This window comes from Streptomyces sp. JK94 (genome assembly GCF_053613315.1).
In genome coordinates, this window is the sequence record NZ_JBSICH010000014.1 from 225,201 (window position 1) to 280,960 (window position 55,760).

The window sequence follows — 55,760 nt, forward strand, 5'->3', positions numbered from 1 at the left end:
GGGGCGGCGGACGCGTCCGCCGGGGCCGGCTGCCTCGCCGTACGCGGCCCGTGGGTGCCGTCGCCGCCGGGGGCCGGGGACGCGTCGGAGCCCCCGGGGGAGTCGGAGCGCCGGGCGTGCGGGGCGCGTGCCTCCGTGTGCCGTGGGGTGGTGGGGGGCACCGCGTCCGGGGGGCGCCGGTCCGTTCCGCCCGCTGCACCGCCGCGCGCCACCGGCGCCTGTGCCGGGCGCGGCGGCGTGCCGGGGCGCGGGCGGGCTGCCGGGTACGGCGGGGTGCCGGGTCGCGGTGGGACGTCCGGGCGGGGCGCAGGGCCGGGAGGGTGCGAGGGACCGGGAGCCGGTGGGACGTCCGGCCGCGGCACAGTACCGGGACGCGGCGCAGTACCGGAACAGGGCGCAGTACCGGGACGCGGCGGAACGTCCGGGCGGAGCGGGGCGCCGGGAGAGTGCGGGGCGTCCGGACGCGGCGGGGCGCCGGGAGGACGCGAGGAACCGGGAGCCGGCGGTACGTCCGGCCGCGGCGCAGCACCGGGACGCGGCGCAGCACCGGAACGCGGCGGAACGTCCGGGCCGGGCGGGGCACCGGGGTCGCGCGAGGTACCGGCACGCGGTGGGGTCTCGGGGCGCGGCGGGGTCCCGGGGCGTGAGGAGAGGGAGGCGCGGCGCGCTTCCGTGCTCATGCACCCCCCGTTTCCTCGGGCCCGGCCGCTTCTCCGACGCGGGCCGGTGATGTGGTCCCCTGCCCCGGCCCGGCTCGGAGCGATCCGTCCCGGGCACGCATACCCGCTCGGGAGGACCGCCATCCCGGGCGCGGGCCGCGCGGGCCCTGCGACTCGGGGGCCGTGCCGCCGTGCGTGCGCGTCACTCTACGGCGTGGCACCGCCCGGCGGGGAACCAGTGCGCGCGCACGCGGCATTGGCCCGGAACGTCCCCCTACCCTGCGGTAATCCCGTCTGGCAGGCTGCCTCCATGACTGCGCGCGCCGGTGACCGGGCCCGTTACGACCGGGCCGCCGCCCATCTGGACGCCCCCGTGGCGATCGTCGACCTGGAGGCCTTCGACGCGAACGCGGACGACCTGGTCCGCCGGGCCGGCGGGAAGCCGATCCGGGTCGCCAGCAAGTCCGTACGCTGCCGGGCCCTGCTCGAACGGGTCCTGGCGTCGGACGGTTTCGCGGGCGTCATGTCGTTCACGCTGGCCGAGTCCCTGTGGCTGGCGCGGTCCGGTTTCGAGGACGTGCTGCTCGCCTATCCGTCGGCGGACCGCGCCCGCTACGCCGAGCTGACCGCCGATCCCAAGCTCGCCGCCGCCGTCACCGTGATGGTCGACGACCCGGCGCAGCTGGACCTCATCGACGCGGCGCGCGACGGCGGCCGGGAGGCCGTCCGGGTCTGCCTGGAGCTGGACACCTCGTTGTGGCTGCTCGGCGGACGGGTGCGGGTGGGCGCGAGGCGCTCCCCGCTGCACTCCCCCGCCCAGGTCGCCGACCTGGCCCGTGCGGTGGCCCGTCGGCCGGGGTTCGAGGTCGTCGGCATCATGGCGTACGAGGGCCATGTCGCCGGGGTCGGGGACGCGGTGGCGGGACGGCCGCTGCGGTCCCGGGCGGTGCGGCTGATGCAGGCCGCCGCCCGCCGGGAACTCGCCGAACGGCGGGCCGCGGTGGTGCGGGCGGTACGGGCCGTGGTGCCCGGCCTGGAGTTCGTCAACGGCGGCGGCACGGGCAGCGTGCAGCACACCGCCGCGGAGGAGGCGGTCACGGAGATCGCCGCCGGCTCCGGACTGTACGTGCCGCGGCTGTTCGACAACTACACGTCGTTCCGGGGCCGCCCGGCGGCGCTGTTCGCCCAGCCCGTCGTCCGGCGTCCGGGAGTGGGGGTGGTGACCGTGCTCGGCGGCGGCTACCCGGCCTCCGGCGCGGCCGGCGCCGACCGGCTGCCGGAGCCGTACCTCCCCGAAGGGCTGCGCTACGACCCGCAGGAGGGCGCCGGCGAGGTGCAGACGCCGCTGCTCGGCCCGCCCGCCGACGACCTGCTCATCGGCGACAAGGTGTGGTTCCGGCACGCCAAGGCCGGTGAGCTGTGCGAGCGGTTCGACGCGCTGCACCTGGTGGAGGGGGACGCGGTGACGGCGACGGTGCCGACGTACCGGGGCGAGGGGCAGACCCACCTGTAGGCCGGCCCGGTCAGCCCGTCGGACCGATGCCGCTGCCCACGCCGCCGCCCGTGTCCGCGTCGCCGACGGGCCGGATGCCCTTGGTGATCCGCTCCATGTCGGCCAGGGGCGGCCCGTCCTCGCCGGCGTCGAAGACGTAGCGGACGAGGATCGGGGACTCGGTGCCGACGGTGGAGGGGAACACCAGCGACTGCACGTAGCCGCCGGGCCCCTCGGCCGTCCTCACCCGCCAGCGCACGTGGTACCCGGCGCGGCCGGCGACGGCGACCGGTCCGGCTGCCACCTCCTCGTGGGACTCGATGCCGCCGAAGGGCTCGTTGCCGATCAGGTCGCGGTCGTAGGCGTCGTCGGCCGCGTCCTCGATGCCCTGCTCGGCGAGGGCCTTCGGGGAGGACTCGGCGTTCGCCGTGACGGTGCGGGAGACGACGAGGCCGTGCCGGCACACGCCGCCGTCGGCGGGGCAGTCGTAGGTGCCGTCCGTGGTCATCACGACGTCGTCCTCGGCGACGCGCTGCGGCCGGACCCAGCCGTCCGGCAGGGGGAAGGTGATGCCGTTGAGCTGGTCCTCGACCAGCGTCGGGGCGTCGGAGGAGGGCGGCGGAGAGGCCGGCGTCGCGCTGCCCGGCGACGGGCCGGTGGGGGCCGCGGTGGCCGGCGGGGTGCGCGCCTGCGGATCGCCGCCGTCCTCGGTGAGGACGAACACGCCGGCGACGATCGCCGCGACCAGCACGGCGGCGGTGACGGCGACGGCCTTCGCGCGCCCGGTGCCGCCGGCGGGCCGCCGCCCCGGGTGGTCGCCGGTGCACAGCGGCACGGTCGGCGCCGGGCCGGGCCGCACCGGGTGCGGCGGCACCGGCGCCGGGTGCGCCCCGTGGCCGGTCGGCCCGGGTGTCCGCCGGTGCTCCGTCCAGGCCGCTCCGTCCCACCAGCGTTCCTGGTGGGGGGCCGACGGGTCGGGGTACCAGCCGGGCGGCGGTGTCATGCTCATCCCGGCACTGTAGGGCGCCGTTCGCGGCCGTCTACAGCGGTGTGACGTACGCCCCGGAGATTCCGCCGTCCACGAGGAAGTCGGTGGCGTTCACGAAGGAGGAGTCGTCGCTGGCCAGGAAGGCGACGGCGGCGGCGATCTCCTCGGCCTCGGCGAAGCGGCCGACCGGGATGTGGACGAGGCGGCGCGCGGCCCGCTCCGGGTCCTTGGCGAACAGCTCCCGCAGGAGCGGGGTGTTCACCGGGCCGGGGCAGAGGGCGTTGACGCGGATGCCCTCCCGCGCGAACTGCACGCCCAGCTCCCGGGACATGGCGAGGACGCCGCCCTTGGACGCGGTGTACGAGATCTGGCTGGTGGCGGCGCCCATCCGCGCCACGAACGACGCGGTGTTGATGATGGACCCCCTGCCCTGGCGCCGCATGTACGGGAGGGCGGCCTTGCAGCACAGGTAGACGGAGGTCAGGTTGACCTCCTGGACGCGCCTCCACGCCTCCAGGCCGGTCTCCAGGATGGAGTCGTCGTCCGGCGGCGAGATACCGGCGTTGTTGAACGCGACGTCGACACTGCCACAGGTGTCGTACGCGGTCCGGAACAGCGTCTCGACCTGCGCGGGATCGGTGACGTCGGCCTTGACGAAGGTGCCGCCGGTCTCCCCGGCCGCCGCCCTGCCCCGGGCCTCGTCCACATCGCCGCAGACGACGTGCGCGCCCTCGGAGGCGAGCCGGCGGGCGGCGGCGAGGCCGATGCCGCTGCCCGCTCCGGTGACGACGGCGGTACGGCCGACGAGCCTGCGGCAGACGATGTCTTCGCTCACTGGGCGGGGTCCTCCGTGCTCGACGGGACGTTGGCGATGAAGACGTTCTTGGTCTCGGTGAAGGCGGTCAGCGCGTCCGGGCCGAGTTCGCGGCCGAGGCCGGACTGCTTGAACCCGCCGAACGGCGTCCAGTAGCGGACGCTGGAGTGGGAGTTGACGGACAGGTTCCCGGCCCGCACCGCCTGGGAGACGCGCAGGGCGCGGCCGACGTCCCGGGTCCAGACCGAACCGGACAGTCCGTAGTCGGTGGCGTTGGCCAGGCGGATCGCGTCGGCCTCGTCCTCGAAGGGCAGGACGACGGCGACGGGCCCGAAGACCTCCTCGACGGCCACGCGCGCGTGCGGGTCGACGCCGGTGAGGACGGTGGGCGGGAACCAGAAGCCGGGGCCGCCCCCGGGGGCCTTGCCGCGGATGCCGTCGGCGTCCTCGGGGACGTAGGACCGGACGCGGTCCAGCTGGGCCCGGGAGATCAGCGGGCCCATGTCGGTGCGCTCGTCGGCCGGGTCGCCGACGCGGACGGACTCGATCGCGGGGGCGAGGAGGCCGAGGAAGCGGTCGTACACCGTGCGCTGGACGAGGACGCGGGTGCGGGCGCAGCAGTCCTGGCCGCAGTTGTCGAGGAAGGACATGGGCGTGGCCGCCGCGGCCGCCTCGATGTCGGCGTCGGCGAAGACGATGTTGGGGCTCTTGCCGCCGAGTTCGAGGGTGACGGGTTTGAGGAGGGCGGCGCCCTTGGCCGCCACCTGCCGGCCCACGGCCGTGGATCCGGTGAAGACGATCTTGGCGACGCCCGGGTGGGCGACGAGCGCGTCACCGGTGACGGCCCCGTGTCCGGGCAGCACCTGGAAGAGGCCGTCGGGGAGTCCGGCCACGAGGCCCAGTTCGGCCAGGCGCAGTGCGGTCAGCGGGGTGGTCTCGGCGGGCTTGAGCAGGACCGCGTTGCCCGCCGCGAGCGCCGGCGCGGTGCCCCAGGCCGCGATCGGCATCGGGAAGTTCCAGGGTGCGACGACGCCGACGACGCCGAGCGGTTCCAGGAGCGTCACGTCCAGCCCGCCGGCGACCGGGATCTGCCGTCCGGTGAGCCGCTCCACTCCCCCGGCGGCGTAGTCGAGCAGGTCCCGGACGTTGCCGGCCTCCCAGCGCGCGTTGCCGAGGGTGTGCCCGGCCTCGCGGACCTCCAGCCGGGCCAGCTCCTCCAGGTGTCCGTCGACGGTGGCGGCGAACCGCCGCAGGAGCCGCGCGCGGTCGCCGGGGGCGAGGGCGGCCCAGGTGGCCTGCGCCCGCGCGGCCCGTACGACGGCGGCGTCCACATCGGCCGCGGAGGCGGCGGGGACGGTGGCGAGGACCTCTTCGGTGGCGGGGTTGAGCACCCGCAGCTCGTCGGTCAACGGGGACCTCACATGCGTTCGAAGGAGCGGCGCAGCTCCCAGTCCGTGACGGCGGCGTCGTGGGCGTCCAGTTCGACGCGTGCCATGTTGCGGTAGTGGGCGACGACCTCGTCCCCGAAGGCGGCCTCGGCGAGGGCGCTCCTCCCCCAGAGTGCGGCGGCCTCGCGCAGGGTGGTCGGGACGTGCGCGAACCCGGCGGTGTAGGCGTTGCCCGGGCACGGCTCGGGCAGTTCCAGCCGCTGCTCGATCCCGTGCAGCCCGGCCGCCACCATGCCCGCCACCGCGAGGTACGGGTTCACGTCGCCGCCGGGCAGCCGGTTCTCGAACCGCAGGGAGCTGCCGTGGCCGACGACCCGCAGGGCGCAGGTGCGGTTGTCGTGCCCCCAGGCGACGGCGGTCGGGGCGAAGGACCCGGGCTGGAACCGCTTGTAGGAGTTGATGTGGGGGGCGTACAGGAGCGAGAACTCGCGCAGCGCCGCGAGCTGTCCGGCGAGGAAGTGCCGCATGACCTCGGACATGCCGCCCTCCCGGTCACCCGGCATGACGCTGGTGCCGTCCGCGTCGGTGAGGGAGAGGTGGATGTGGCAGGAGTTGCCCTCGCGCTCGTTGTACTTGGCCATGAAGGTGAGGGACATGCCCTCCTGGGCGGCGATCTCCTTGGCGCCCGTCTTGTAGACGGCGTGCTGGTCGCAGGTGACCAGGGCCTCGTCGTAGCGGAAGACGATCTCGTGCTGGCCGGGGTTGCACTCGCCCTTGGCGGACTCGACGGTGAGGCCGGCGCCGGCCATCTCGTTGCGGATGCGGCGCAGCAGGGGCTCGATGCGGCCGGTGCCGAGGACCGAGTAGTCGATGTTGTACTGGTTGGCCGGGGTGAGGCCGCGGTAGTTCGCGTCCCAGGCCTGCTCGTAGGTGTCCCGGAAGACGATGAACTCCAGCTCCGTGCCGACCTGCGCGGTGAGGCCGTGCCCGGCGAGGCGCTCCAGCTGGCGGCGCAGTATCTGGCGGGGCGCGGCGGGCACCGGGGAGCCGTCCTGCCAGGCCAGGTCGGCGACGGCCATCGCCGTGCCCTCGTTCCACGGCAGCCGGCGCAGGGTGTTCGCGTCGGCGTGCAGGGCGAAGTCGCCGTAACCGCGGTCCCAGGAGGACATCGCGTAGCCGTCGACGGTGTTCATGTCGGCGTCGACGGCGAGGAGGTAGTTGCAGCCCTCGGTGCCGTGTTCCAGGACCTCGTCGAGGAAGAAGCGCGCGGCGAACCGCTTGCCCTGGAGGCGCCCCTGCATGTCGGGGAAGGCCAGGACGACGGTGTCGATCTCACCGCCCGCGACGAGGGCGTGCAGTTCCTCGACCCCGAGTGGGGCTGTGCGGTCTGGCACCGGGAGAGCCTCCTTGTGACCGGGAGCCATAAGGTATGACCGGGAACCATTGCTTGGGAAGGGGGCGCGGCCGCATGTCCGGGGAAGCCGGTTCGAGCGTGACGGACCGGCTGGCACCGGTGCTGCGGACGGTGCGGGCCGGCAACGGCTTCGAGGAGGCGCTGGAGCAGATCCTCCAGGTCGTGCGGCTGGGGCTGGTGGCCGCGGGCGAGCGGCTGCCGGCCGAGCGGGAGCTGGCGGAGCGGCTGGGGATCAGCCGGGTCACGCTGCGCGAGGTGCTGCGGGTGCTCCGGGACCAGGGGCTGGTGGAGGCCCGGCGCGGCCGGTACGGCGGAACGTTCGTGCTGCCGCGGGCGGACGCGGGCGGTGAGGACGAGCTGCGGCGCCGGGTCGCCGGGGTCGACCTCGAGGACGTCCTGCGCTTCCGCGAGGTGCTGGAGGCGGGGGCGGCCGGGCTGTGCGCGGCGCACGGGCTGACGCACGCCGGGGCGGCGCGGCTGCGCGCGGCGCTGGCCTGCACGCAGGACGCGCCGCCGGCCTCGTACCGGCGGCGGGACACGATGCTGCACCTCGCCCTCGCCGAGCTGTGCGGCTCACCGGCCCTGGCCGCGCAGTACGCCGCCGTCCGGGCCACGCTCAACGGCCTGCTGGACTGCATCCCGCTGCTGGTGCGCAACCTGGAGCACTCCCAGCGCCAGCACACCGCACTCGTGGCGGCGGTGCTCGACGGCGACGCGGGCGGGGCACACGAGATCGCGCGGGAGCACTGCGCGGGGACGGCGGCGCTGCTGCGCGGGTTCCTGTCGTGAACGTCGTCCGGGAGGGGCCTACCGCGCCGGTGACGCGGGGCAAGGGTATGAGGACAGTCCACTGGGTGGAGGCCGGATGGCGGACAGGCCACTGATCGGGGTCAGTACGTACCTGGAGACCGGGGCGCGCTGGGGTGTGTGGGAGCTGGAGGCGGCGCTGCTGCCGGCCGGGTATCCGCGGCTCGTGCAGCGGGCGGGCGGACTGGCCGTGATGCTCCCGCCGGACGCGCCGGAACACGCCGCCGCCACCGTCGCCCGCCTCGACGCACTGGTGATCGCGGGCGGCCCGGACGTGGAGCCGGCCCGCTACGGTGCCGAGCCGGACCCGCGCACCGGCCCGCCCGCCCGGGCCCGGGACACGTGGGAACTGGCGCTCGTCGAGGCGGCCCTGGCGGCCCGCGTCCCGCTGCTCGGCGTCTGCCGGGGCATGCAGCTGCTGAACGTCGCCCTGGGCGGCACCCTCGTCCAGCACATCGAGGGGCACGCCGAGGCGGTGGGCGTGTTCGGCGGCCACCCGGTCGCGCCGGTGCCGGGGACGCTGTACGCCGGTGTCGTCGGCGAGGAGGTGTTCGTGCCGACGTACCACCATCAGGCAGTGGACCGCCTCGGCTCGGGCCTCGTCCCGTCGGCCCACGCGGCCGACGGGACCGTGGAGGCCCTGGAACTGCCGTCCGCCCCGTCCTGGGTCCTGGGCGTGCAGTGGCATCCGGAGATGGGCGAGGACGTACGGGTGATGCGGGCCTTGGTGGAGGCGGCGCGGCCGGGCCGGGGACCGGCCCACGGACCGGGTCGCGGGTGAGGCGGCCCGGTACCGGCCCCGCTCCTCGCCGCCCCGCTCAGGCCCGCGTCAGCGACAGCAGATGACGGGCCGGACCGGTCGGGCGGTGGCCCGTGGGCCAGACCGCTCGCAGGTCGCGGGCCAGGGCGACGTCCGCCACGGGCACGCTCACCAGGCGCCGGGTCGCGAGTTCCTCGCCGACGGCGAGTTCGCTGAGGACGGAGGGGCCCGCTCCGCTCACCGCCGCCGCCTTCACGGCGGTGGTCGACGACAGCTCGATCAGGGGGCGGGCCAGGCCGCCCAGCGCCGCGTCCAGGACCTGCCGGGTGCCCGAGCCCTTCTCCCGCAGGATCAACGGGGTCGCCGCCAGTTCCGCCGCCTCCAGCGGGCGCCGGCGGCGGGCCCAGGGATGGCCCGGTGCCGTCACGACGATCAGGCGGTCGCGGGCGATGACGGCCGAGTCGAGGCCCGCCGGGACGCTCACCCCCTCCACGAAGCCCAGGTCGGCCTCGTCGGACAGCAGGCGCTCCGCCACCGCGGCGGAGTTCCCGGCGAGCAGGGACACCGCGGTGTCCGGCAGCTGGGTCCGCAGCGCGACCAGCCACCCCGGCAGCAGGTACTCGGCGATCGTCATGCTCGCCGCCACCCGCAGCCGCGAGTCCCGCCGGTCCCGCAGCGCCTGTGCTCCCGCGTCGAACGCCTCGGCGGCCTCCACGATCCGGCGTGCCCAGTCCGTGACCAGCGCACCGGCGTCGGTGAGCCGGGAGCCGCGCGGCGAACGGTCCACCAGGGCGACCCCCAGCTGACGCTCCATCGAGCGGATGCGGCTGCTGGCGGCCGGCTGGGTGACCCCCAGCTCGCGCGCCGCCCCGCCGAGGCTGCCCAGCCGCGCCACCGCCAGCAGCAGCTCCATGGCCCCGAGGTCCGGCACCCGGTGCGCCAGGGACCCCGCCACGTGCCGCTCCCGTGCGTCCTGCCCGCCCTCTGCACCGCCGGTACCGCGCGTCCTGCTGCTCATAACCTCAGCTTATGTCCTCATAGGGACGGGGTCCCTGGCCGGCGGCTTCGGCCGCCGGGAGCCTGGACGCATGGTCACCGCAGCCCAGCCCCTCCTGCCCGCCGTCGCCCCGGCCCGGCGTGTTCCCGCCGTCCGTCACCTCGGGCCCAACTGGTACGCCTGCGTCATGGGGACCGCCGTCGTCGGCACCGCGGGAGCCTCGCTCCCCCTGCACGTACCCGGGTGGCGCGCCGTCTGCACCTCGTTCTGGACGCTGTCCCTCGTCCTGCTGGGGGCCCTGCTGGTGGCCCGGTCCCTGCACTGGCTCCACCACCGCGACCAGGCCCGCGCCCATCTGCTCGACCCGGCCGCGGCCCCCTTCTACGGCTGTCTGTCGATGGCGTTCCTGTCCGTCGGCGGCGGTGCCGTCGTTGTGGGCCGGGACTGGATCGGCACCCCCGCGGCGGTCGCCCTGGACGCGGTGCTGTTCACCGTGGGTACGGCCGTCGGGCTCGCGGCCGCGGTCGCGGTGCCGTACCTGATGGCCGTACGCCACCGGATCGGGCCCGGGCAGGCCAGCCCGGTGTGGCTGCTGCCGCTCGTCGCGCCCATGGTCTCGGCGGCCGTCGGGCCGCTGCTGGTCGTGCACCTCCCGCCGGGACAGCCGCGTGAGACGCTGCTGCTGGCCTGCCTCGCGATGTTCGGGATGAGCCTGCTCGCGACGCTGGTGACGCTGCCGGTGATCTTCGGCCGGCTGCTCACCGGCGGCCCGCTGCCGCTCGCGCTGACCCCGACGCTGTTCCTGGTCCTGGGCCCGCTCGGCCAGTCGACGACCGCCGTGGGCGCCTTCGCGGAGGTGGCACCGGGGGTCGTGCCGGGCCCGTACGGCGAGGGATTCGCGGTCTTCGCGGTCCTGTACGGCGTGCCCGTGACGGGCTTCGCGCTGCTGTGGCTGTGCCTCGCCACCGCGCACGTCGTGCGGGCCCGGCGCGCGGGCATGGGCTTCGCGATGACGTGGTGGTCGTTCACCTTCCCGGTGGGCACCTGCGTCACCGGCTCGCAGGCGCTGGCCCGGCTCACGGGGCTGGCCGCCTACGACGCGCTCACCGTGGTCCTCTACGTGGCCCTCGTCGTCGCCTGGGCCGTCGCCGCGGTGCGCACCGCGCGGGGCGTGGTCAGCGGCGCGCTGCTCGCAGAGCCGCGTCCAGGACCCGGGGCGCCCGGACCAGCGACGGCCCGTACCACGTGAGGCACCGCCCGTCGACGAGGGCGCAGGGCAGGCCGGGGAAGGCCTCGGGGCCGTCGTCGGCGGTGAAGCGGTACGGCTCGTCCGGCAGGACCACGACGTCCGGGCGGGCCGCCCGCAGTTCCTCGACCGGGACCCTCGGGTAGCGCTCGGCGTGTCCGGCGTACAGGTGGTCGACACCGAGGCGGGCCAGGACGTCGCCCGCGAAGGTGTCGCGGCCCAGCACCATCCAGGGCCTGCGCCACACCGGTACGACGGCCGTGCGGCGCCGCCCCGCGGGCGGGGAGGGCGGGGCCGACCAGGCCGCCTCCGCCTCGTCCAGCCACCGGGGCCGGGACGGCGCGCCGCAGGCGGTCAGCACCCGGTCCAGTTCGGTGAAGGCCTGCGGCACCGTGCGCACCTCGGTCACCAGCACCTCGACGCCCGCCGCGCGCAGGACGTCCAGGTCGGGCGGCCGGTTCTCCTCCTCGTTGGCGATCACCAGGTCGGGTGCGAGGGAGAGGATCCGGTCGGTGTCCGGGTTCTTGGTGCCGCCGATCCGGACGACGTCCAGACCGGCCGGGTGGGTGCACCAGTCGGTGGCACCGGCCGGCGCACCCGGGAGTGTCACGGCCACCGCCTCGGTCAGCGACGGAACCAGGGAGACCACCCTCACCGGCGTCCCCTCACCGGCGGGGCCCTTCCCGGACCGCCTCGATGTGCTCGGCGACGGCGACCACGACCAGCCGGGTGTCGGGCACCGTGGCCCGCCACCGGTGCCGCACCCCACCGGTGAGGTACAGCGTGTCGCCCCGCCCCAGCCGGTAGGCGCGGCCCTCCGCCTCGATCTCGACGGCACCCTCGGTGACGAACATCAACTGGTCGTTGCGGTACTGCAGTTCGCGCCCGGCCTCGTGGTCGCCGGTGAACTCGCTGGCGTGCATCTGGTGGTGTCCGCGCACCAGGGAGCGCACCCTGGGGGCCGGCTCCGGGTCGGGGTCCTCGGCCCGCACCACGTCCACGCTGCACGCGGGGTCGGCGGCGGCGAGCAGCTCCACGGCGGTGGTGCGCAGCGCGTCGGCCACCTTCTCCAGGGACGTCCGGCTGGGCCGCGCCCGGTCGTTCTCGACCTGGCTCAGGAAGGGCACGGACAGGCCGCTGCGCTCGGACACGACGGCGAGGGTGAGCTCCAGAGCCCGGCGCCGGCGCCGTACGGCCGCGCCCACCCGGAGGTGCTGATCTTTGTGGTCGCCCATCGCTCCGGCTCCCTCCTTCACCCGTCGTCGTACCGCCGCGGTGCCCCGGACCGGGCGCCGTCCTCCTGTGGAGTTCTCTGCACCCTACGCATGTTCGGCAAACCGTTACATGCGGCCGTCACATCGGCGTCACGCTGTGGTGGCCGGGACCTCACAGTTCTCGCCACCACCGGGCGCGCCCGCCAGCGGTTCCGGACGCCCTACCGGTTCCAAGGCGCGGGCGGTCCCCCGTGTTCCCGTCGGCCACTCCCGTCCCGGTGAGCGGAGGCCAGGGGCAGGGGGTGGCGCTCCGTGGTTGGCCGAATCCCGCCGTGTCCCGGCCCGGCACGGACCGAGGGGTGGACCCGCCGCGCTCCGTCAGGAGGCGCTTGCGGGCCCACCCCTCGGGGTGGCCGGTGCCGGACCGGTGCCGTGCCGTCGTGCTACTGCGGGGTCATCCGGCCGACCACGTCCGGGTGCTCCTCGAGCCAGGCCGCCACGGCTTCCTCCTCCTGGCCCTGACCGCGGTTCTTGATCTCGGCCTCCAGGCTGCCGAGCTCGTCCTCGCTCATGTGGAAGTCCTTGATCCACTCGGTGAGCTGCGGATACTGCTCGGGGAACTTCTTGCTGGAGATGGTGCGGATCGTGTTGCCCTCGCCGAAGGCCTTCTTGGGGTCCTTCAGCTTGGTCAGCTCGTACTCGCTGTACGCCCAGTGCGGCGACCAGAGGGTGACCGCGACCGGCTCCTTCTTGGCCAGGGCGCGCTTGAGCTCGGCCAGCATCGCCGGTGTGGAGCCGTCGACGACCGTGTACTCGTCCTCCAGGCCGTAGCCCGGCATGACCTCGTCCTTGAGCAGCTGCATCTCACCCGTGCCGGGCTCGATGCCGATGATCCTCCCGTCGAAGAGGTCGGCCTTGCCCTTGAGGTCCGCGAGGGACTCGACGTCCTTCACGTACGAGGGGACGGCGATCTCCAGCGAGGTCGGCTCGTACCAGGTGCCCAGGTCGGTCAGGTTGTCCTTGTTCTTCTCCCAGTAGTTCTTCTGGGCGTACGGCAGCCAGGCGTCGAAGTTGAGGTCGAGGTCGCCGGAGGCCAGGCCGGTGTAGACCGGGCCGACGTCCATCTGCTTCAGGTTCAGCTCGTAGCCGCGCCGCTCCAGGACGTTCTTCCACAGGTACGTGACGGCGATGTCCTCGTCCCAGGGGAACCAGGCGATGTCCAGCGGGCGCTTCGCCTCGGCGGGGGTGCCGCCGGAGCCGCCCTCGACCGGGGCGAGCTTGTCGACGAGGCCCGGGTTGGACTTCAGCCAGGTGCGCACGGCGTCCTGCTGCCTGCCCTTGCCCGCCTTGTTGATCTCGGCCTCGAGGCTGGTGAGCTGCTTCTCGGTCAGCTCGAAGTCCTTCAGCCACTGCGCGGCGGTCGGGTCGTCACCGGCGAAGCCCTTGCGGGACAGCGTGTGCACGCCGTCGCCCGCGCCCCAGGCGCCCTCGGGGTCCTTCAGCTTCTTCAGGTCGAGGTCGTTGTACGCCCAGTGCGGGGACCAGAGCGTGACGACGATCGGTTCCTTCTTGCTCATGGCCCGCTTCAGCTCGGCCAGCATCGCCGGGGTGGAGCTGTCGACGACCTCGTACTCCTGGTCCAGGCCGTACTCCTTGAGGACCTTGCTCTTCAGCAGGGCCATCTCACCGGCGCTGGACTCGATGCCGGTGATCTTCCCGCCGAACTCGTCGGCCCTCCCCTTGAGGTCCGCCAGCGAGTCGACGTCCTCCAGGTACGCGGGGACGGTCAGCTCCAGCGACGTCTCGTCGTACCAGGAGCCGAGGTCGTCGAGCCGGTCGCCGTACTTCTTCCAGTACTGCTCGTGGGTGGTCGGCAGCCAGGAGTTGGTGACGACGTCGATGTCGCCCTGCGCCAGGGAGGTGTAGAGCGGCCCGGCGTCGAACTGCTTGGCCTCCACCTCGTAGCCGCGCTGTTCGAGCATCTCCTTCCACAGGAAGGTGGAGGCGACGCCCTCGTCCCAGGGGACGTAGCCGAGGGTGACCTTCTTGCCCTGGCCGACGTTCTTGCCGCCGGCGACGTTCTCGGAGTCGCCGGAGCCGCCGAACACGCCCATTCCGCCGGCCACCAGGGCCAGGATCACGACGCCGACGACGGCGATCTGCGGGCGGGGACGGTAGGACCAGATCCTCAGGCCGCCCGCGGCCCGTGCCTTGGCCGCGGCACGCCGGCCGAGGGGCGAGACCTGGGTGCCCAGCGCACTGGTCATGCGGTCCAGGTAGATCGCCAGGATCACGATGGCGACACCGGCCTCGGAACCGAGGCCCACGTTGAGCTGGCCGATGGCCTCGTTGACGTCGCCGCCCAGGCCGCCGGTGCCGACCATGCCGGCGATCGCGGCCATGGACAGGCCGAGCATGATGACCTGGTTGACGCCCGCCATCACCGTCGGCAGCGCCAGCGGGAGCTGGACGCGCAGCAGGGTGTTGCCGGGAGTGGTGCCGAAGGCCTCGGCGGCCTCGACCAGCTCCTTGTCGACCTGGCGGATGCCCAGCTCGGTCATGCGCACGCCCGGGGCGAGCGCGAAGATCAGGGTGGCGACGATGCCCGCGGAGGCACCGGTGCCGAAGAACAGGATCGCCGGGATGAGGTAGATCATCGCGGGCAGCGTCTGCATGAAGTCCAGCACGGGCCGGACGAGGCCGCTGACCCGGTCGGAGCGGGCGGCCCAGATGCCCACGGGCACCGCGACGACGAGCGCGATGATGGTGGCCACCAGCACCAGCGCCAGGGTGATCATCGCGTTCTCCCACAGTTCCATGGAGACGATGAACGCGAATCCGAGGAAGGTGAGCACACCGGCGACCGTGCCGCGCAGCCAGAAGGCGATGATCGCGAGGATGCCGACGAGGAGCAGCGGTTCGGGCGCCTGGAGCACGGCGTTGATGCCGTCGTAGGTGCCGGTGAAGACGGTCTTGAGGAAGTCGAAGAGCCACGCGACGTGGGCGAGCAGCCAGTCGACGGCGCCGTTGACCCAGTCGCCGAGCGGAATCCTAGGCACGGGCCATCACCTTCTCCGGGCCCTTGTCACGCGGGGAGTCGCAGGTTCCGGCCTCGGCCTGCTCGTCGCCCATGAAGCCGACCAGGCGCCGGGAGGGGACGACGCCGACGAGTCCGCGGTCCCCGTCGAGCACCGCGACGGCGTGCGGCACCCGCGCGCTGATCGCGCACAGGTCCGTGAACGACGTCTCGGGCGCCGCCTTCTCGCACGCGCAGTCGGCCTCGTCGCCGCGCACCTCGGTCTCCATGACCGCGCCGGCGGTCAGGACGCGGGAGCGGTCGACGTCCTGGGTGAAGGAGGCGACGTAGTCGTTGGCCGGGCGTATCAGGATGTCCTGCGCCGTGCCCATCTGCACGATGCGGCCGTCCCGCATCACGGCGATGCGGTCGCCCAGCCGCATGGCCTCGTTCAGGTCGTGGGTGATGAAGACGATGGTCTTCTTCAGGGTCTTCTGGAGTTCGAGCAGCTGGTCCTGCATGTCCCGGCGGATCAGCGGGTCGAGGGCGCTGAAGGACTCGTCCATCAGCAGCAGGTCGGCGTCCGTGGCGAGCGCGCGGGCGAGACCGACGCGCTGCTGCATGCCGCCGGACAGCTCGTCCGGCCAGGACTTCTCCCAGCCGGCCAGGCCGCACAGGGCGAGCGCCTCGTCGGCGCGGCGTTCGCGCTCGGCGCGGGGCACGCCCTGCACTTCCAGGCCGTAGGCAGCGTTGTCACGGACGCTGCGGTGCGGGAAGAGCGCGAAGTGCTGGAAGACCATGCTGATCCGCCTGGAGCGGACCTCGCGCAGGCCGCGGTCGCCGAGTTCCGTCAGGTCCTGGCCCCCGTAGCGGACGTGCCCGGCGGTCGGCTCCAGCAGACCGTTGAGCATGCGCAGCAGCGTGGACTTGCCGGATCCGGACAGCCCCATCACGACGAAGATCTCGCCGGGCTCCACGGTGAAGGACGCATCGATGACGGCGGCCGTGGTCCCGTCGGCGCGCAGTTCCTCCCGGTCGGTGCCCTGACGCAGTCGTTCGACCGCCTGGCCCGGTTTTCTGCCGAACACCTTGTACAGGTTCTCGGCCTCTAGCCTCGCTGACACGCTTACCTCTTGGATCGGGGGCAGGGACAGGGGCGCGGAGGCTCGCTGGCACAAGGACTCGTCGGTGCGGGAACTCGTCACATCGAGGTCCCGCCGGTCCGAGGACTCACTGATCCGAAGACTCGCTAACAGTTGAATGCATCAACCAGCTCCGGCCCGGGTGCGCGCCTGCCCCCTTGCCCTCGACCCAAACACAAGAGTGACCCAGTTCACACACCCTCCACCGTGCACCCCCATCGCCTGCGGCATGATGCGAGGCGTGACCGGACGACTGATGCTCCTCGACACCGCCTCCCTCTACTTCCGCGCCTACTTCGGCGTACCGGACTCCGTGAAGGCCCCCGACGGCACGCCCGTCAACGCCGTGCGCGGACTCCTCGACTTCATCGACCGCCTGGTGAAGGACCACCGGCCCGGCCACCTGGTCGCCTGCATGGACGCCGACTGGCGACCGCACTGGCGGGTGGAGCTGATCCCCACCTACAAGGCGCACCGGGTGGCCGAGGAGACCGCGCAGGGCCCGGACACCGAGGAGGTGCCCGACACGCTCTCACCGCAGGTCCCGGTCATCGAGGACGTCCTCGACGCGCTCGGCATCGCCCGCGTCGGCGTGGCGGGGTACGAGGCGGACGACGTCATCGGCACCTACACCGCGCGGGCGAGGGGCCCGGTCGACATCGTCACCGGCGACCGGGACCTGTACCAGCTGGTCGACGACGCCCGGGAGGTGCGCGTGCTGTACCCGATCAAGGGCGTCGGCACCCTCGCCCTCACCGACGAGGCCGCGCTGCGCGAGAAGTACGGCGTGGACGGCCGCGGGTACGCCGATCTGGCGCTGCTGCGCGGCGATCCGAGCGACGGTCTGCCGGGCGTCGCGGGCATCGGCGAGAAGACGGCGGCCAAACTGCTCGCCGAGTTCGGCGACCTGGCGGGCATCCAGGCCGCCGTGGACGACCCGAAGGCGAAGCTCACCCCCTCCCAGCGCAAGCGGCTGACCGAGGCCCGGCCGTATCTCGCGGTCGCCCCCAAGGTCGTCCGGGTCGCCGGTGACGTCCCGCTGCCGGACGTCGACACGGCACTGCCCCGCGCCCCGCGCGACGCCGCGGCACTGGAGGGACTTGCGGCCCGCTGGGGTCTGGGCGGGTCGCTGCAGCGGCTGCTGGCGACGCTCGCGGCCTGAGCCGGGCGGTGCCGTCCGCGCAAGCATTGCCTGCACGCCGCATCGGAGCCCGCGAGAGGGGAAGCCGTACGCTGCGCGCGGGGCACACGGGAACGTACGGGGCGCGCCTCGACGGCGCGGCCGGCGGGGCGGGGTGCTAACTTAGGCATACCTAAGTAGAGAAATTCTCACGTAGGGAGCAGGGAGGCCGTCATGGCAGACCGTCCGGGACGCAAGCCGCGCAAGCCGCACACCGCACAGGTCGTCCGCACCGAGCGTCTGACCCCGCACATGCAGCGCGTGGTGCTCGGCGGCGAGGAACTCGCCGGGCTGCCGGCGGACACCTGCACCGACCACTACGTGAAGCTGCTGTTCGCCGCGCAGGGCGTGACCTACCCGGAGCCCTTCGACATGGAGCGGATCCGCGAGGAGTTCCCCCGCGACCAGTGGCCGGTGACCCGGACGTACACGGTGCGCCAGTGGGACGCCGAGCACCGCGAGCTGACGCTGGACTTCGTGCTCCACGGCGACGAGGGACTGGCCGGGCCCTGGGCCCGGCGCGTCCGGCCGGGCGAGACCGTCCGGTTCATGGGCCCCGGCGGCGCCTACGCCCCCGACCCCGCCGCCGACTGGCACCTGTTCGCCGGCGACGAGAGCGCCCTGCCCGCGATCGCCCGGTCCCTGGAGGCACTGCCCGACGGCGCCCGCGCCTTCGCCTTCGTCGAGGTCGACGGGCCCCAGGAGGAGCAGAAGATCGACTCCGACGTGCAGGTCGTCTGGCTGCACCGCGGCGACCGTCCGGTGGGCCAGACCCTGGTCGAGGCCGTGCGCGGCCTGGACTTCCCCGAGGGCCGGGTGCACGCCTTCGTGCACGGGGAGGCGGCCTGCGTGAAGGAACTGCGCAAACTGCTGCGGGTGGAGCGCGGCATCCCCCGCGAGGACCTCTCCATCTCCGGTTACTGGCGCCTGGGCCACAACGAGGACGGCTGGCAGGCGTCCAAGCGGGACTGGAACGCCCGCGTCGAGGCGGAGCAGGAAGGCGCCGCACCGGCGGCGTAGCCCTCCCCGCGGCCACCGCCCGGGCCCGCGGGGCGGTCCCGCGCGGGCGCACGGCGCGGATCGGCACCACGCGGCACCGCACCGGAAGACGCGCGCACGGCGCCGCGTGCTCGCCGCACCCCGCCGGCCGGCCGCGCCGGTGGCCGGACCCGCTGCTCAGTCGCCGCGTACGCGCGCGTGCAGGTGCATGTCGTGCCAGCCGTCGGGATGGAGCAGGGCACTGCGCTTGGTGCCCTCCAGGGCGAACCCGGCCTTCCGCGCGACCCCGCAGGAGGCCTCGTTGGCGACGGCGTGCGTGAGTTCCAGGCGCTGGAAGCCGATCTCGTCCAGGGCCCAGCGGGCCAGCGCCCTGGTGGCGCGGGCGGCGACGCCCCGGCCGCGGGCGGCCGCCGTCGTCCAGTAGGCGACCTCGGCCACCGCGTCGCCTAGCTCCACCTCCCGCAGGGCGACCCGCCCGAGCAGCCGGTCGCCGTCCGCGTCGGCGACGGCCCACTGGGCGTTCCGCTCCCGGCCCCAGCCCTGCTGCCACTCGGTGATCCAGCCACGTACCTCCTCCTCGGAGTCGGCGGTGCGGATGTGCCACTGGCGCATCACCGGGTCCTGGAAGGCCGCGTGGACGGCGGGCGCGTCCTCGGTGCGCCACGGGCGGAGCACCAGCCCGTCGCCGGCCGGGAGCGTGGGCTGCGAGGTGCGGGAGAAGGTACCGGCGGGCAGGACCGGGCGGGTCGCGTAGGGCATGCCCCGCATCCTGCCAAGGCTCCGTGCGGCGGCCCAGCGCTTTTCCGGCACCGGCCGACGCCTCGTACGCTGGCAGGCGATGAGACGCCGTACGCCTCCCCCGCCCCCGCCCCTCCCGCAACGCGACGGGATCGATCCGGTGCGGGTGCGGCTGCCCCCGGCCGGGCCGTGGTCCACGGTCCGGGAGCACCTCGTGGAGCGGCTGTCCGGCGCGGGCGCCGGCGTCGTGGACGGCATGTTCGCCGCCGGGCTGTTCGTGGGGGCGGACGGGCGGGCGGTGCCGGGCGACGCGCCGTTCGAGCCCGGGATGTACGTGTGGTTCCACCGCGCGCTGCCCGCCGAGGTACCGGTGCCCTTCCCCCTGGAGATCGTGTACCGGGACGAGCACATCGTCGTCGCCGACAAGCCGCACTTCCTGGCCACCACCCCGCGCGGCGGCCACGTCGCCGAGACCGCGCTCGCCCGGCTCCGCAGGGAGCTGGGCATCCCGGCGCTCGGTGCCGCGCACCGTCTGGACCGGCTCACCGCCGGCCTCGTCCTGTTCACCGTGCGCCCCGAGGAGCGCGGCGCGTACCAGGGCCTGTTCCGCGAACGACGGGTGCACAAGGAGTACGAGGCCGTCGCCCCCTACGACCCCGCGCTCCCCCTTCCCCGGACCGTACGCAGCCGGATCGTCAAGGTGCGCGGGGTGCCGGCCGCGCTGGAGACCGAGGGCGATCCGAACGCCGTGAGCCGCGTCGGGCTGATCTCCCACCGGCCGGGCCCGGACCTCGCGCTGGGGCGGTACCGCCTGGTGCCCGGCACTGGCCAGACCCACCAGCTGCGCGTCCACATGGCCTCGCTCGGTGTGCCCGTCCTCGGCGATCCCCTCTATCCCGAGGTGACCCCCGCCGTGCCGGCCGGGGACTTCCGGCGCCCGCTGCAACTGCTGTCGCGGGAACTGGGGTTCACCGATCCGGTCACGGGGCGGGAGCACCGCTTCCGCAGCGCCCGGTCCCTCGGCGCCTGGACGGCGTACGAGGAGTGGGCCGGCCGTCAGTAACCGCGCCACCAGAGCAGGAAGCGCTGCCAGGCACCGCGGGGCCGGGGCTGCTCGGGCACCGGCACCGGGCCGGCCTGAGCGGCCGTCGCCGGCACCGGTGGCACCGGCGGCGCCTGCGGCTCGGGCCGCTGCTGCGGGCGCGGGATGCCGACGCGCCAGGCGGTGCGCTGCGCCGGGGCCGGGGCGTGACTCGGCTGCTGCCGGATGTCCTGCTGCGCCTTGGGCTCGAACCGCACCGGCAGCTCCACCAGGTGCCGGGACGCGATCGACGACCGCCACCGCAGGTCGTCCTCGTCGCAGTCGAGCCGGACGTCCGGAAGCCGCATCAGCAGCGCGTCGATCCCGGCGTCGGCGATGGCCCGCCCGATGTCCTGGCCGGGGCACTCGTGCGGACCGCCGCCGAAGGCGAGGTGAGCGCGGTTGCCCTGCATGCTCGCCGCGAGGTCGGGGCGGATGCGCGGGTCGACGTTGCCCGGCGCGATGCCGAGCAGCAGCCCGTCACCGGCCCGGATGCGCTGACCCCCCAGTTCGGTGTCCTGCTTGGCGAAGTAGGCGAAGACGGTGCTGAAGGGCGGCTCGTCCCACAGGGACTGCTCGACCGCCTCGAAGACCGTCATCTGACCGCCGTTGAGCTGCGCGCGGAAGCCCGGGTGGGTGAGCACGACGCGCAGCACGTTGCTGATGAGGTTGACGGTCGCCTCGTAGGCGGCGAGCAGGACCAGCCGCAGGTGCTCCCTGACCTCGTCGTCGGTGAGCCCGGCCGGGTGGGTGACGAGGCGGCCGGCGATGTCGTCCTCGGGCCGGTCCCGGCGCTCGGCGCTGAGCCGTCCCAGCGCCTCCATGAGGTAGGCGTGGCTGGCGATGGCGGTCTCGGTGCCCTTGAGCGTGTCCCGCGCCGCCTCCACCATCCGGTCGTTGTACTCGTCCGGCATGCCGAGGAGGTGGCACATCACGCCCATCGGCAGGTGCTCGGCGAACTGACCGACGAGGTCGGCGCGGCCCTCCTCGCAGAACCGGTTGACGAGGCGCTGGGTGTACCGCTTGATGTGGCGGCGCAGTTCCCGGTAGTCGATGTCGGACATCGCGCCCGTGACCGCACCGCGCAGCCGCTTGTGCTCTTCGCCCTCGGCGTGCGAGCAGATGGGCTGCCAGGCGATGTGCGGCATGAGCGGGTGGTCGGGCTTGACCATGCCCTGGTTCAGCGGGGTCCAGATGCGGCTGTCGCGGCAGAACTGGGCGGGCGTACTCACCATGTGCAGGTTCTCGGCGTGCCCGAGCACCACCCACATCGGCACGTCGTCGTGGAGCAGTGCCGGCGCCACCGGGCCGTGCTGCTCGCGCAGCTTCTCGTACAGCTCCTCCAGGTCGTCCGCCTCGTGCAGCCGGTGCAGTCCGCCCGGCCCGAGGCCGTGCGCGGGACAGCCGGGCGGCGGTTCGAGCAGGGGGTCGCCCGTTCCGGTCAGGGAATGGCGTTCAGGCGTCACAGTGTCGCTCCGCAACAGAAGTGTGGGTCAGGGGGTGGGTTCGAGGGCCAACCGGACGCACCGGTCAGGTGAGCGCGCCCTTCACGGCGAGGGAGTGCAGGAAGCGCATCAGCGCCAGCAGGACGTCGCGGCTGGAGGCCCGGCGCCGCACGTCGCAGTCGAGGATGGGGATCTCCTCGGGCAGGTCCAGCGCCGTCCGCAGCTCCGCGACGGGGTATTGGGGCGCGTCGGGGAAGGAGTTGACGGCGACCACGAAGGGCACCCCGCGCTCCTCCAGCCGTCCCATGACGTCGAAACTGACCTCCAGGCGGCGGGTGTCCACGAGCACCACCGCGCCGAGTGCGCCCTCGAACAGGCCGTTCCACAGGAACCAGAAACGCTCCTGGCCGGGCGTGCCGAAGAGGTACAGCACCAGTTCGTCGGTGATGCTGATGCGGCCGAAGTCCATCGCCACCGTGGTGGCCGTCTTGGACGCCGAACCGTAGTTGTCGTCGACGCCGATGCCGGCCTGGGTCATCGTCTCCTCGGTGGTCAGCGGTCTGATCTCGCTGACCGAGCCGACCATGGTGGTCTTGCCCACCCCGAAGCCGCCCGCGATGACGATCTTCACGGCGGCCTGGGCCGTGTGCGGCAGCCGGTCCTGCGTCCGTGGGCCCGGGATCGTGTCAGAGCTTTTGAAGTCCATGCATCACCGCTTCGAGGAGGTTTCGGTCGGCGACCTTCTGGCGGACGAGCGGAGCGCGGGCCTGCACCAGTTCCGCCGCCAGCAGGTCGGTGAGCAGCACGGCGACCACGCTGAACGGCAGGCTCAGGTAGGCCGACAGCTCGGCTACGGACAGGGGCGCGACGCACAGCCGCAGCAGGGCGGCCTGTTCCGGCGTGGCGGACACCGGTGGTTCGGCGCGGGCCACGATCAGCGTCACCAGATCGAGGTCGGCGCGCTCGCCGCCCCCCTCGCCGCCGATCACGAACAGCCGCTCGGGGTTGCTCAGCTCGCCCTCCTTGGGGGGCGAGTCGGGGGACGGAGACGCTGCGGGCGGCTGCTGCCCGGGGGATCGCCTCTGGCGCTGGGGAGGAGTCATACGGTCTGCCCGTTGCGCCGGGCGGGACTGGTGAGGTGGGGTCCGATCCGGGCGACCAGGTCCGCCATGCTCAGGCCCATCCGGCCCGGCTCGCAGCGGACGTCGGAGAGCACGGCGAGGTAGGCGTTGGGGCCGGCGGCCATCAGGTAGAAGTAGCCGCCGTTCATCTCGATCAGGACCATCTTCATGTGGCCGTCGCTGGTCGGGATCTCCTGCGCGACGGCACCCGCCAGGCTCTGCAGTCCCGCACAGGCGGCCGCGACCCGGTCGGCGGCGTCCGGGTCACCGGAGTAGCGGGCGATGCGCAGGCCGTCGGCGGACAGCACGACGATCATCTCGATACCCGGAACACCGTCGTAGAGATCCTTGAGCATCCAGTCGAACTTGCCTTGCTGCTCGATCACTTGAGGTTCCCCTCGTCGTCGGCCGGGGCGTGGGCCGGCTCGTTGCTGCTGGACTGCTGGTGGGCCTGGGTGATGCCCGGGTACTGCTTGAGGCCCTCCCAGAAGGCCCCGATCCAGTGCCCCGGCGGGAGCTGCTCGGTCTCCTCCTGCGGGGGCTCCGGGTCCGCCTGCGCCGGGAAGCCGTTGCGGACCCGTTCGGCGGCTTCGCGGGCCTCGCGTTCGGCGTCCTCGCGCTCCCAGACCGCCTGTTCGGCGAGGCGCTGGCTGAGCGGCATCTTGACCCGGCTGCGACGCTGTGGAAGGCCACCCGCCGTCCACTCGGTGACCTCGGGAACGTCGTCCTCCAGGGAGACCGTGGCCGGGATGCGGGGACTGGTGGGGCGGCGCTTCTTGGGCCGGCGCTCGGGGCCGGGGAGAGCGTCCGGACCAGGGGTGGGGATCGAGGTCGCGCCGATGCCGTGGGCGAGTCCGACGCCGGGCTCGGTGGTCATCATCTTGCTGGGCACGATGAGGATGGCCCGGACCCCGCCGTACGCGGAGGCCCGCAGCGAGACGTCCATGCCGAACTGCGTGCAGAGCCGGCCCACGACGGAGAGGCCCAGGCGGGGGTGCTGGGCGAGGTCCTGGACGTCGGTGCCGCGCTTGGCGTCCTCCAGCAGGCCCTCGATGCGGGCGCGGGACTCCTCGCTGAGGCTGACGCCGGCGTCCTCGATCTCGATGCAGACGCCGCTCTGCACCTCGGTCGCCGTGACGTGCACCTTGGCGCCGGGCGGTGAGTAGCGGGTGGCGTTGTCGAGGAGTTCCGCCGCCGCGTGGATGACCGGCTCGACCGCGGTGCCCTTGATGTTGACCTTGGCGATGGAGGCCAGGTTGATCCGGCCGTACTGCAGGATGCGGGACATCGCGCCGCGCAGCACGCTGTAGAGCGCCACCGGCTCGGGCCACTGGCGTCCGGGCCGGCCGCCGCCGATGACGGAGATCGAGTCGGCGAGCCGGCCGATCAGCGCGGTGCCGTGGTCGATGCGCAGCAGGTCGTCGAAGACCTCGGGGTTGCGTCCGTGGTCCTCCTCCATCTCGCGCAGTTCCTTGTTCTGCTGGTGGACGATCGCCTGGACGCGGCGGGCGATGTCGACGAAGGAACGCTCGGCGGACTCGCGCATGGAGTCCTGGTGGTCGACCATGTCGCACACCATGCGGATCAGCTTGCGCTGCGGCTCGCCGAGTTCGGCGTACGCGGGGTCGACCTCGCCGATGCGGCGCATCACCTCCGCGGGACTGTTGCCCGAGCGCATGAAGTCCAGCACGTCGGGGAGGACCACTTCGCCGAGGTGGACCATCTCCTCGTGGTGGCTCGCGACCCGGCGTTCCAGATACGCGGCGTGACGGGCGTGCTCGGCGCGCAGGACCCGCGTCGTACGGCCGCGGCGTACGGCTTCCGCCGCCGCCGCGATCACCAGCAGCGTGGCGACCACGCCGCAGAGGCCGACGGCGAGCCGGGCCGGTTCCGTCACCAGGGCGACGGCGGCCCCGGTGGCCGCGGCCATCAGTATGGCCGGCGGCAACAGCGTTCGCGCGTAGGGAAGTTCGCTGCGACCTGGAGGGGAATCAACACTCACCATGTAGGCCCTCTGAAAACGAATCGGCGGGGACGGGGGAGCTTGCGGCGGGGTGTCTCTGGGATTTTTCTGGATCTTCGGCGCATGGGGAACAAGCGCGCGAATACACCTCAACTCGGTGCGCTGCGGGCGAGCTTAGTCCGGGGGGATCATCGCCGTGTCATATTCGGCAAGCACCTGAAACGAGCACCGGGGCTGGAGTAACCTCGGACCCATTTACACGCAGGGGAGTCGTTCGAACACGTTGCGCGAGGAGATGCGTGCGTGCGGGAGCTACTCACCGTGACGAGTGAAAGGGGCGGCCGGAGACCACCGGCCCGGCCCGGGACGCGCAGAGGCCCGGCGGAGTACCGCCGGGCCTCTGGGATGCGGAGGGTCAGCCCACGGACGAGTAGGCGACCACCCCGCGCAGCAGTCCGTCGACCGCCTTGCGTGCGTTCTTCGGGACCGTCGAGCCCTCGCGGGGCGCCGCGGCCGAGATCTGGCCGAGGACGTCGATGACCTGCTTGCACCAGCGCACGAAGTCACCGGCCGGCATCTCCGCCTCGCGCAGCACCTCGTCGAGGCCCTTGCCGGACGCCCACATGTACGCGGCCCAGGCGAAGCCGAGGTCGGGCTCACGCTGGCCGACGCCCTCGGTCTGGCTGATCCGGAAGTCCTCCTCCAGGGCGTCGAGGCGGCCCCAGATGCGGACCGTCTCGCCGAGCGCGGCCTTGGCGCTGCCCGAGGGCAGCTTCGGCGCCATCGCGTCGTCGGCGGCCCGGGACTCGTAGACCAGCGCCGATACGCAGGCGGCCAGCTCGGCCGGGGAGAGCCCCTCCCAGACACCCTCGCGCAGGCACTCGCTGGCGAGCAGGTCCAGCTCGCCGTAGAGCCGGGCGAGGCGCTTGCCGTGCTCGGTGACCTCGTCGCCGCGCAGGTAGTCCATCTCCGTCAGCAGCGCCACGATCCGGTCGAAGGTACGCGCGATGGTGTTCGTCCGGCCCTCGATCCGGCGCTCCAGCTGCGAGGTGTCGCGCAGCAGCCGGTGGTAGCGCTCGGCCCAGCGGGCGTGGTCCTCGCGGTCGTCGCAGCCGTGGCAGGGGTGGGCGCGGATGGCCTTGCGCAGCTGGGCGATCTGCCGGTCGTCGGTGGCCTGGGAGCGCTTCTTGCGGGCCCGCTCCGGCGGAATGTGCCCGGCCTTGGTGCGCAGCGCGGAGGCGAGGTCGCGACGGGACTGCGGCGAGCGCGGGTTGAACGACTTCGGGATGCGCATCCGCTCCAGTGCCTCGACCGGCACCGGGAAGTCCATCGACGCCAGCCGCTTGACCTGGCGCTCCGCGGTCAGCACCAGCGGGCGGGGCCCGTCGTGGTGCTCGAATCCGCGGTGGCCGTTGGACCGCCCGGCGGGCAGACCGGGGTCCAGCACCAGGGCGAGGCCGGCGTACTTGCCGGTGGGGACGTGGATGACGTCGCCGGGCTTGAGCTTCTCCAGCGCCACGGCGGCCTCGGCGCGCCGCTGGTTGACGCCCTGCCGGGCCAGCTCGTTCTCCCGGTCCTTCAGCTCCCGGCGCAGCCGCGCGTACTCCTCGAAGTCGCCGAGGTGGCAGGTCATGGAGGCCTTGTAGCCGTCGAGGCCCTCCTCGTTGCGCTGCACCTGCCGGGAGATGCCGACGACCGACTTGTCCGCCTGGAACTGCGCGAAGGACGTCTCCAGAAGCTCCCGCGAGCGGTGCCGGCCGAACTGCTCGACCAGGTTGACCGCCATGTTGTACGACGGCTTGAAGCTGGAGCGCAGCGGATACGTGCGGGTGCCGGCCAGTCCGGCGAGGTGCTCCGGGTTCATGCCGCGCTGCCACAGCACCACGGCGTGGCCCTCGACGTCGATGCCGCGCCGTCCGGCCCGGCCGGTGAGCTGCGTGTACTCGCCGGGGGTGATGTCGGCGTGCTGCTCGCCGTTCCACTTGACGAGCTTCTCGAGCACCACCGAGCGGGCGGGCATGTTGATGCCGAGGGCGAGGGTCTCGGTGGCGAAGACGGCCTTCACCAGCCCGCGGACGAACAGCTCCTCGACGACCTCCTTGAAGGTCGGCAGCATGCCCGCGTGGTGGGCCGCGATGCCCCGCTCCAGGCCCTCCAGCCACTCGTAGTACCCGAGGACGTGCAGGTCCTCGGCCGGGATGGAGGACGTGCGCTCCTCGACGAGGGAGCGCACCCGCTCCCGCGCGTCCTCGTCGTTGAGCCGCAGCCCCGCGTACAGGCACTGCTGGACGGCGGCCTCACAGGCGGCCCGGCTGAAGATGAAGGTGATCGCGGGCAGCAGCCCCTCGGCGTCGAGCCGCTCGATGACCTCGGGCCGGCTCGGCGTCCAGATGCGGGAGCGCTGCCTGCGCTCGCGCTCCCGGTCGGCCTCCTTCATCGCACGGCCGCGCCGGCGGTCCTGGTAGGACGGGCGGCTGGCCTCCAGGCGCGCCATGCGGGTGAGGTCGGGGTTGACGGCCCTCTTGTGGCCCTCGGCCTCCTCGAACAGGTCGTACATCCGGCGCCCGGCCAGCACGTGCTGGAACAGCGGCACGGGCCGGTGCTCGGAGACGATCACCTGGGTGTCGCCGCGCACGGTGTCGAGCCAGTCGCCGAACTCCTCCGCGTTCGACACGGTCGCCGACAGCGACACCAGGGTCACGGACTCGGGGAGGTGGATGATCACCTCCTCCCACACGGCGCCGCGGAAGCGGTCGGAGAGGTAGTGCACCTCGTCCATGACCACGTACCCGAGGCCGGTGAGGGTCTGCGAGCCGGCGTACAGCATGTTCCGCAGGACCTCGGTGGTCATCACGACCACCGGGGCGTCGGAGTTCACGCTGTTGTCGCCGGTGAGCAGGCCCACCCGGTCCGTGCCGTAGCGTCGGCACAGGTCGGCGTACTTCTGGTTCGACAGCGCCTTGATGGGGGTCGTGTAGAAGCACTTCCTGCCCTGCTGCAGGGCGAGGTGGACGGCGAACTCGCCGACGATCGTCTTGCCGGAACCGGTGGGCGCGGCCACCAGCACACCCTTGCCCGCCTCGAGTGCCTGGCAGGACTCGATCTGGAAGGGGTCGAGGCCGAATTCGTACATCTCGCGGAAGGCCGCGAGCGCGGTGGCCTGCTCGGCGGCCCGCTGACGGGCTGCCGCGTACCGCTCGGCCGGGGAGAGATCCTCTGTCATCGTGCTTTCGAGCGTACCGGGCCGCACTGACAACAGGACGATCATTATCGGGATCGGCCCGCGAGGGCCCCGGGGGAGAACCCGCGGGCGGCGGCGCGTGCCACCGCGGCCCGCGGGGTGTGCCTCAGGTCACGTCGTCGTAGCCGTTGACCCGGTCCTTCGTCGCCTGCTCGGGCAGGGCGCGGGCCGTGGTCACGGGCTCGATCCCACCGATGGACTCGGGGGTGAGGTCCAGCTCGGACGCCTCGTCGTCGTCGGGTTCCAGGGCCTCGCGGCGCACCCGTCGGCGGTCGTTCAGCAGGGAGATGCCGACCGCGACGAAGTAGAGGACCCAGATCGGCCCGGCCAGCCACAGCATGGTCAGCGGGTCCGTGCTGGGCGTGGCGATGGCCGCGAACAGCGTGATGCCCATGATCATGCCGCGCCACCAGCCGAGCATCCGCTTGCCGGTCAGCACCCCGGTGAAGTTGAGCATCACCAGCAGCAGCGGCAGCTCGAAGGAGAGGCCGAAGACCACCACCATGCGCGTGACGAGGTCCAGCAGGTCGTCCAGCGGGAGCAGGTTGTCGACGCCGAAGGGGGTGAACTCGATCAGCACCTTCGCGGTGGTGGGCAGGACCACGTAGGCGAAGTAGGCGCCGAAGAGGAAGAGCGGGGCGCCGGTGGCGACGAACGCGTAGGCGTACTTCTTCTCGTTCCTGTGCAGCCCCGGGGCGACGAAGGCCCACAGCTGGTAGAGCCAGATCGGCGAGGCGAGTACGACACCCGCCATCAGGGAGACCTTCAGCGCCAGCGTGAACGGGCCCAGCAGGCCGTTGATGGTGATCTGGGCGCACGGGTCCGAGTCGTTCGGCAGCTTCGCCAGCTCTTCAAACGACCTCGTGCAGCCGACCGAGTCGAGGACCGGGTCGGTGAAGAAGTTGATGATGTCGTTGTAGAAGAAGGCGGCGACGACGGTGACGGCGACGATGGCCAGCAACGCCTTCGCGAGCCGGTTGCGAAGCTCACGAAGGTGCTCCGCGAGGGGCATGCGCCCCTCGGGGTCCCTCTCCTTGGTGCGGGCGGACTTCAGCAACCCACGTTCCCATCTCGTGCGGCGGGCCGGAGGTCACCGGCCCTGCGTCAGCGCTTGGTCGTGTCCGTCGGCTCGGTGACCGGGCGGGAGCTGGTCACGTCGCCGGGGGCGGCCTGGATGGTGCGCTGCGCCGCTGCCTGTTCGGGGGTGTGGGGCGGGTCGGCGGGAGCGGAGTCGTCGGACTTGCCCTCGCTCTTCATCGCCTTGGCCTCGCTCTTGAGGATGCGCGCCGACTTGCCGAGCGACCGCGCCATGTCCGGAAGCTTCTTCGCGCCGAACAGCAGGATGATGACGACGAGGATGAGAATGATCTCGGGGGCGCCGAGCCTTCCGAACATAAGTCTTTACCTTCTCACCGAGGCGGCTGGGTGGGGGTGCTGTCCGACCGGTCGGACATGCGTCCGATCGATCGTCTTGTGCAGCGATCGTAACGCTCGGGGGTAAACGTGAGGCAATCCCCGTGCGTACTCCCGTCCGCGGCCGGGCCTCGTTTTCCGGACCGCGACCAGCAGCGTACCTTCGGCACCTGTGAGGTAACAGGGCGAAGTGTCCCGGAACGCGGGTGTCGCAGTGTCCGTCGCGACACACGTGCGGGGCCCGCGGCGCCGTTCAGCGCCTCACAGCGCGTCCACGGCGCGGGCGGCGCTCCCGGTCGCGCGCTCCAGGTCCTCCGCGGCCCGGCTGATCCGGAGGGCCGAGTCCGTCACCTGCCGGCCCAGGCGCTCGGCCTCCACGAACACCTTCACGGCGAGCACCGCGAGGACGGCGAGACCCAGGAAACCCACGGCAATCGCGAACATCGGCCAGAACATGACGCCGAGCCTAGACGGTGGAGTGCAGCCGCAGGGTCCTGACCCCGCCGCCCGTGAGGAGTTCCACGACCCGCTCCCCCGCCGGCTTGCGGACCGCGGACCCGCACTCGGGGCAGGTGAACGAGTAGAACGTGGTGCGGCTCGTGGCACCGATGGCGAGGCGCAGCGCGCTCGCGGCGAGTTCGAAGCGACCGCGGCAGTCGGGGCAGCCCGCCCTGAACACGACCGGGGACACACGTCTCATGCCGGCGAACGCGGACGCCGCCGTCATGCCCGGCACACCCGGCCGCACGGACTCGTTCACAGTGCTCGCTCCCGCCTGTCGTGCTGTCCCTCGCCCGGCCCGCCGTGCGCCCCGGCCGCCTCGATCCCGTCGTACGCGGCCAGCGCCTCGCGGGCCGCCCGCCGGGCGCTGTCGGCCAGCTCGGGCGGGGAGACGATGCGGCCGTCACGTCCGAGCCGCAGCGCCAGCCGCCGCAGGGACGCCGGGTCGGGGGTGCGCAGGGTGATGCGCAGCCCGCCGTCGGCCAGCTCCTGGGCGCTGTCGTGCGGGTAGTACTCGGCGACCCAGCGTCCGCCCGGGGCGACCTCCACGACGACCTCCGGGTCCTCGGCGGCCGGCTGCACCAGTCCTTCCGACAGGTCCCGCAGCTCCACCTCGGGCGGCGCGGACGGCTCGTCGAGGATGCGGATCTCGGCGACCCGGTCGAGCCGGAAGGTGCGCCGGGCCTCGGACCGGCGGCACCAGGCCTCCACGTACGTGTGCCCGACGCTGACGAGACGGATGGGGTCGATCTCGCGCTCGGTGACCTCGTCGCGGGCCGGTGAGTAATAACGGATCCACAGCCGGCGGCGCTCCGAGATCGCCCGGTCGACGTCGGCGAAGACGCCGCCCTCGGACTCGAAGGTGACGGACAGGCGCGAGCTGGCACCCGCGGCCTCGCCGGCCGAGGTCTCCACCTTGGCGGTCGCCCGCAGCAGTGCCTGCCGGTCGCTCTCGCGCAGGCCGGGCAGGGTCGCCACGGCCCGGGCCGCGACGAGCAGCGCGGTGGCCTCGTCGGCGGCCAGCCGCAGCGGCTCGGCGGCGTCCGCGCCGAGGGCGGCGGGGTTGTGCCACCAGATGCGCTCGCCGTCGGTGTCGATGTCGAGCAGATCGCCGCCGCGGAAGCTGGTGCCGCACATGGGCAGCACGTCGAGGTCGGAGACCAGTTCGTCCTCGGTGATGCCGAAGGCGCGCGCGACGTCCTCCACCCGGGCGCCGGGGCGCTCCCGGAGGTAGGTCACCAAGGAGAGCATCCGTCGGGTCTGGTCGATGGCGTTCACGGGCCTGACCGGTTTGCCTGCCACTGTGTTGTCCGTTCCCCCTCAGCCCTTGGCGACGGCACGCAGCCGGTCCACCACGTCCGCGCGCAACTCCGCGGGCTCCAGCACCACCACGTCCGGCCCGAACTCCACCAGCCAGGCGTCCAGGCCGTGCCCGTACGGAATCTCCAACTCGTCCCAGCCGTCGCCCTGTTCCCGTACGGCCGTGGCCTTCGCCCGAAGGGGGTAGCCCGCGCCCGTGCGCAACCGGATCAGCGCGGAGCGGTCGGCGGTCTCCCCCGCCCAGCTCGCGACCGTCTCGCGGACCGTGACGACGTCGGGCACGGGGGCGGTGAAGCGCGCGCCGCGCGCACGGACCTTGCCGGTGATCCTCGACAGTCTGAAGACCCGCTCGGCGCCCCGGCCGCGGTCGAAACCGGCCAGGTACCAGTGGCCGCGCCAGCACTCCAGGGCCCAGGGCTCGACGTGCCGGGCCTCGGGCTGCGCGGCGTTGGCCTTGCGGTAGTCGAAGAGGACCGGGCGGCGGTCGCGGCAGGCCAGCATCAGCGGCTCGAAGGCGGCCTCGTGCACGGGGATGCGGGGTTCCAGCGCACTGTGCGCCTCGTACGGGTCGACGTCCTCGGGCAGCCCGGCCGCGCGCAGCTTCTGCAGCGCGCCGCTGGCGGCGCCGGCCAGCCGGGCCTGCTGCCACACCTTGGCGGCCAGGCCGAGCGCGGCGGCCTCCTCGGCGTCCAGGGTGATGGGCGGCAGGCGGTTGCTGTCGCGGCGGGCCAGGTAGCCGACCTCACCGTCGAGGCTCTCGACCGTCTCGATGACGAGTCCGAGTTCCCGCAGGTCGTCCTTGTCCCGCTCGAACATGCGGTTGAAGGAGTCGTCGGAGCCCGCCGTCCCCTGACCCGGCCTGGAGGCCTCGACGTAAGCCTCGATGGAGTCACGCAGCTCACGCTTGCTGAGTGGCCGCCGCGTCCCGAGCAGACACAACGCCAGGTTCATCAGCCGCTCGGCCTTGGCAATGGCCATCGACGCCCTTCTCCCTATGGTGCTTACGACGGATGACCGTACCGCTCCGCGAGGGCGCGGCAAAAGCCGAGGGCCCATGCCCGGGCAGGCATGGACCCCCGATGACCGGCTCCGATCGGTATGCGATCAGACTCCGAGCAGATCGACCACGAAGATCAGCGTCTCACCGGGCTTGATCGCCGGGGTCGGGCTCTGGTTGCCGTAGGCGAGGTGGGCCGGGATGGTCAGCTGGCGGCGGCCACCGACCTTCATGCCCTGCACGCCCTGGTCCCAGCCGGCGATGACGCGGCCGCCACCGAGCGGGAAGCGGAACGGCGTACCGCGGTTCCAGCTGGCGTCGAACTCCTCGCCCGTGCTGAACGCCACGCCCACGTAGTGGACGGTCACGGTCTGACCGGCCTGCGCAACCGGGCCGTCGCCCTCCCAGATGTCCTTGATCTCGAGGTCCGCCGGGGGCTCGCCGCCCGGGAAGTCGACCTCGGGCTTGTCGATGCTCACGTGTTCAGCTCCTGCTTGTCTGCGGAAAGGCAACGGGCCAAGTCTTACATCTCCGAGGCGTCACATCTTCGCGAGGATGTCCACGGAGAAGACCAGCGTGGAGTCCTTCTCGATGCCGCTGCCCTGCGGCGGGCTGTCGCCGTAGCCCAGGTCCGGGGGGATGACGATGAGGACGCGGCTGCCGACCTTCTTGCCGGTCAGGCCCTGCGACCAGCCCTTGACGACCTGCTGGAGCGAGAACGACGTCAGCTGCTTGCGGCCGTACGTCGAGTCGAACTCCTTGCCGCTGTCCCACACCACGCCCTTGTACTGCACGAGCACGCTGTTCTCGGCGCCGACCTCGGCGCCGTCACCCTCCAGGACGTACTCCGCCACGAGCTTCTTCGGCGCGTCGGCCTCGGGCACCTCGATGGAGGGCGCCTTGCCGTCGGTGTTGGTGCCGACCTTGGGCAGGGCGGCGTCGTCCTGGGGGACGGCCTTGCCCTGGGCGGAGCTCCTGGCGTTGAAGGTGTCCTGGACGTCGACCACGAACACCAGGGTGTCGGTGCCCTTGATGCCCGCCTCCTCGTTGCCCTGCTCGCCGTACCCCCAGGTGGGCGGCACGGAGAACTGGACGCGGCTGCCGGCCTTCTTGCCCGCGAGCGCGTACCGCCAGCCCTCGATGATGCTGCCCTGGGCGAGCTGGATGACCAGCGGGGTCTTGCGGTCGTAGGAGTTGTCGAAGACCTTCGCGGTGTCCCAGATCTGGCCGAGGTAGTGGGCCACCACGAAGTCGTTCTCGGCGACCGCCTTGCCGCCGCCGGCGATGGCCGTCTTCACCGCGAGGTCCTTGGAAGGGTCGCCGCTGCCCTTGGCCACGGTCGGCTTCTCGCCGAACTCCGTGCCCGCGGTGATCGCCGGCAGCGGACCGTCGACGATCTTCGGCGGCGAGGCGGACGAGGCCGACGCCTGGGGCGTCTCGGTGGCGTCGGCGGCGCTCGAGCCGGAGTCGTCGTCGCCGCATGCGGCGAGCGTGACCATTCCGGCGGGGACGGCGATGAGGAGTGAGCGTCGGCGCACGGTGGGGGCCTCGTAATCGGTGTCGGGTAGATCCTGCGGGACGGGGTGCGCGCAACTCTACGACGCGAGAAGGGCACCGTACGGATAACGTACGGTGCCCGTGTGGCGTTCCGCCCGTCCGTACCTGGCGCCCGCCTCACCCTCGTCCGGCTCACATCCCGGCGATCAGCTTCTCCACCCGGTCGTCCACGGAACGGAACGGGTCCTTGCACAACACGGTGCGCTGGGCCTGGTCGTTGAGCTTGAGGTGGACCCAGTCGACGGTGAAGTCCCGGCGCTGCTCCTGAGCCCGTCGGATGAAGTCGCCGCGCAGCCGGGCGCGAGTGGTCTGCGGCGGAACGGACTTGCCCTCGAAGATCTTCAAGTCGTTGGCGACCCGGGCCGCCTGGCCCTTCTTCTCGAGCAGGTAGTACAGGCCACGACGGCGGTGGATGTCGTGGTAGGCGAGGTCTATCTGCGCGACGCGGGGGTGCGACATGGTCATGTTGTGCTTGGCCCGGTACCGCTCCAGGAGCTTGTACTTCATGACCCAGTCGATCTCGGTGCCGATGCGGTCGAGGTCCTCGGCCTCGATCGCGTCCAGCGTGCGGCCCCACAGCTCCAGCACCCGCTCGACGGTGCCGGTGCGGATGCCGCGGCGCTCGCAGAAGTCCACGGCCTTCTCGTAGTACTCCCGCTGCACCTCCAGCGCCGACGCCTCCCGGCCGCTGGCCAGGCGCACCTTCCGCCGCCCGGTGATGTCGTGGCTGACCTCGCGGATCGCCCGGATCGGGTTCTCCAGGGTGAGGTCGCGCATCACCGTGCCCGCCTCGATCATGCGCAGCACCAGGTCGGTGGCGCCGACCTTGAGCAGCATCGTCGTCTCGGACATGTTGGAGTCGCCCACGATGACGTGCAGCCGCCGGTAGCGCTCGGCGTCGGCGTGCGGCTCGTCGCGGGTGTTGATGATCGGACGGGAACGGGTGGTCGCCGAGGAGACGCCCTCCCAGATGTGCTCGGCCCGCTGGCTGACGCAGTAGACGGCGCCGCGCGGCGTCTGCAGCACCTTGCCGGCACCGCAGAGCAGCTGCCTGGTCACCAGGAACGGAATGAGGATGTCCGCGAGGCGGGAGAACTCCCCGTGGCGCGCCACCAGATAGTTCTCGTGGCAGCCGTAGGAGTTGCCCGCCGAGTCGGTGTTGTTCTTGAAGAGGTAGACGTCGCCCGCGATTCCCTCCTCGTGCAGGCGTCGTTCGGCGTCGACCAGGAGTCCTTCGAGAATGCGCTCGCCCGCCTTGTCGTGGGTGACGAGCTCGATCACATTGTCACATTCGGGTGTGGCGTATTCCGGATGTGATCCCACGTCGAGATAGAGGCGGGCGCCGTTGCGCAGAAAGACATTGCTGCTGCGGCCCCATGACACGACACGGCGGAAGAGGTACCGCGCCACCTCGTCAGGCGACAGGCGGCGCTGTCCCCTGAACGTGCACGTGACGCCGTACTCGTTCTCCAGCCCGAAAATGCGGCGGTCCATGACTGAACATTACGCCTGATGACCCGAACTGAAACGGGGTTCGACGGCACGGTTTGGATCATTTTCCGATGAAGCCGCAACCACCTCGTGCCGGGCGGGAGCTGCGAGGACCCGTCCGGTGCAGGCCAGGACGAGCAGGGACACGGCCCCGGCCGCCCCGGGCAGGGCGAAGCCCCACCCCGTCCCGCCGTGCTCGACGACCGGCCCGGCGAGGCCCGTTCCCACCGACGCGCCCACGGTGAAGGTCGTTACCAGCCACGAGAACGCCTCCGTCACCGTGCCCCGCGGCGCGTGCAGGTCGACCAGGACGAACGCGCAGGCGATGCACGGCGCCAGGAAGAGGCCCGCGAGCACCATGAGCAGCACCATGGGGAACGCGCCCGGCAGCAGGAGCAGCGGCAGGTAACACACCGCCAGCAGCGCCACCAGCACCCGCAGTCGCCGCGCCGGGCCACCGGTCCACTGCCGGGCCCCGTACACGGCACCGCCCACCAGCGCGCCGAGCCCCAGGGCGGCCATCAGCCAGCCGTAGACCGCGTCGCCGCCGTGCTCGTCCGCGTACGGCACGGAGGCGACCGTGATGGACCCGAGCGCCATCCCGACGAACAGGAAGGCGGCCAGCAGCGCCAGCAGCCCGGACGAGCGCAGCGCGCCCAGCCAGTGCGCCGCGCGGGGCGCCGACCGCCACGCGCGCGAGGGCGGCGAGACCACCACGGACAACGCGCCCAGCACGCCCACCGCGTTCAGCACGAGCAGCGCGGTCTGCGGCGACCACAGCGACACGCACACGGTCACGAGCAGCGGCCCGACGGTGAACATGACCTCCTGCGCGACGGCGTCCATGGCGTACGCCGTGTGCACCTGGTCCTCCTTGCGGAGCACGCCGGGCCACAGGGCCCGCAGCCCGCCCTCCAGCGGCGGCGTGAACAGTCCGGCGGCCGCCACGGCCGCGTACGCGAGCACGGCCGTCCCGGTTCCGGCGAAGGCGAAGACCGCCATGGCCAGTCCCGACACGACGGCGGCCGGCAGCTGCACCCGCGGCTGCCCGTGCAGGTCCACGAGCCGCCCCAGCACGGGCTGCCCCACCGCGTTGGCGACCCCGTACACGGCGGCCAGCGCTCCCGCGAGGCTGTAGGAGCCGCCCTCGGCCCGCACGAACAGCACGATCGCGATCGCCGCGGTGGCGTTGGGCAGCCGCCCCACCAGCGTGCCGGCGAGCAGCCGGACGGCGTACCGCGCCCGGAGGATGTCCAGGTATCCGGCGAACACGTCCCACCCCTTCCACGGACCCGCGGGTCTCTGCCCCACACAGGTTTTACGTATAACGTGCTGCGTCATACGTACCATGGCGCCTGTTCACGAGTCCAGACGAAAGCGCAGGCGAACGGTGGCACGAGGCAGTACCCGCCCCACCAGCCGGGACGTGGCCCGGGCCGCCGGCGTCTCCCAGGCCGCGGTCTCCCTGGTCCTGGGCGACAAGTGGCGCGGCCGCGTGTCGGAGCCCACCGCCGAGCGGGTCCGCGAGGCCGCTCTCGAGCTGGGCTACCGCCCCAATCTCGCCGCGCGCAACCTCCGCCTCGGCCGCACCCGCACGGTCCTGCTGGTCGTCCCCGCACTGACCACGGAGTTCTTCGCGGAGGTCTACACGGGCGCCGCGCGGGTCGCCGCCGAACACGGCTTCGGCGTGGTCCTCTACCCCTCCCCCGAGGGCGTGGGCCCGGCCCGGGACCCCTTCGCCTCCGCCCAGGCGGCACTGGACGGCGTCATCGCGTCCTCCATGGCGGCCGACGCGCTCACCGCGATCCGGGGCGACCAGCTGCCCCTGGTCATGCTGGACAGCGACCCGGAGGGCAGCCTGGGCGCCGCGACGGTCAACCTGGACATCGCCGACGGCATCCGCCAGGTCGCGGAGCACCTCCTGTCCCTGGGGCACCGCCGATTTCTCCACCTGGCGGCGGACGTCCCGTCCTGGACCTTCGAGATCCGCGCCCGTGAACTGTCGGCACGGCTGTCCGCCGTCCCCGGTGCCGGTCTCCGCACCGCCCGCGCCCCCCTCTCCATCGCAGGCGCCCTGACTGCCGCGGAGGCCGTTCTCTCGGCTGCGGGGCCCCGGCCCACGGCAGTCGTCTGCGACGACGACAAACTGGCGGCCGGCGTGTACAAGGCGGCCCGGCGTGCCGGTCTGCGCGTCCCCGACGACCTCTCCGTCACCGGCCTGGACGACCTGGGCCTGGCCACGGCCATCGATCCCGAACTGACCACGGTCCGCCTCGACGCGGAACTCTTCGGCGAGCGCGGGATGCGGGCCCTGCTGGCGGTCCTGGAGGGCCGGGCACCCGAGGAGGGGGACATTCCGGTGAGCCTGGTGGTACGCGGTTCCACGGCCCCGCCACGGTGAACCGGCCGGGGCGCGCTCCGGCCGCGGGCCGACGACCGCCCGAGGCGGCGTGGCGTGGCTCGGTGACGTCCGGGTATGCCGGCCAGTGGCCGTGCACGGCGACGGGGCCCGCTTCGTCCAGGGAGCCGCCCGCAGCGGTCGGCGCGGCAGCGCCGGCACTTCCGCAGGGCTCGGGGCCCGCGTCGCTGACCGGCCGTGCCTCGCCGCCCCGGCGTTGGCCCCGCCCGTGGCCCACGGCACGACCGGCTGGCACCACGTGTGCCCCCGGCGACCCGCTCGGGCCGCCGAGGGCGTCACCGTCTACTCCTCGTCCGGGCTCTCGTCCTCGTCCCGCGGACTCGGCTCACCGGCCCCCGAAGCCAGCAGCCGCGAAAGCTGGCCTCCCACGATCCGCTTGAACTTGCGCTTCTGCCAACGCGTACGGTCCAGCACCGCGACCTCCAGCCGCTCCGCCGGAATCTCCCGCTCGCTGCCGTTGGTGTCGCGGGAGAGCGCCTGTACCGCGAGCCTCAGCGCCTCGGCCAGCGTCATGCCGTCGCGGTGGCGCTGGTCCAGGTACCCGCTGATCTGCTCGGCGTTGCCGCCGACCGCGACCGAGCCGTGCTCGTCCACGATCGACCCGTCGTGCGGCAGCCGGTAGATCTGGTCGTTCTCGGGACGGTCACCGACCTCGGCGACGACCAGTTCGACCTCGTACGGCTTCTCGGCCTGGCTGGAGAAGATCGTGCCCAGCGTCTGGGCGTAGACGTTGGCCAGGCCGCGGGCCGTCACGTCGTCCCGGTCGTACGTGTAACCGCGCAGGTCGGCGTAGCGCACTCCGCCGATCCGCAGGTTCTCGTACTCGTTGTACTTGCCGGCGGCCGCGAAGCCGATCCGGTCGTAGATCTCGCTGAACTTGTGCAGCGCGCGGGACGGGTTCTCGCCGACGAACACGATGCCGTCGGCGTACTGCAGCACGACCAGGCTGCGGCCACGGGCGATGCCCTTGCGGGCGTACTCCGCCCGGTCGGCCATGGCCTGCTGGGGTGAGACATAGAACGGCGTCGACACCGGTTATCCGTCCCTTTCTGTCGAAGTCACTGGACCGCCTGACAACACGAACGCACCCGTTACAGCAGCGCGGCCCGCGGCCCGTCGGGCTGCTCGAGCCGCCGCTCCAGCACCGAACGGGCCAGCTCCCCGGACTCGTCGTCGCCGAGCCGTCGGAAGCCGTCCTCGGTGATCACAGTGATGATCGGGTAGATCCGGCGGGCGACATCGGGACCGCCGGTCGCCGAGTCGTCGTCTGCCGCGTCGTACAGCGCCTGGACCACGAGGGTGGTGGCCTGCTCCTCGGTCAGATCGTCGCGGAACAGCTTCTTCATCGCGCCGCGCGCGAAGACCGATCCCGACCCCGTGGTCGCGAAGTTCCGCTCCTCGGACCGTCCGCCCGTCACGTCGTACGAGAAGATGCGGCCCCTGCCCCGGTCCACGTCGTACCCGGCGAAGAGCGGCACCACGGCCAGCCCCTGCATGGCCATGCCGAGATTGGACCGGATCATGGTCGACAGGCGGTTCGCCTTGCCCTCCAGGGACAGCTGCGCACCCTCGACCTTCTCGAAGTGCTCCAGCTCCAGCTGGAAGAGCTTCACCATCTCCACGGCCAGACCCGCCGTGCCGGCGATGCCCACCGCCGAGTACTCGTCGGCCGGGAAGACCTTCTCGATGTCCCGCTGCGCGATCATGTTGCCCATCGTGGCCCGCCGGTCACCGGCGAGGACGACACCACCGGGGAACGTGACCGCCACGATCGTGGTGCCGTGCGGTGCCTCGATCACGCCCTGCACCGGCGGCAGCTGCCGGTTGCCCGGGAGCATCTCCGGCTGGTGCTCACCGAGGAAGTCCATGAACGAAGAGGACCCGGGCGTCAGGAAGGCAGCTGGTAGACGCCCGTTGCTACGAGTGTTGGCTTCCACGCGATTCCTTCCACGTATGCGACAGCTGTGTCACGGACCCTACCCGCCCGACGGCGGTGATCCACATACTCGGCGGGAACCACGGAACGAACGGTCCGGCCCCCGCCCGAGGCGCGCGCGGCGCGGCTCCACACCGCACCGCGCGCGACACCTCACGTTCTGCTCGTCCGCCCCTCATGAGGCCCTCGAACCTTCGAGGCGGGGGAGAAGCAGGCCCCGGAGGCGGCCTACTGGCCGCCCTTCTGCACGAAGGACCGCACGAAGTCCTCCGCGTTCTCCTCGAGGACGTCGTCGATCTCGTCCAGGACGGAGTCAACGTCGTCGTTCAGCTTCTCCTGACGCTCCTTGAGGTCCTCGGAAGCCTGCGCGTCCTGCGCCTGCTCCTCGACCTCCTCCGTGGAACGCGTGGCCTTCTGCTGCCCGCCGCCGGTGTCCTTGGTCGCCATAACCCTCACCCCGCTCGGTTCGCCCGACACAGTTGCTCGGTTCAAGATCCGACCCTACAAGCCGGGTCCGACATCGGCCCCGCAGTTCGTCCAACGTACGGGGGCCATCTCGATGGTTCCCGGACCCGGTGGCTTTCCACCCTGTCCGGCGGTCTCCTCCCGTGTACCCGCTCGGTGCCGTCATCCCCCGGCGAGGACCCTGACCAGGTCGTCCGCGGTGCGGCAGCGGTCCAGGAGCTCCTTGACGTGATTACGCGTTCCGCGAAGCGGTTCCAGGGTTGGTACCCGCTGGAGCGAGTCCCGGCCCGGCAGGTCGAAGATCACCGAGTCCCAGGAGGCCGCCGCGACGTCGTCCGCGTACTGCTCCAGACAGCGTCCGCGGAAGTACGCGCGCGTGTCCTCCGGCGGCTTCGTGCGGGCCCGCTCGACCTCCGGCTCGTCCAGCAGCCGCTTGATGCGGCCGCGGTCCACCAGACGGTTGTACAGGCCCTTGTCGGGCCGCACGTCGGCGTACTGCAGGTCCACGAGGTGCAGCCGGGCCGCGTCCCAGTCCAGGTCGTCCCGGCGCCGGTACCCCTCCATGAGCTCCCGCTTGGCGACCCAGTCCAGCTCGCCGGCCAGGCTCATCGGGTCGTTCTCCAGCCGGTTGAGGGTGTCCTCCCAGCGGCCCAGCACGTCCTTGGTCTGGTCGTCGGCGTCCGCGCCGTACCGCTCCTCGACGTACTTGCGGGCCAGCTCGTAGTACTCCATCTGGAGCTGCACCGCGGTGAGCGTGCGCCCGCTGCGGAGGGTGACCAGGCGTTGCAGCGACGGGTCGTGCGAAACCTGGTGCAGGGTGCGGACGGGCTGGTCCACGGCCAGGTCGACCGCGATGAACCCGTCCTCGATCATCGACAGCACCAGGGCCGTCGTACCCAGCTTCAGGTAGGTCGAGATCTCCGACAGGTTCGCGTCGCCGATGATCACGTGCAGCCGCCGGTACTTCTCGGCGTCCGCGTGCGGTTCGTCGCGCGTGTTGATGATGGGCCGCTTCAGCGTCGTCTCCAGGCCCACCTCGACCTCGAAGTAGTCCGCGCGCTGACTCAGCTGGAAGCCGTGTTCGTGCCCGTCCTGGCCGATGCCGACGCGGCCGGCGCCGGTGAAGACCTGGCGGGAGACGAAGAAGGGCGTCAGATGGCGCACGATGTCCGAGAAGGCGGTCTCCCGCTTCATCAGGTAGTTCTCGTGCGTGCCGTAGGAGGCGCCCTTGTTGTCGGTGTTGTTCTTGTAGAGGTGGATCGGCTGCGCGCCGGGAAGCTGGGCGGCCCGCTCGGCGGCCTCGGCCATGATCCGCTCACCGGCCTTGTCCCACAGCACGGCGTCGCGCGGGTTGGTGACCTCGGGAGCGCTGTACTCGGGGTGGGCGTGGTCGACGTAGAGCCGTGCCCCGTTGGTGAGGATCACGTTGGCCAGGCCGATGTCCTCGTCGGTGAGCTGGCTGGAGTCGGCGGACTCGCGGGCGAGGTCGAAGCCTCGCGCGTCGCGCAGCGGGTTCTCCTCCTCGAAGTCCCATCGGGCCCGGCGGGCCCGGTGCATCGCCGCCGCGTAGGCGTTGACGATCTGGGACGAGGTGAGCATGGCATTGGCGTTCGGGTGGCCGGGGACGGAGATTCCGTACTCCGTCTCGATGCCCATTACTCGCCGTACGGTCATGCGGCCCTCCTTGCCCGGCGGCGCCCGTCCTGGGTGCCGCTCAAGTACCGCTGGCGCTCCGATGCGTGTGCGGTGCCCGTCCCCGCACTGCGCGACTCGGCGGTACGGAAGAGCCTAGAACGCCTCTGCGCCGGTGGGGAGATCATTTGCGGCATTGCCTTGCTCCAGTCGGGGCTCCGGAAAACAGTCGGCTGCGGGTACCCGCCGAGGGCACCCGCAGCCGCCCCGCCTTTTACAGGTACTGACCGGTGTTCGCCACCGTGTCGATGGAGCGTCCGGTGTCCGCGCCCTGCTTTCCGGTGACGAGCGTACGGATGTACACGATCCGCTCGCCCTTCTTTCCGGAGATGCGGGCCCAGTCGTCCGGGTTGGTGGTGTTCGGCAGGTCCTCGTTCTCCTTGAACTCGTCCACGCAGGCCTGGAGGAGGTGGGAGACGCGAAGGCCCTTCTGGTTCTTCTCGAGGAAGTCCTTGATCGCCATCTTCTTGGCGCGGCCCACGATGTTCTCGATCATGGCGCCGGAATTGAAGTCCTTGAAATACAGGACTTCCTTGTCACCATTGGCGTAGGTGACCTCAAGGAAACGGTTTTCCTCGGATTCGGCGTACATCTGTTCCACTGCCGTCTGGATCATGCTCTGGACGGTGGCCGACCTGTCCTTCTCGTGCTCCGTGAGGTCGTCCACGTGGAGCGGGAGGCGCTCGGTGAGGTACTTGCCGAAGATGTCCTTGGCCGCCTCGGCGTCCGGACGCTCGATCTTGATCTTCACGTCCAGCCGGCCGGGCCGCAGGATGGCGGGGTCGATCATGTCCTCGCGGTTGGAGGCACCGATCACGACCACGTTCTGCAGGCCCTCCACGCCGTCGATCTCGGCCAGCAGCTGCGGGACGATGGTGTTCTCCACGTCCGAGCTGACACCGGAGCCGCGGGTGCGGAAGAGGGACTCCATCTCGTCGAAGAAGACGATGACGGGGGTGCCCTCACTGGCCTTCTCACGAGCCCGCTGGAAGACCAGGCGGATCTGCCGCTCGGTCTCACCGACGTACTTGTTGAGCAGCTCGGGACCCTTGATGTTGAGGAAGAAGCTCTTGCCGGCGGCCTGGCCGGTCACCTCGGCGACCTTCTTGGCCAGCGAGTTGGCGACCGCCTTGGCGATGAGCGTCTTGCCGCATCCGGGAGGCCCGTAGAGCAGGACGCCCTTGGGCGGACGCAGCTCGTGCTCCTTGAACAGGTCGGGATAGAGATAGGGGAGCTCGACGGCGTCGCGGATCATCTCGATCTGTCCGCCGAGGCCGCCGATCTGCTCGTAGCCGATGTCGGGGACCTCTTCGAGGACCAGTTCCTCGACCTCGCTCTTGGGAACGACCTCATAGACGTAACCCGAGCGGGATTCGAGCAGGAGGGCGTCGCCGGGGCGGATGGTGATGCCCCGCAGGGGCTCGGCGAGCCGCACCACCCTCTCCTCGTCGGTGTGACCGAGCACCAGGGCCCGCTCGCCGTCCTCGAGGATCTCCTTGAGGGTGACGATGTCACCGACGCTCTCGTACTCCATGGCCTCGACCACGTTGAGAGCTTCGTTGAGCATCACTTCCTGGCCGCGCCTGAGCTCGTCGAGCTCGACGCTCGGGCTGACGTTCACCCGGAGCTTGCGGCCGCCGGTGAAGATGTCGGCGGTGCCGTCCTCGTTCGCCTGCAGGAAGACACCGAAGCCCGCCGGTGGCTGGGCCAGCCGGTCGACCTCTTCCTTGAGGGCCACGATCTGGTCGCGGGCCTCGCGGAGTGTTCCGGCGAGTCGCTCGTTCTGGGCGGACACGCCGGCCAGATTGGTCTGCAGCTCGACAATCCGCTCTTCGAGAATCCTCGTGTGCCGCGGAGATTCGGCGAGCTTGCGTCGCAGGACGGCGATCTCCTGCTCAAGGTAGGCCACCTGCCCGGCCGGGTCGTCGGACCCGCGTCCCGGGCGGATGCCGCGGTTCATGTCGTCGTCGTGGGCTGCCACGGTCCTCACCTCCTCCAAGGGGAGCTGGACGCTTCCAGACCCTACCTGGGTGGGTGTCGATTGAAACCCCTAGATCACAAAGACTGTCGGGGTGTGTCCGATCTTCACCCTTGCGCTCTCCCTCACGCCAGGGGAATACCCACCGGACGTGAATGGAACCCAGCCGGAGGTAGGGTCGAAGCGTTCAACACCCGTCAGAGCTGGCCGGATTCCCGAAGGGCTCGACAGCAGGAAACGGCAGGAGAGATGAGCGTGCAGCAGGAGGCCGGAGTCGACGGCGAGGCACTGGAGGTGTGGATCGACCAGGACCTGTGTACCGGCGACGGCATCTGTGCGCAGTACGCGCCCGAGGTGTTCGAGCTGGACATCGACGGTCTGGCCTACGTCAAGGGCGCGGACGACGAGCTGCTGCAGAGCCAGGGGGCGACAACGCCCGTGCCGTTGCCCCTCCTCGCGGACGTGGTCGACTCCGCGAAGGAGTGTCCGGGCGAGTGCATCCACGTGCGTCGCGTTTCGGACAGGGCCGAGATCTACGGCCCGGACGCAGAGTGACCGAACCGTTACCTATTTTGCACGCTGCGTGACCGATATCCGAGGGGTCGCACCGTCCGCCGCGGGGCGGCCGGTCATATGGTGCGTGCCTGGGACGGCGTGTCGCGGACGAACGCGCCGTTCTCCCACTGCCACTTCACCTCGTCCGTGACGTCGGGGCAGCAACTGGGCACGTCGGCCGACGAGTAGCCGAGGAGCGTGGCCCGGACGGCGCCGCCGCGCACCGCGAAGTCGGTGACCGTCCTGCGCTCCCCCGGCTTCACGAGAGTGGCCACGACGCGGGGCTTGCCGTCGTCGGCGCCCCGCGTGACGACGTACACCCCGTCGGGCGGGGTGCCCATGGGCGCGTCGCAGTGCACGACGGCCACCGTCTCGGGCCGGCCGTCGCCGTCGAGGTCGCCGGAGGCCTTCTTCTGCACCACCGCCTTGACCGGGCCGCACTCCAGCGGGAAGGCGACGGCCGCCGGATCGGGTGGTGCGGTGAGCGCCGGGGCGTTCTTCCTCTCGGACCCGGCGGCCTGGGCCGCCGTCGCGGCGTCGGGCTGCAGGACCGAGGAGAGGGCGACCACTCCGGCGAGGGCCGTGGCGGTGGCGACCCAGTGGATCGGGCGGGCGTGCGTGTGCGACAGATCCGGAACGGCGGGGTGCTGCACGAGGAGTGTCTCCTGTGAGGGCTGTGCCGGCGGGAGGGGGTGGCCAGCATCGTGCCACACGTCACAGTGCAGGGGAACGGCGGGGTGGGTACTGGAGCGGGCTGCGCGCCTTTCCGCGCCATCTCGCGTCCCGCCGCCCGCCGCCCGCCGCCCGCCGCCCGCCGCCCGCCGCGCAACAGGACGGCGCCTGCGTCGGCGTTGGGGCCGGCGTAGTCCTCGCCGTAGGCGCCCTTGGCGGGGCGGCGACGGCGCATGGGCGGCTCGACGCCGTCGGCGAGGCGCCGGGCGGTGAGCAGGAAGCCGGTGTGGCCGATCATCCGGTGGTCCGGGCGGACGGCGAGGCCCTCGATGTGCCAGTTGCGGATCATCGTCTCCCAGGAGGTCGGCTCGTTGAAGCAGCCGATCTCGCGGATGGACTCGACGGTCCGGGCGAGCTGGGTGGTGGTCGCCACGTAGCAGCACAGGATGCCGCCGGGCACGAGCGCCTTCTTGACGACGTCCAGGCACTCCCAGGGGGCGAGCATGTCGAGGATGACGCGGTCGACGTCGGTGTCGGACAGGTTGTCCTGGAGGTCGCCGACGGTGAGCTGCCAGGCGGGGTGCGGGCCGCCGAAGTAGCGCTCCACGTTCTGCCGGGCGATATCGGCGAAGTCCTCGCGGCGCTCGTAGGAGTGCAGCATGCCCTGGTCGCCGATGGCGCGCAGCAGGAAGCTGCTGAGGGAGCCGGAACCCACCCCTGCCTCCACGACGCGCGCGCCGGGGAAGATGTCGGCGAAGGCGAGGATCTGCCCCGCGTCCTTCGGGTAGACGACGGCTGCCCCGCGGGGCATGGACAGGACGTAGTCGGGGAGCAGGGGGCGCAGCGCGAGGTAGGCGACGTTCCCGGTGGTGCGGACAACGCTGCCCTCGGGAGCGCCGATCAGTTCGTCGTGGGGGAAGGAACCCTTGTGGGTGTGGAAGTTCTTCCCGGCCTCGAGCGTGAACGTGTAGTGGCGGCCCTTGGGGTCGGTCAGCTGAACCTGGTCCCCGACCTTGAAGGGCCCGCGCCTGCGGGCGGCACCGGTCGGTTCGGACATGTGACCAGCCTACCGGTCCCCGACGGGGCCGCCGACCACGCGGGAGGTCAGGAGGGACGGGCCATGGCCTTGACGAAGGCACGCTCCACGTCGGCCGCGGACAGGACGCCGTAGATCTCACCGGTCTCCTCGACCACCAGGTACTCGGTGGCCGGATTGGCGCGCAGCGCGTCCAGGAGTTCCTCGCCCGACAGCTCGGCCGAGACGCGCATGCCCTCGGTGAGGTCCTGGGCGAGGCCGCCGACCGGCACCCAGGGGCGGCGGTGCTCGGGTACGCCGACGATGGCGGCCTCGCGGACCAGTGAGACGGGGATGCCGTCGGCGTCGACGACGACCAGGGCACGGGCCCCCGAGGCGTTGGCGCGGCGCAGGGCTTCGGAGAGCGGCGTGTCGGCGGGGACGGGGACGGCACGCCGGGTCAGGACACGGGCGCGCAGCTCCGGGAGGTGCTCGCGCAGGCGGGCCATGCGGAGGCTGTTCCCGGCGCCGGTCCAGATGATCGCGGCGAGGATCGCGGCGAGCAGGGCGTCCATCACCGTGTCCATGCCGACGTCGTCCACGGCGCCGGAGCCGAGGGCGCTGGTGACCAGCGGCAGTCCGATCAGCACGGAGACGGCGAGGGCCCGGCCGACCCAGGCCGCGGCGACCGTGCCGGTCATCGGTTTGCCGGTGATCTTCCAGACGACGGCGCGGAGCATCCGGCCGCCGTCCAGCGGGAGGCCGGGCAGCAGGTTGAACGCGGCCACGAGGAGGTTGGAGATCATCAGGCCGGCCAGCAGCACGCCGGGGACCGTGCCGGGCTCGACGGGGAGCATGGCGACGTAGAAGACGCCGGCGAGGACGAGGGAGAGCAGCGGGCCGACGAAGGCCAGGACGAACTCGCGGCCGGGGGTCTCGGCCTCCTTCTCGATCTCGGAGACCCCGCCGAAGAACTGGAGCTGGATGCGGCGGACCGGGAGCTTGAAGCGGAGGGCGGCGATGGTGTGGGCCAGCTCGTGGACGAGGACCGAGGCGTAGAAGGCGACCGCGAAGAAGAGGGAGACCAGATAGCGGGCGGCTCCCAGCTCGGGCAGCACGCGGTCGAGCTGGCCGCCGAACACCCAGGTGATCAGGGCGGCGACCAGGAACCAGCTGGGCGCGACGTACACGGGCACGCCGAAGGGCCGGCCCATCAGCAGCCCTCCGCCGGGCTCCGGGCGCCGCTGCGGCGGCCGTCCGGGCCCTGTGCCCCGCGCGGAGGCCCGGACGTCGGCACGGGGCCGGTCGGGGCGGGGGTCGTGCGGGCCGTGACCGGACGTCGCGGGCACGTGCGCGGGGTGGTCGCCGGCGGGGGGCGGGAACGGCGGCGGGCCCGCGGGGCGGTCACCACCAGGCGTCCCCTCCCCCGGCGTCCCGGTGCCGGACGTGCCGGGTCCCGGCGATGCCGCACGGCGGGGCGTCTCGGGACGCGGTGCCGGCGGGCGTGCCTCGGACGTCTCTTCGGGATGCTCACCGGGGCTGTCGTCCGTGGGCCGGGGCGACCGGACCGCGGGACGTTCCCCGGACGGGCCGGAATCCGCGGCTTCCGGATGTCCGGGGCCGGTGGCCGGGGCCGTGGGGCTCGCCTCGGACTCGGCCGACTCGTCGCTGCCGGACCGCGGCTGCCCGTTCCCGCCGCTCACGTCCACGGTGTCCCCTCGTTCGAAGCGTCTCCCGCGCCTGCCGGGCGGGAGGGTCTCGTCCCGATGGTATGCGTCCGTCGCGGCCCGTTCCGCTCCGGCACCCCTGTGCTTCCCTTCCGTCACTTGGGTCACGGCCGCGGGACGGGGCTGTCAGTCGCGGGCCGTAAGGTCTGTGGGCATGGAGACGAGCATCGAGGATGTCGCGGAGGACGCCGGCGGCCCCGCCCGACCGGCGGCGACGGTGGCGGACCCCGCGGACGCGACGGCGGACGCGGTGGGGGACGCGGTGGGGGACGCGGCGGCCGACGTCCCCGCACCCGTGCGCGTCGCCGTGGCGCCCGCATCGCTCTCGCCCTCCCGGGCCGGCGACTTCATGCAGTGCCCGCTGCTGTACCGGTTCCGGGTCATCGACCGCCTCCCGGAGAAGCCGAGCGAGGCCGCGACCAGGGGCACCCTGGTGCACGCGGTGCTCGAGCGGCTCTTCGACGCCCCGGCGGCCGAGCGCACCGCACCACGGGCGAAGGCGCTGGTCCCCGGCCAGTGGGACCGCCTGCGGGAGAGCAGGCCGGAGGTCGGGGAGCTGTTCGCCGACGACCCGGAGGGCGAGCGGCTGGCGCAGTGGCTCAGCGAGGCGGAGGGGCTCGTCGAGCGGTGGTTCACCCTGGAGGACCCGAGCCGGCTGGAGCCGGCCGAGCGGGAACTGTTCGTCGAGGCCGAGCTCGACTCGGGCCTGCGGCTGCGCGGCATCATCGACCGGGTCGACGTGGCCCCCACCGGCGAGGTGCGGATCGTCGACTACAAGACGGGGAAGGCGCCCCGGCCGCAGTACGCCGAGGGCGCGCTGTTCCAGATGAAGTTCTACGCGCTGGTGGTGTGGCGGCTGAAGAAGGTCGTCCCACGGCGCCTGCAGCTCGTCTATCTCGGCAGCGGTGACGTGCTCACCTACGACCCGGTCCTCGCCGACCTGGAGCGGGTCGAGCGCAAGCTGCTGGCGTTGTGGGAGGCCATCCGGCTGGCGACGGAGACGGGCGACTGGCGGCCGCGTCCCACCAAGCTGTGCGGCTGGTGCGACCACCAGGCGCACTGCCCGGAGTTCGGCGGCACTCCCCCGCCGTATCCCCTGCCGGTGAGGGCGGCCGGCTCCGGCGCCACCGAGCAGGGCAGAATGGGACCGGACTAGCGAAGGAGACTTACGTGGCCATCCGCGTCCTACTGGTCGACGACCAGCCGCTGCTGCGCACGGGCTTCCGGATGATTCTGGAGGCGGAGCAGGACCTCGCGGTCGTCGGCGAGGCCGGAGACGGCCTCCAGGCGCTCGACCAGGTGCGGGCGCTGCAGCCCGACGTGGTGCTGATGGACATCCGCATGCCGCGGATGGACGGCGTGGAGGCGACCCGGCAGATCACCGGGCCCGAGCGGGACGGCCCGGCCAAGGTGCTGGTGCTGACCACCTTCGACCTCGACGAGTACGTGGTGGAGGCGCTGAAGGCGGGGGCCAGCGGCTTCCTGCTGAAGGACGCCCCGGCCAACGAACTGGTGCAGGCCATCCGCGTGGTGGCGAACGGCGAGGCGATGCTCGCGCCGAGCATCACCCGCCGGCTGCTCGACAAGTACGCGACGCATCTGCCCTCCGGCGACGAGCCGGTCCCGGACGCCCTGCACACGCTGACCGAGCGTGAGGTGGAGGTGCTGAAGCTGGTGGCCCGCGGTCTGTCCAACGCGGAGATCGCCGCCGACCTCTTCGTCAGCGAGACCACCGTCAAGACGCACGTGGGCCATGTGCTGACCAAGCTGGGCCTGCGCGACCGGGTGCAGGCCGCGGTGTACGCGTACGAGAGCGGTCTGGTCCGCCCCGGCGCACAGTAGGCCGCCCGGCGCGCCGCGCTACGGCGCGTACGGAGCACGGCCGTGGCACTCACCCGCGCGACGCGCACCCGGCACGAAGGGCGCCCTCCTCCGATCGGAGGAGGGCGCCCTTCGTGCCGGGTCCGGCGGGGCGTCAGCCGCTCACACCCCGGCCCAGCTCCCACACCTGGAGCGAGGAGGCGGAGTTGAGTACGTAGGCCGTGCCCGTGATGTCGTCCCGGGCGGCGACGTACTGCTTGCCCTGCCACAGCGGGATCACGGGGACGTCGTTCGCGGTGATGTCCTGGATCTCGTTGAGGCTGTCCACCGCGGAGAGCCGGTCGGCCTCACGACGGGACTCGGGGATCAGCTTGTTCCTGATCTGGGTGTTCACGTACGGCGAGTTGAGGGTGTTGTCCTTGTCGAGGAACGGCGCGATGAAGCTGTCCGCGTCCGGGAAGTCGGGGAACCAGCCCATGCCGAAGACGTCGAACTCGCCCTTCATCTGCGCCGGGCGGAACTTGTCCCAGGGCATGCCCTTGATGTCGACGTCGAAGAGCCCGCTGCCGTTCAGCTGCTTCTGCAGCTGCTCGAACTCCAGCTTCGTCGCGGCGCCGTAGTGGTCCGTCGTGTAGTGCAGCGTGAGTTTCACGGGGGTGCTGACGCCCGCGTCCTCCAGCATCTCCTTGGCCTTTTCCGCGCTCGGGTCGCCGTACTTGTTGAAGAACGAGTTCGAGTGACCGGTGATGCTGGCCGGCACCATCGAGTACAGCGGTTCGGCCTGGGAGCCGTAGACCTCGGAGACGAGTTGGCTGCGGTTGACGAGCTGGGCCATCGCCTGCCGGACGGCCTTGTCCTTCACCGTCTCCGCGTCCGTGGTGAAGCCCAGGTAGCGGATCTCGAGACCGGCCACCTCGACCAGGTCGACGGCGGAGTTCGTGGAGGTGGAGAGCTCGCGGATCTGGTCCGGCGTCATCGCGCGGGTCATCACGTCGATGTCGCCCTTGTCGAGCGCGGCCCCCATGGCTTCGGCGTTGTCGAACGAGACGATCTCGACCTTGTCGTTGTTCACCTGGACACTCCCCTTGTACTCGGGGTTCTTGGTGAGCACGGCCTTGGTCATCTCGTCGCCGTCGACCTCGGCCTTCATCGTGTACGGGCCGGAGCCGTCCAGCTCGAAGCCCTCGCGCAGCTTGTCCTTCGCGTAGTCCGCCTTGTTGACGATGCCGGCGACCGGGGTGGACAGCTTGTACGGGAAAGTGGCGTCGGCGGTGTTGAGGTGGAAGACGACCTCGCGGTCGCCCTGCGTCTCGATGGTGTCGACGGTCGACAACAGGCCGTACACCTGGCTGTCCGCCTGGATGGTCAGCGCGCGTTCGAAGGAGTACTTGACGTCCTCCGCGGTGATGGCGTCGCCGTTGGCGAACTTCAGTCCGTCGCGCAGGGTGCACGCGTAGCGCTCGTTGCCGGTGTCGGTGAATCCGCACTTCTCGGCGGCCTCCGGCACGGGTTCACCGTCGCCGCGGGGCTGGATCATCAGGGTCTGCGTGGTCTGCCGCAGGATGTTCCAGAGGCCGACATCGTAGGCGAACGCCGGGTCGAGGGGCGCGGGTGCGTCCTTCGAAGCGGTGAACCGGTCCGTGGTGCCGACGACGATCGCGTCCCCGCCGCCGCTGCCGCTGCCGGACCCGCCGCAGGCGGCGAGTGCCGGCGCGAGCAGGCCGACGACGGCCGGCAGCACCAAAGTCTTGCGGTTCATGCTCGAGTTTCTCCAGAGCTGTCGGTCCGTGTATCCGGCATGCAGGGGTGTCGCGGCGGATCACGGGGGTAGTGGCCGATGTTCTCGCGACGAGATTAGTCCGCGCCCGCACGGGGGCTCGCAGCCAGTGGAGTTGAAAGCTCATCACGGAGCGAAACCGGGTGCGGACACACCGAAAACCCGACAGTGGAAGGATTAGTGCAGGCTTTCACCAATCAGGACACAAGGGCACCTCGACAACGTTCGCCAGGCGCGGAACAGCACACATACTCCCCTCTGTCGACACCCAGCAAGGTGGCGAACCTCACACCGAACCCTGTACAGGCAGGTGCCTGGATTGAGCCATCCGCAGTGCCTCAATTACCCGCGCACCGCCTCGCGTCGGCGTCGGCGCGCCGTTTTCGGGAATTGCCGCGTCATTACCGCTGCACGCTGGGTGAGCGCCTAGAGCGCAGGGGTCATCAGGCCGCGCAGAAATGTCAGGTCGACCTCTTCCAGCGAGCCGACCACCGTGCGCCGGGCGGCGGGGGTGAGAGGAGCGACCGAGGGCACGGCCACCACGTGGCAGCCCGCGGCCTCCGCGGCGGCGACTCCGGTCGCGGTGTCCTCGACGACGGCGCACCGGGTCGGATCCACGCCGAGCCCGGCCGCGGCGGCCAGGTACGGGTCCGGGTGGGGCTTGGTGCGGGGCACCTCGTCCCCGGCGATGGTGAGGCCGAAGTACTGAGGGCCCAGCGAGGTCAGCACCCGGTCGATGATGCGCCGGTGCGAGGCGGAGACCAGGGCCGTGGGGATCTCGTGCGCGCGGAGTTCGGCGAGCAGCCGGGCGGCTCCCGGCATGAGCGGCAGGCTGCGGCCGATGCGCTCCTCGAAGCCGTCGTTGAGCAGCACGCTCAGCTCGGCGAGCGTGATGTCCGCCCCGGTCGCCTCGATCAGGAATCCGGCGCTGCGGCTCATGGGACCGCCGACGACCACGTGGCGCCACGAGTCGTCGAGGGTGTGGCCGAGGGAGGCGAAGACCGCCACCTCGACCTCCCACCAGAAGCCCTCGGTGTCCACCAGGGTGCCGTCCATGTCGAGGAGCACCGCCTGCAGGGCGGAGCCTTCGGCCGAACGGGTTCCGAGCGCGGGGACCGTACTGGTCATCCACGTACCTCCTTGAGGGACGATCAGGCCGGTTCCCGTGACGGGAACCGGCCTGCGGTGGACCGACCAGTGTACGTCGTGCAGGACGAGAATGCCTGGTGTGGCCCGTGGCGCGGGTACGGGAGGCCTCAGCGCGCGTTGAAGTACTTCGCCTCCGGGTGGTGGATCACGATGGCGTCGGTGGACTGCTCGGGGTGGAGCTGGAACTCCTCCGACAGGTGGACGCCGATGCGTTCCGGCTGGAGCAGGTCGGCGATCTTGGCACGGTCCTCCAGGTCCGGGCAGGCGCCGTAGCCCAGGGAGAAGCGGGCGCCCCGGTACTTCAGGGCGAACATGTCCTCCATCGCGGCGGGGTCCTCACCCGCGATGCCCAGCTCGGAGCGCACACGCGCGTGCCAGTATTCGGCGAGGGCTTCGGCGAGTTGGACGGACAGGCCGTGGAGTTCGAGGTAGTCGCGGTAGGCGTTGGCTTCGAACATGCGGGCTGTTTCCTCGCCGATGCGGGAGCCGACGGTGACGATCTGGAAGCCGACGATGTCGGTTTCGCCGGATTCCTCGGGGCGGAAGAAGTCGGCGAGGCACAGGCGTCGGCCGCGGCGCTGGCGGGGGAAGGTGAAGCGGGTGCGTTCGTTGCCCGCTTCGTCGAGGACGATGAGGTCGTCGTCCTTGGAGACGCAGGGGAAGTAGCCGTAGACGACGGCCGCTTCCAGCAGGTTCTCCCTCTGGAGGCGGTCGAGGAGGCCGCGCAGCCGGGGGCGGCCCTCGGTTGCGACGAGTTCCTCGTAGGAGGGTCCTTCGCCGGTGCGGGCCTGTTTCAGGCCCCACTGGCCCTTGAACAGGGCGCCCTCGTCGAGCCAGGAGGCGTATTCCTTGAGCTGGATGCCCTTGATGACGCGGGTGCCGCGGAAGGGCGGGGCGGGGACGGGGTTGTCGGTGGCGACGTCGGAGCGGGCGTGGTCTTCCCCGGGTCGTTCCTCGACTGTCACCGTGGCCGCCCGCACCCGGCGCGGGCGCAGCTGGGGCAGTTGTGCGCCGGGTACGCCGCGTTTGACGCCGATGAGGGCGTCCATCAGGCGCAGGCCCTCGAAGGCGTCGCGGGCGTAGCGGACTTCGCCGTCGTAGATGTCGTGGAGGTCCTGTTCGACGTAGGCGCGGGTGAGGGCGGCGCCGCCGAGGATGACGGGGTAGTCGGCGGCCAGTTGGCGCTGGTTGAGTTCTTCCAGGTTCTCTTTCATGATCACGGTGGATTTGACGAGGAGGCCGGACATGCCGATCACGTCGGCCCGGTGCTCTGCGGCTGCTTCCAGGATCGCGGAGACGGGTTGCTTGATGCCGAGGTTGACGACGGTGTAGCCGTTGTTGGACAGGATGATGTCGACGAGGTTCTTGCCGATGTCGTGGACGTCGCCGCGGACGGTGGCCAGCACGATGGTGCCCTTGCCGTCGTCGTCGGTCTTGTCCATGTGCGGTTCCAGGTGGGCCACCGCGCTCTTCATGACTTCGGCGGACTGGAGGACGAAGGGCAGCTGCATCTGACCGGAGCCGAACAGTTCGCCGACGACTTTCATGCCGTCCAGCAGGGTTTCGTTGACGATGTCGAGGGCCGGGCGTTCCCGGAGGGCTTCGTCCAGGTCCCGTTCCAGGCCGTTCTTCTCGCCGTCGATGATGCGCCGCTTGAGCCGTTCCTCCAGCGGGAGCGCGGCCAGTTCCTGGGACTTGGAGGCCCGCAGTGATGTGGCGGTGGCGCCCTCGAAGAGCTGCATGAGCTTTTGCAGCGGGTCGTAGCCCTCGCGGCGGCGGTCGTGGATCAGGTCCAGGGCGGTGGTGACCTGTTCCTCGTCGAAGCGGGCGATGGGCAGGATCTTGGAGGCGTGCACGATCGCCGAGTCCAGGCCGGCCTTGACGCACTCGTCGAGGAAGACGGAGTTGAGCAGGATGCGGGCGGCCGGGTTGAGGCCGAAGGAGATGTTCGACAGGCCCAGGGTGGTCTGCACCTGCGGGTGGCGGCGTTTGAGTTCGCGGATGCCTTCGAGGGTGGCGATGCCGTCGCCGCGGGACTCCTCCTGGCCGGTGCAGATGGTGAAGGTCAGGCAGTCGACGAGGATGTCCGACTCGTGGATGCCCCAGTTGCCGGTCAGGTCCTCGATCAGCCGTTCGGCGATCTCCACCTTCTTCTCGGCGGTGCGGGCCTGGCCCTCCTCGTCGATGGTCAGCGCGATCAGCGCGGCGCCGTGTTCGCGCGCCAGCCGGGTGACCCTGGCGAAACGGGAGCCGGGGCCGGCCCCGTCCTCGTAGTTGACCGAGTTGATCACCGCGCGGCCGCCGAGCTTCTCCAGCCCGGCGCGGAGCACCTCGACCTCGGTGGAGTCCAGTACGACCGGCAGCGTCGAGGCGGTGGCGAACCGGCCGGCCAGCTCCGCCATGTCGGCCACGCCGTCACGGCCCACGTAGTCCACGCACAGGTCCAGCATGTGCGCACCCTCGCGGATCTGGTCGCGGGCCATCTCCACACAGTCGTCCCAGCGGCCCTCCAGCATCGCCTCGCGGAACTTCCTCGACCCGTTCGCGTTCGTCCGCTCACCGATCGCCAGGTACGACGTGTCCTGCCGGAACGGCACCGACTGGTACAACGAGGCCGCGCCCGGCTCCGGACGGGGGTCCCGTCCGGCCGGCACGGCACCGCGGACCCGCTCCACGACCTGCCGCAGGTGCTCGGGCGTGGTACCGCAGCAGCCGCCCACCAGCGACAGGCCGTACTCACGGACGAACATCTCCTGCGCATCCGCCAGCTCCGGCGCACTCAGCGGGTAGTGGGCCCCGTCCTTGCCCAGGACCGGCAGACCGGCGTTGGGCATGCAGGACAACGGGATACGCGAGTGACGGGCCAGGTAACGCAGATGCTCACTCATCTCCGCCGGACCGGTCGCGCAGTTCAGACCGATCATGTCGATACCCAGCGGCTCCAGCGCGGTCAGGGCGGCGCCGATCTCCGAGCCGAGCAGCATCGTCCCGGTCGTCTCGACCGTCACCGACACGATCACCGGCACCTCCAGACCCAGCGCGTCCAGGGCACGCCGCGCGCCCAGGACGCAGGCCTTGGTCTGGAGCAGGTCCTGCGTCGTCTCCACCAGCAGCGCGTCCGCACCACCCGCCACCAGCCCCTCGGCATTGCGCTGATACGCATCCCGCAGGACGGTGTAGGGGGCGTGGCCCAGCGTGGGGAGCTTGGTACCCGGACCCATCGAGCCCAGCACCCAGCGCTGCCGGCCGTCCCGCGCGGCGAACGCGTCGGCCACCTCACGCGCCACCCGCGCACCCGCCTCCGACAGCTCATGCACCCGCTCGGCAATGTCGTACTCACCCAGCGCCGAATGGTTCGCGCCGAACGTGTTCGTCTCCACACAGTCCACACCAGCCGCGAAATACTCCTCGTGCACCGAACGCACGATGTCGGGCCGGGTCAGATTCAAAACCTCGTTGCAGCCCTCCAACTGCTGGAAATCCTCCAACGAGGGATTCTGCGCCTGCAGCATGGTGCCCATCGCACCATCGGCGACCACCACACGGGTGGCCAGCGCCTCACGCAGGGCG

Annotated in this window: 47 protein-coding genes and 1 pseudogene; 11 read left to right on the plus strand and 37 right to left on the minus strand. The window is 71.8% G+C overall.

The annotated features are described in order from the left end of the window. Positions 1-969 precede the first annotated feature (969 nt). Positions 970-2,172 carry an amino acid deaminase/aldolase gene (locus ACVV2G_RS14225; protein WP_453843037.1) on the plus strand — a complete coding sequence of 401 codons (1,203 nt, stop codon included), beginning with the start codon at positions 970-972 and terminating at the stop codon, positions 2,170-2,172. 10 nt (positions 2,173-2,182) lie between these two features. Here ACVV2G_RS14225 and ACVV2G_RS14230 read toward each other — a convergent pair whose 3' ends face one another. The 4 genes from ACVV2G_RS14230 to ACVV2G_RS14245 are packed head-to-tail and all read right to left on the minus strand — an operon-like array spanning position 2,183 to position 6,735. Further along, positions 2,183-3,154, minus strand: a complete 972-nt coding sequence (locus ACVV2G_RS14230) for a DUF2510 domain-containing protein (RefSeq protein ID WP_453843096.1) — start codon at positions 3,152-3,154, stop codon at positions 2,183-2,185. A 37-nt stretch (positions 3,155-3,191) separates the two neighbouring features. After that, positions 3,192-3,974, minus strand: coding sequence for a 3-oxoacyl-ACP reductase (locus ACVV2G_RS14235; protein WP_453843038.1), 783 nt, complete (start codon positions 3,972-3,974; stop codon positions 3,192-3,194). Next, the gene (locus ACVV2G_RS14240; protein WP_453843039.1) at positions 3,971-5,362 is read right to left on the minus strand and encodes an aldehyde dehydrogenase family protein; all 1,392 of its coding nucleotides are present in this window, start codon (positions 5,360-5,362) and stop codon (positions 3,971-3,973) included. Before ACVV2G_RS14240 ends, ACVV2G_RS14235 begins: the two co-directional genes overlap by 4 nt. An 8-nt stretch (positions 5,363-5,370) precedes the next feature. Continuing rightward, positions 5,371-6,735 carry a glutamine synthetase family protein gene (locus tag ACVV2G_RS14245; protein WP_453843040.1) on the minus strand — a complete coding sequence of 455 codons (1,365 nt, stop codon included), beginning with the start codon at positions 6,733-6,735 and terminating at the stop codon, positions 5,371-5,373. 74 nt (positions 6,736-6,809) lie between these two features. On the opposite strand from ACVV2G_RS14245, the gene ACVV2G_RS14250 reads away from it, so the two are divergent. Then, positions 6,810-7,544, plus strand: a complete 735-nt coding sequence (locus tag ACVV2G_RS14250) for a FadR/GntR family transcriptional regulator (RefSeq protein WP_453843041.1) — start codon at positions 6,810-6,812, stop codon at positions 7,542-7,544. A gap of 76 nt (positions 7,545-7,620) precedes the next feature. Next, entirely contained in the window at positions 7,621-8,343 is a 723-nt protein-coding gene (locus tag ACVV2G_RS14255; RefSeq protein WP_453843042.1) for a gamma-glutamyl-gamma-aminobutyrate hydrolase family protein, read from the plus strand. Between the two features lie 37 nt (positions 8,344-8,380). Here the strand turns inward: ACVV2G_RS14255 and ACVV2G_RS14260 are convergent, their stop codons facing one another. Next, entirely contained in the window at positions 8,381-9,340 is a 960-nt protein-coding gene (locus ACVV2G_RS14260) for a LysR family transcriptional regulator (RefSeq protein ID WP_453843043.1), read from the minus strand. Between the two features lie 70 nt (positions 9,341-9,410). Here ACVV2G_RS14260 and ACVV2G_RS14265 point away from each other — a divergent pair, with 70 nt between their 5' ends. Further along, complete coding sequence (locus ACVV2G_RS14265; protein WP_453843044.1) at positions 9,411-10,568, plus strand: TDT family transporter; 1,158 nt, start codon at positions 9,411-9,413, stop codon at positions 10,566-10,568. On the opposite strand, the gene ACVV2G_RS14270 is transcribed toward ACVV2G_RS14265, so the two are convergent. The 4 genes from ACVV2G_RS14270 to ACVV2G_RS14285 form a co-directional block, all read right to left on the minus strand. Continuing rightward, positions 10,495-11,220: a helical backbone metal receptor gene (locus tag ACVV2G_RS14270; RefSeq protein WP_453843046.1), complete on the minus strand. Its 726-nt coding sequence runs from the start codon at positions 11,218-11,220 to the stop codon at positions 10,495-10,497. The genes ACVV2G_RS14265 and ACVV2G_RS14270 overlap by 74 nt on opposite strands. A gap of 10 nt (positions 11,221-11,230) precedes the next feature. Next, entirely contained in the window at positions 11,231-11,800 is a 570-nt protein-coding gene (locus ACVV2G_RS14275) for a helix-turn-helix domain-containing protein (RefSeq protein ID WP_453843048.1), read from the minus strand. Between the two features lie 422 nt (positions 11,801-12,222). Next, positions 12,223-14,838: an ABC transporter permease/substrate binding protein gene (locus ACVV2G_RS14280; protein WP_453843049.1), complete on the minus strand. Its 2,616-nt coding sequence runs from the start codon at positions 14,836-14,838 to the stop codon at positions 12,223-12,225. Further along, complete coding sequence (locus ACVV2G_RS14285) at positions 14,831-15,919, minus strand: quaternary amine ABC transporter ATP-binding protein (protein ID WP_453843050.1); 1,089 nt, start codon at positions 15,917-15,919, stop codon at positions 14,831-14,833. The genes ACVV2G_RS14280 and ACVV2G_RS14285 overlap by 8 nt, the downstream gene beginning before the upstream one ends. A 274-nt stretch (positions 15,920-16,193) precedes the next feature. On the opposite strand from ACVV2G_RS14285, the gene ACVV2G_RS14290 reads away from it, so the two are divergent. Beyond that, positions 16,194-17,099, plus strand: coding sequence for a 5'-3' exonuclease (locus ACVV2G_RS14290; RefSeq protein WP_453843097.1), 906 nt, complete (start codon positions 16,194-16,196; stop codon positions 17,097-17,099). A 192-nt stretch (positions 17,100-17,291) separates the two neighbouring features. Continuing rightward, positions 17,292-18,137 (plus strand): siderophore-interacting protein, encoded by an 846-nt coding sequence (locus ACVV2G_RS14295; protein ID WP_453843051.1) that lies wholly within the window; start codon positions 17,292-17,294, stop codon positions 18,135-18,137. 156 nt (positions 18,138-18,293) lie between these two features. Here the strand turns inward: ACVV2G_RS14295 and ACVV2G_RS14300 are convergent, their stop codons facing one another. Further along, on the minus strand, positions 18,294-18,875 hold the full coding sequence (locus ACVV2G_RS14300) for a GNAT family N-acetyltransferase (RefSeq protein ID WP_453843052.1): 582 nt from the start codon (positions 18,873-18,875) through the stop codon (positions 18,294-18,296). A 79-nt stretch (positions 18,876-18,954) separates the two neighbouring features. Here ACVV2G_RS14300 and ACVV2G_RS14305 point away from each other — a divergent pair, with 79 nt between their 5' ends. Then, complete coding sequence (locus ACVV2G_RS14305) at positions 18,955-19,917, plus strand: RluA family pseudouridine synthase (protein ID WP_453843053.1); 963 nt, start codon at positions 18,955-18,957, stop codon at positions 19,915-19,917. On the opposite strand, the gene ACVV2G_RS14310 is transcribed toward ACVV2G_RS14305, so the two are convergent. The 16 genes from ACVV2G_RS14310 to ACVV2G_RS14385 form a co-directional block, all read right to left on the minus strand. Continuing rightward, positions 19,911-21,401 (minus strand): cytochrome P450, encoded by a 1,491-nt coding sequence (locus ACVV2G_RS14310; RefSeq protein WP_453843055.1) that lies wholly within the window; start codon positions 21,399-21,401, stop codon positions 19,911-19,913. The genes ACVV2G_RS14305 and ACVV2G_RS14310 overlap by 7 nt on opposite strands. A 64-nt stretch (positions 21,402-21,465) precedes the next feature. Next, on the minus strand, positions 21,466-22,086 hold the full coding sequence (locus ACVV2G_RS14315; RefSeq protein WP_453843056.1) for a GTP-binding protein: 621 nt from the start codon (positions 22,084-22,086) through the stop codon (positions 21,466-21,468). Then, complete coding sequence (locus ACVV2G_RS14320; RefSeq protein ID WP_453843057.1) at positions 22,067-22,483, minus strand: DUF742 domain-containing protein; 417 nt, start codon at positions 22,481-22,483, stop codon at positions 22,067-22,069. Before ACVV2G_RS14320 ends, ACVV2G_RS14315 begins: the two co-directional genes overlap by 20 nt. Next, on the minus strand, positions 22,480-22,857 hold the full coding sequence (locus tag ACVV2G_RS14325; protein ID WP_453843098.1) for a roadblock/LC7 domain-containing protein: 378 nt from the start codon (positions 22,855-22,857) through the stop codon (positions 22,480-22,482). Before ACVV2G_RS14325 ends, ACVV2G_RS14320 begins: the two co-directional genes overlap by 4 nt. Before the next feature lie 26 nt (positions 22,858-22,883). Continuing rightward, positions 22,884-24,506, minus strand: a complete 1,623-nt coding sequence (locus ACVV2G_RS14330; RefSeq protein WP_453843058.1) for a sensor histidine kinase — start codon at positions 24,504-24,506, stop codon at positions 22,884-22,886. A 373-nt stretch (positions 24,507-24,879) separates the two neighbouring features. Next, the gene (locus tag ACVV2G_RS14335; protein WP_453843059.1) at positions 24,880-27,732 is read right to left on the minus strand and encodes a DEAD/DEAH box helicase; all 2,853 of its coding nucleotides are present in this window, start codon (positions 27,730-27,732) and stop codon (positions 24,880-24,882) included. 79 nt (positions 27,733-27,811) lie between these two features. Next, positions 27,812-28,762, minus strand: a complete 951-nt coding sequence (gene tatC / locus ACVV2G_RS14340) for a twin-arginine translocase subunit TatC (protein ID WP_453843060.1) — start codon at positions 28,760-28,762, stop codon at positions 27,812-27,814. 47 nt (positions 28,763-28,809) lie between these two features. Further along, entirely contained in the window at positions 28,810-29,100 is a 291-nt protein-coding gene (gene tatA / locus ACVV2G_RS14345; RefSeq protein ID WP_453843061.1) for a Sec-independent protein translocase subunit TatA, read from the minus strand. Positions 29,101-29,379: 279 nt separating this feature from the next. After that, positions 29,380-29,574, minus strand: a complete 195-nt coding sequence (locus ACVV2G_RS14350; protein WP_453843062.1) for a hypothetical protein — start codon at positions 29,572-29,574, stop codon at positions 29,380-29,382. Between the two features lie 10 nt (positions 29,575-29,584). Further along, on the minus strand, positions 29,585-29,845 hold the full coding sequence (locus ACVV2G_RS14355; RefSeq protein ID WP_453843099.1) for a hypothetical protein: 261 nt from the start codon (positions 29,843-29,845) through the stop codon (positions 29,585-29,587). A 29-nt stretch (positions 29,846-29,874) separates the two neighbouring features. Beyond that, positions 29,875-30,921 (minus strand): helix-turn-helix transcriptional regulator, encoded by a 1,047-nt coding sequence (locus ACVV2G_RS14360; protein ID WP_453843063.1) that lies wholly within the window; start codon positions 30,919-30,921, stop codon positions 29,875-29,877. A gap of 18 nt (positions 30,922-30,939) precedes the next feature. After that, positions 30,940-31,917, minus strand: coding sequence for a helix-turn-helix transcriptional regulator (locus tag ACVV2G_RS14365; protein ID WP_453843064.1), 978 nt, complete (start codon positions 31,915-31,917; stop codon positions 30,940-30,942). Positions 31,918-32,043: 126 nt separating this feature from the next. Continuing rightward, positions 32,044-32,415 carry an FKBP-type peptidyl-prolyl cis-trans isomerase gene (locus ACVV2G_RS14370; protein ID WP_453843065.1) on the minus strand — a complete coding sequence of 124 codons (372 nt, stop codon included), beginning with the start codon at positions 32,413-32,415 and terminating at the stop codon, positions 32,044-32,046. Between the two features lie 60 nt (positions 32,416-32,475). Then, on the minus strand, positions 32,476-33,474 hold the full coding sequence (locus tag ACVV2G_RS14375) for an FKBP-type peptidyl-prolyl cis-trans isomerase (RefSeq protein ID WP_453843066.1): 999 nt from the start codon (positions 33,472-33,474) through the stop codon (positions 32,476-32,478). Positions 33,475-33,625: 151 nt separating this feature from the next. Then, positions 33,626-34,987, minus strand: a complete 1,362-nt coding sequence (gene pafA, locus ACVV2G_RS14380; protein ID WP_052837743.1) for a Pup--protein ligase — start codon at positions 34,985-34,987, stop codon at positions 33,626-33,628. Between the two features lie 9 nt (positions 34,988-34,996). After that, the gene (locus tag ACVV2G_RS14385; RefSeq protein WP_453843067.1) at positions 34,997-36,256 is read right to left on the minus strand and encodes an MFS transporter; all 1,260 of its coding nucleotides are present in this window, start codon (positions 36,254-36,256) and stop codon (positions 34,997-34,999) included. A 118-nt stretch (positions 36,257-36,374) separates the two neighbouring features. Here ACVV2G_RS14385 and ACVV2G_RS14390 point away from each other — a divergent pair, with 118 nt between their 5' ends. Continuing rightward, positions 36,375-37,385, plus strand: coding sequence for a LacI family DNA-binding transcriptional regulator (locus ACVV2G_RS14390; RefSeq protein WP_453843068.1), 1,011 nt, complete (start codon positions 36,375-36,377; stop codon positions 37,383-37,385). A 300-nt stretch (positions 37,386-37,685) separates the two neighbouring features. Here ACVV2G_RS14390 and prcA read toward each other — a convergent pair whose 3' ends face one another. The 5 genes from prcA to arc form a co-directional block, all read right to left on the minus strand. Next, positions 37,686-38,435 carry a proteasome subunit alpha gene (prcA, locus tag ACVV2G_RS14395; RefSeq protein ID WP_453843069.1) on the minus strand — a complete coding sequence of 250 codons (750 nt, stop codon included), beginning with the start codon at positions 38,433-38,435 and terminating at the stop codon, positions 37,686-37,688. A gap of 59 nt (positions 38,436-38,494) precedes the next feature. Next, complete coding sequence (gene prcB / locus ACVV2G_RS14400) at positions 38,495-39,340, minus strand: proteasome subunit beta (protein ID WP_453843070.1); 846 nt, start codon at positions 39,338-39,340, stop codon at positions 38,495-38,497. A gap of 227 nt (positions 39,341-39,567) precedes the next feature. Further along, complete coding sequence (locus ACVV2G_RS14405; RefSeq protein ID WP_053128307.1) at positions 39,568-39,786, minus strand: ubiquitin-like protein Pup; 219 nt, start codon at positions 39,784-39,786, stop codon at positions 39,568-39,570. A 180-nt stretch (positions 39,787-39,966) separates the two neighbouring features. Continuing rightward, the gene (gene dop / locus ACVV2G_RS14410; protein ID WP_453843071.1) at positions 39,967-41,478 is read right to left on the minus strand and encodes a depupylase/deamidase Dop; all 1,512 of its coding nucleotides are present in this window, start codon (positions 41,476-41,478) and stop codon (positions 39,967-39,969) included. A 232-nt stretch (positions 41,479-41,710) separates the two neighbouring features. Beyond that, the gene (arc, locus tag ACVV2G_RS14415) at positions 41,711-43,477 is read right to left on the minus strand and encodes a proteasome ATPase (RefSeq protein ID WP_453843072.1); all 1,767 of its coding nucleotides are present in this window, start codon (positions 43,475-43,477) and stop codon (positions 41,711-41,713) included. Between the two features lie 246 nt (positions 43,478-43,723). Here arc and ACVV2G_RS14420 point away from each other — a divergent pair, with 246 nt between their 5' ends. Continuing rightward, positions 43,724-44,029, plus strand: a complete 306-nt coding sequence (locus ACVV2G_RS14420; protein ID WP_453843073.1) for a ferredoxin — start codon at positions 43,724-43,726, stop codon at positions 44,027-44,029. 74 nt (positions 44,030-44,103) lie between these two features. Here ACVV2G_RS14420 and ACVV2G_RS14425 read toward each other — a convergent pair whose 3' ends face one another. The 3 genes and pseudogenes from ACVV2G_RS14425 to ACVV2G_RS14435 all read right to left on the minus strand — a co-directional run bounded on the left by ACVV2G_RS14425 (position 44,104) and on the right by ACVV2G_RS14435 (position 47,425). After that, complete coding sequence (locus ACVV2G_RS14425; RefSeq protein ID WP_453843074.1) at positions 44,104-44,682, minus strand: hypothetical protein; 579 nt, start codon at positions 44,680-44,682, stop codon at positions 44,104-44,106. 182 nt (positions 44,683-44,864) lie between these two features. Next, positions 44,865-45,758, minus strand: a pseudogene (locus ACVV2G_RS14430) (tRNA (adenine-N1)-methyltransferase); the annotation flags it as partial. A 47-nt stretch (positions 45,759-45,805) separates the two neighbouring features. Continuing rightward, on the minus strand, positions 45,806-47,425 hold the full coding sequence (locus tag ACVV2G_RS14435) for a site-2 protease family protein (RefSeq protein ID WP_453843075.1): 1,620 nt from the start codon (positions 47,423-47,425) through the stop codon (positions 45,806-45,808). 172 nt (positions 47,426-47,597) lie between these two features. Between ACVV2G_RS14435 and ACVV2G_RS14440 the strand changes: the two genes are divergently transcribed. Together ACVV2G_RS14440 and ACVV2G_RS14445 are read left to right on the plus strand one after the other, a co-directional pair. After that, positions 47,598-48,599 carry a RecB family exonuclease gene (locus tag ACVV2G_RS14440; RefSeq protein WP_453843076.1) on the plus strand — a complete coding sequence of 334 codons (1,002 nt, stop codon included), beginning with the start codon at positions 47,598-47,600 and terminating at the stop codon, positions 48,597-48,599. Positions 48,600-48,613: 14 nt separating this feature from the next. Next, the gene (locus ACVV2G_RS14445; protein WP_453843077.1) at positions 48,614-49,285 is read left to right on the plus strand and encodes a response regulator; all 672 of its coding nucleotides are present in this window, start codon (positions 48,614-48,616) and stop codon (positions 49,283-49,285) included. A 133-nt stretch (positions 49,286-49,418) separates the two neighbouring features. Here ACVV2G_RS14445 and ACVV2G_RS14450 read toward each other — a convergent pair whose 3' ends face one another. The 3 genes from ACVV2G_RS14450 to metH all read right to left on the minus strand — a co-directional run. Then, positions 49,419-51,023 (minus strand): ABC transporter substrate-binding protein, encoded by a 1,605-nt coding sequence (locus ACVV2G_RS14450; RefSeq protein ID WP_453843078.1) that lies wholly within the window; start codon positions 51,021-51,023, stop codon positions 49,419-49,421. 444 nt (positions 51,024-51,467) lie between these two features. Further along, positions 51,468-52,169 carry an HAD family hydrolase gene (locus ACVV2G_RS14455; RefSeq protein ID WP_453843079.1) on the minus strand — a complete coding sequence of 234 codons (702 nt, stop codon included), beginning with the start codon at positions 52,167-52,169 and terminating at the stop codon, positions 51,468-51,470. Positions 52,170-52,297: 128 nt separating this feature from the next. After that, the coding region (gene metH / locus ACVV2G_RS14460; protein ID WP_453843080.1) for a methionine synthase at positions 52,298-55,760 on the minus strand (3,463 nt) is incomplete at its 5' end.

Coding starts and splice junctions, on each gene's coding strand:
- ACVV2G_RS14225 (WP_453843037.1), top strand. CDS start 970: ATGACTGCGCGCGCCGGTGACCGGGCCCGTTACGACCGGGCCGCCGCC.
- ACVV2G_RS14230 (WP_453843096.1), bottom strand. CDS start 3,154: ATGACACCGCCGCCCGGCTGGTACCCCGACCCGTCGGCCCCCCACCAG.
- ACVV2G_RS14250 (WP_453843041.1), top strand. CDS start 6,810: ATGTCCGGGGAAGCCGGTTCGAGCGTGACGGACCGGCTGGCACCGGTG.
- ACVV2G_RS14255 (WP_453843042.1), top strand. CDS start 7,621: ATGGCGGACAGGCCACTGATCGGGGTCAGTACGTACCTGGAGACCGGG.
- ACVV2G_RS14260 (WP_453843043.1), bottom strand. CDS start 9,340: ATGAGCAGCAGGACGCGCGGTACCGGCGGTGCAGAGGGCGGGCAGGAC.
- ACVV2G_RS14265 (WP_453843044.1), top strand. CDS start 9,411: ATGGTCACCGCAGCCCAGCCCCTCCTGCCCGCCGTCGCCCCGGCCCGG.
- ACVV2G_RS14275 (WP_453843048.1), bottom strand. CDS start 11,800: ATGGGCGACCACAAAGATCAGCACCTCCGGGTGGGCGCGGCCGTACGG.
- ACVV2G_RS14290 (WP_453843097.1), top strand. CDS start 16,194: ATGCTCCTCGACACCGCCTCCCTCTACTTCCGCGCCTACTTCGGCGTA.
- ACVV2G_RS14295 (WP_453843051.1), top strand. CDS start 17,292: ATGGCAGACCGTCCGGGACGCAAGCCGCGCAAGCCGCACACCGCACAG.
- ACVV2G_RS14300 (WP_453843052.1), bottom strand. CDS start 18,875: ATGCCCTACGCGACCCGCCCGGTCCTGCCCGCCGGTACCTTCTCCCGC.
- ACVV2G_RS14305 (WP_453843053.1), top strand. CDS start 18,955: ATGAGACGCCGTACGCCTCCCCCGCCCCCGCCCCTCCCGCAACGCGAC.
- ACVV2G_RS14315 (WP_453843056.1), bottom strand. CDS start 22,086: ATGGACTTCAAAAGCTCTGACACGATCCCGGGCCCACGGACGCAGGAC.
- ACVV2G_RS14320 (WP_453843057.1), bottom strand. CDS start 22,483: ATGACTCCTCCCCAGCGCCAGAGGCGATCCCCCGGGCAGCAGCCGCCC.
- ACVV2G_RS14325 (WP_453843098.1), bottom strand. CDS start 22,857: ATGCTCAAGGATCTCTACGACGGTGTTCCGGGTATCGAGATGATCGTC.
- ACVV2G_RS14330 (WP_453843058.1), bottom strand. CDS start 24,506: ATGGTGAGTGTTGATTCCCCTCCAGGTCGCAGCGAACTTCCCTACGCG.
- ACVV2G_RS14335 (WP_453843059.1), bottom strand. CDS start 27,732: ATGATCGTCCTGTTGTCAGTGCGGCCCGGTACGCTCGAAAGCACGATG.
- tatA (WP_453843061.1), bottom strand. CDS start 29,100: ATGTTCGGAAGGCTCGGCGCCCCCGAGATCATTCTCATCCTCGTCGTC.
- ACVV2G_RS14350 (WP_453843062.1), bottom strand. CDS start 29,574: ATGTTCTGGCCGATGTTCGCGATTGCCGTGGGTTTCCTGGGTCTCGCC.
- ACVV2G_RS14355 (WP_453843099.1), bottom strand. CDS start 29,845: ATGACGGCGGCGTCCGCGTTCGCCGGCATGAGACGTGTGTCCCCGGTC.
- ACVV2G_RS14365 (WP_453843064.1), bottom strand. CDS start 31,917: ATGGCCATTGCCAAGGCCGAGCGGCTGATGAACCTGGCGTTGTGTCTG.
- pafA (WP_052837743.1), bottom strand. CDS start 34,987: ATGGACCGCCGCATTTTCGGGCTGGAGAACGAGTACGGCGTCACGTGC.
- ACVV2G_RS14405 (WP_053128307.1), bottom strand. CDS start 39,786: ATGGCGACCAAGGACACCGGCGGCGGGCAGCAGAAGGCCACGCGTTCC.
- dop (WP_453843071.1), bottom strand. CDS start 41,478: ATGACCGTACGGCGAGTAATGGGCATCGAGACGGAGTACGGAATCTCC.
- ACVV2G_RS14420 (WP_453843073.1), top strand. CDS start 43,724: ATGAGCGTGCAGCAGGAGGCCGGAGTCGACGGCGAGGCACTGGAGGTG.
- ACVV2G_RS14440 (WP_453843076.1), top strand. CDS start 47,598: ATGGAGACGAGCATCGAGGATGTCGCGGAGGACGCCGGCGGCCCCGCC.
- ACVV2G_RS14450 (WP_453843078.1), bottom strand. CDS start 51,023: ATGAACCGCAAGACTTTGGTGCTGCCGGCCGTCGTCGGCCTGCTCGCG.
- ACVV2G_RS14455 (WP_453843079.1), bottom strand. CDS start 52,169: ATGACCAGTACGGTCCCCGCGCTCGGAACCCGTTCGGCCGAAGGCTCC.